The sequence below is a fragment of the Catenuloplanes atrovinosus genome (genome assembly GCF_031458235.1).
In the GTDB taxonomy this organism is placed as follows: Bacteria; Actinomycetota; Actinomycetes; order Mycobacteriales; family Micromonosporaceae; genus Catenuloplanes; species Catenuloplanes atrovinosus.
In genome coordinates, this window is record NZ_JAVDYB010000001.1 from 8,771,979 (window position 1) to 8,828,710 (window position 56,732).

The following is a 56,732-nucleotide window of genomic DNA, read 5'->3' on the forward strand; positions in this document are numbered from 1 at the left end:
GAGGTGCAGCGAATCCTGCAGAAGTACAAGGACCTGCAGGACATCATCGCCATCCTCGGCATGGACGAGCTGTCCGAGGAGGACAAGGTCACGGTGGGCCGCGCCCGCCGGATCGAGCGCTTCCTCTCGCAGAACACCTACGCCGCCGAGCAGTTCACCGGCGTCCCGGGTTCGACGGTCCCGCTGAAGGAGACCATCGAGTCGTTCAAGAAGATCTCCGAGGGCGAGTACGACCACTTCCCCGAGCAGGCGTTCTTCATGTGCGGCGGCCTCGAGGACCTGGAGCGCAACGCGCACGAGCTGATGAAGTAGCACCTCGTCTCGTCGAGGGAGGGCCCCGCCGTGCGGCGGGGCCCTCTTTTGTGCGGTCATGTGACTACTTTTCGTAATTTATGGGTAACCTTCGGTAATGACAGCAGCCGGAGCCCCGCCGCAGCCGAGATGGGTACGGTTCTGCGTCTTCCTCGGCGTGGTCCTGCTGGTGATCAGCGGCCTGGTGGTGATCGGCGTCAGCGTGCTGGAGGAGCGCTACTCCGGCCGGGTGGTGACCGCCGACCTGTTCGGCGACTCCGACGACTTCGCGCCGCTGGCCGTCGCCACGCCGCGGCCGCAGTACGGCGAGACCCGCACGCTCTCCGGCGACCTGGGCGGCGACGTGGACCTGAACGGCCCGCTCGACCTGCTGCTGGTCGGCATCGACCCGAGACCGAACGAGGCACCCCGGCCGCCGCTGGCCGACGCGATCATGGTGCTGCACGTGGACGCGGCGCACGAGCACGCGTACCTCTTCTCGCTGCCGCGTGACCTGATCGTGGAGATCCCGGCGTTCGCCAAGGCCGGCTACGGCGGCGGCACCGGCAAGATCAACGGCGCGATGGCGTACGGCAGCCGGGTCCGTGAGACCGGCGGGCTGGACACCGCGCAAGGCTTCCAGCTGCTGGCCCGTACCGTGATCGCGCGGACCGGCATCCCGCGCTTCGAGGCCGGTGCGATCATCGACTTCAGCGGCTTCGAGGCGGTGGTGGACGCGCTCGGCGGCGTCGACATGTACGTGGACGAGCGCACGCTCTCCATCCACCACGCGCCGAACGGCACGCTGCGCCCCGGGTACGGCCCGCAGAAGACCTACGAGGTCGGGCGGCAGCACATGAGCGGCTGGGAGGCGCTGGACTTCGTCCGGCAGCGCAAGAGCCTGTCCGAGGGCGACTACGCGCGGCAGCGGCACCAGAAGCAGTTCCTCAAGGCGGTGCTCACCCAGGCGACCGACTCCGGGCTGCTCACCGACCCGCTGCGGCTGGACCGGGTGCTGCGCGCGGCGGGGGAGTCGCTGACCTTCAGCGGGCGCGGTCACGACCTGCTGGACTACGCGCTGACGCTGCGCCACCTCCGGCCGGACGACCTCACCATGGTGCAACTGCCCGGCGCGGCGGTCGGGCGCGGCGCCGGGTACCGCGGCGAGCACCTGCTGCCGGTCGCGGACGACTTCTTCGCCGCGGTCGCGGCCGACCGCGTGGCGGAGTTCCTGGTCGAACACCCGGACCTGGCCTCGTGAACAGCGTGTAACGAGTGCCACCCGGCTTGGGCCGTTGCCGGGCTCCCGACTAGACTCGGGCAATCCCCGGCGGTCCGTCCCCTGGGTCAGTCGCATCCTGGGTGAGACCTGAAACCACCGGTCGGCCGGTTGACGAGGAGTCTGGCGTGGCTAAGCAGCTGCATGTCGAGGTCGTTGCCGTCGAGCAGAAGGTGTGGGTCGGTGAGGCCGAAATGGTCGTCGCCCGCACCACCGAGGGCGAGCTCGGGGTCCTGCCCGGTCACGCCCCGCTGCTCGGCCAGCTGAAGGAGCCGTCCCAGGTGCGGGTGAAGCTCGCCGGTGGCGAGCAGCTCAGCTGGGACGTGACCGGCGGATTCCTCTCGGTCACCGGGGCCGGCGTCACGGTCCTGGCCGAGGAGGCCTCCGCGGCCACGGCTCCCGCCTCCGCGGCTCACTGACCGGACGGCGCCGATGCTGATCGTGGAGTGGATCGGGATCGGCGTCCTCGCCCTGCTGCTCGCGTTCGGCGTGCTGGTGCTCCGCCGTGCCCTGTTCGTCCGGGCCGGCGGCACGATCCGGCTGAGCGTGCGCACCTCCAGCGCGGTGCCCGAGCGCGGCTGGTCCAACGGGCTCGGCCGGTTCGTCGGCGACGACCTGCGGTGGTACCGGATCTTCAGCTTCGCGCTGCGGCCGAAGCGCACGCTCACGCGTACCGGCCTGGTGATCGTGTCCCGCCGTTCGCCGGCCGGGCAGGAGGCCTACTCGCTGCCCGAGGACTGGGTGATCCTGCGCTGCTCCTGGCCCGGCCGGGAGACCGTGGAGATCGCCATGGCGGCCACCACGGTCACCGGCTTCCTGTCCTGGCTGGAGTCCGCGCCGCCCGGCGAGGTCTCCACCCGCTTAGGCCGTGAGTCGACGCGGTGACCGGCCCGCGGCGGGGCCCAGGCGCTGCCTGGCCGCACGCCGCGAACGCCCCCGTACAACACCGGCATGAGGGCGCCCGCGCCCCGCTCCGGCCCTGCGCCGACTCACGACCTGCGATGTGACCCGCCCGGCCGCCAGAGCACGTCACCGTCCGGGTTCGCGGCCCGGGACAGGATGAACAGCAGGTCCGACAGCCGGTTGAGATACTTCGCGGGCAGCGGGCCGGTGCGCTCGCCGTCGGCCTCGATCAGCGCCCAGGCCCGCCGCTCGGCGCGGCGCGCGGTGGTGCGCGCCACGTGCAGCAGCGCGGCGCCGGGCGTGCCGCCGGGCAGCACGAACGAGCTCAGCGGCTCCCGGTGCGCGTTGAACTCGTCGCACCAGCGCTCCAGGCGCGTCACGTACTCCTCGGTGATCCGCAGTGGAGGGTGTTCCGGCGCGGTCTCGGAGAGCGGGTTGGCCAGGTCCGCGCCCACGTCGAACAGGTCGTTCTGGATCTCGGCGAGCACCGCGCGGATCTCCGCCGGCAGCTCGCCCATGGCGACCGCCACGCCGATCGCCGCGTTCGTCTCGTCCACGTCCGCGTAGGCGGCGATCCGCGGCGAGGTCTTCGGGACCAGCTCGTTGTCGAGCAGCCGGGTGCTGCCCGCGTCGCCGGTCCGGGTGTAGATGCGTGTGAGGTGAACGGCCATGCCGCCCAGCCTACGATGGTGTCCGTGGATCAGATCTCGGTGAACGGCGGTGCCCGGCTCGCGGGCGAGGTACGGGTGGCCGGCGCGAAGAACTCCGCGCTCAAGCTGATGGCCGCGGCGCTGCTGGCCCCGGGCCGGACCGTGATCACCAACGTGCCGCGGATCACCGACATCGCGATCATGGCGCAGGTGCTCGACCGGCTCGGCTGCACCGTGGACTTCGTCGACGAGCCCGGCCCGGACGGTACGCCGTCGCCGGTGCGCGAGGTGGTCATCGACGTGCCGGAGACGCTCGGCACCGAGGCCGACTACGACCTGGTCCGCCGCCTGCGGGCGTCCATCGCGGTGCTCGGCCCGCTGCTGGCCCGCTGCGGCTACGTGCGGGTGGCCCACCCGGGCGGCGACGCGATCGGCTCCCGCGGCCTGGACATGCACGTGGCCGGCCTGGCCCGGATGGGTGCGGACATCACCGGCGAGCACGGCTTCGTGATCGCGTCCGCGGCCGGCGGCCTGCGCGGCGCCACCATATGGCTCGACTTCCCCAGCGTCGGCGCCACGGAGAACCTGCTGATGGCCGCGGTGCTGGCCAAGGGCGTCACCGAGATCGACAACGCGGCGCGCGAGCCGGAGATCGTGGACATCTGCGCGATGCTGACCGCGATGGGTGCGCGGATCGAGGGCGCCGGCACGTCCACGCTGCGGATCGAGGGCGTCGCCGAGCTGCGGCCGGTGGTGCACGCCACGATCGGCGACCGGATCGTCGCCGGGACCTGGGCCTACGGCGCCGCGATGACGCGCGGGGACGTGACCGTGACCGGCATCGACCCGGCGTACCTCGAGATCGCGCTGGACAAGCTGCGGACCGCCGGCTGCGAGGTGACGACGAGCCAGGACCATTTCCGGGTACGCATGGACGAGCGCCCCCGCTCGGTGGACGTCGTCACGCTGCCGTACCCGGGGTTCGCCACCGACCTGCTGCCGATGGCGATCGGCCTGGCCGCGGTCAGCGAGGGCGCGTCACTGGTCACGGAGAACATCTTCGACGGCCGGTTCATGTTCGTGAACGAGATGGCCCGGCTCGGCGCGGAGATCAAGACCGACGGCCACCACGCGGTGGTACGCGGCCGGGAGCGGCTCTCCGGCGCGCCGGTGCGCGCCACCGACATCCGGGCCGGGGCCGGGCTGGTGATCGCGGGCCTGTGCGCCGAGGGCGTGACCGAGGTCGGCCACGTGCACCACATCGACCGGGGCTATCCGAACTTCGTGGCGGACCTGCGCGCGCTCGGCGTGGAGGTGCACCGTTCCGCGGCACCGCCGGACGTCATCGGCTGATGCCGTCGATCCCGGGCGTCACTGGTTGATCAGGCGGCGCGCCCGGGACAGTTCCTCCGGGAAGACCAGAATGAGCCGGCGGCCGTCGTGCGCGGCCGCCACCGTGGCCCGGATGCCGGCGCCGTGCAGCAGCCGCCGGAAGTCCGCGGCCGTACCCTCGTCGTCCGCGGTCACGGCCGGCGTGAGCAGCCCGAAGTCCTGCTCGCCGAGCATGCCCAGGCCCTCGTTCAGCTCGCGGTCCAGCGCGTGCAGCATCGTCTCGCCGCGGGCGTCGGTGTCCCGGCGCAGGGCCCAGCGCAGCACGCCGGCGAGCAGGGCGCAGAGCGCGAGCGCGATGAGGGGCCCGGCCAGGTACCAGCCGGTGCTATCGGGCATGCGCCCATCTTGCCCCGGAAGATCCCGCGGCCACGCGGGCTTTTCCAAAGTCCCTCTCACGTAAGGTCTCCTTAGTGATCGTTCAAGGGAGGGTGTCGTGACGGGACGACTCGCGGTCGTGGGGGCCGGACTGATGGGATCGGGCATCGCCCAGGAGGCGGCGCGGGCCGGCTGGCACGTCACACTGCGTGACTTGGACGCGCCGGCCGTGGAGCGCGGGCTCGCCGCCGTCCGGGGCTCGCTGGACCGGTTCGTCGCCAAGGAGCGGATCACCGCGGCCGACGCGGAGCGGGCGCTGTCCCGGATCACCACCACCACGGACCTGCCCGAGGCGGTGGCGGACGCGGACATCGTGGTGGAGGCCGTGTTCGAGCGGCTGGATGTCAAGCAGGACGTCTTCCGTACCCTCGATGAGGTCTGCAAGCCCTCGGCGGTGCTGGCCACGAACACCAGCGCCATCCCGATCACGCAGATCGCGGCCGTGACCGGCCGCCCGGGCTCGGTGGTCGGCACCCACTTCTTCTCGCCGGTGCCGATGATGCCGCTGTGCGAGCTGGTCCGCGGCCACCGCACCTCGGACGAGACGCTGGCCACGGCGCGCGCGTTCGCCGAGGAGATCGGCAAGACGTGCATCGTGGTGGAGCGCGACATCGCCGGGTTCGTCACCACCCGGCTGATCACCGCGCTGGTCGTCGAGGCCGTCGGGCTGGTCGAGTCCGGCGTGGTCAGCGCGGAGGACCTGGACACGGCGTGCCGGCTCGGCTTCGGGCACGCGATGGGCCCGCTGGCCACCGCGGACCTCACCGGCATCGACGTGCTGCTGCACGCCGCCCGCAACATCCACACCGACTCGGGCGACCCGAAGTTCTTCCCGCCGGAACTGATGCAGCGCATGGTCACCGCGGGCGAGCTGGGCCGGAAGTCCGGGAAGGGGTTCTACGACTACTGAGCAATCTTCAACCTGCCCGCGGGGTCGCGCGGCGTGGCGACGCTCGACGGCCCGGGTGCGCCACGTTGACAACGGCTCACTGATGCGGCTCCAGGTGGGCGCGCTCGCCCTGCGGGCCGAAGAGCGTGAGCAGCTCCGCGGGCTGGGCGCCGGCGCTGCCGATCCAGTGCGGCACGCGCGTGTCGAACTCCGCGGCCTCGCCGGCGCCCAGCACGAACTCCCGCTCGCCCAGCACGAACCGGATGCTGCCGTTGAGCACGTAGAACCATTCGTACCCGTCGTGGGTCTGCCGCTGGGTGGTCGCCTCGCGCCCGGCCGGCGGGTAGATCACCTTGTACGCCTGCACGCCGCCGGGCCGCCGGGTCAGCGGCACGATGGTCAGCCCGAACCGGCGCACCGGCCGCAGATGGATGCGCGGATCCCCGGTGGGCGGCGCCGCCACAAGATCATCCAGCGGTACGCCGTGCGCCCGGGCCAGCGGCAGCAACTGCTCCAGCGTCGGCCGCAGCCGGCCGGTCTCCAGCCGGGAGAGCGTGCTGGCGGTCAGCCCGGTCTCGGCCGCCAGCGCGTCCAGCGTGATGCCGCGCGCCCGGCGCAGGGTCCGCAGGCGCGGCCCGACCGCGGCGAGTACCTCTTCACTGCTGCTCATGACCGTCATCATGCGGATTCGCAATTTTCTTTGCAAGCCCGGCGCCGTGCCGGCGATCCTGGTCGCATGGTCATGACGGCATTCTGGGAGAAGCACTACCGTGGCCGGCGCGCCGGCGGGCGGGTCAACCCGCTGCTCGCCGAGATCGCCGCGCCGCTGCCGGCCGGCACCGCGCTCGATCTCGGCTGCGGAACGGGCGGCGACACCATCTGGCTCGCCCGGCGCGGCTGGCGGGTCACCGCGGTCGACATCGCGCACACCGCGATCGACCGGCTGCTGATCCACGCGGCCGAGGCCGGGCTCGCGGACCGGGTGGTCGCGGAACAGCACGACCTGGCGGTCTCGTTCCCCGGCGGCACGTTCGACCTCGTCTCGGCGCAGTACCTCCACACACCGTTCACGCTGGACCGGGCGGCGGTGCTGCGCACCGCGGCATCGGCGTTGCGGCCCGGAGGGCTGCTGCTGGTCGTGGACCACGGCTCGACGATGCCGTGGTCGTGGAACCAGGACCCGGACGCGGTGTTCCCGACGCCGGAGGAGATCGCGGCGGGAATCGGACTGGACCCGGAGGGGTGGCGGGTGGTGCGCGCGGACATGCCGCGACGCCGGGCCGTCGGCCCGAACGGCCAGACGGCGACCGTCACGGACAACGTACTGGTGATCCAGCGGAGCGCGGGATGAGCGCGGGCCGTTCCTCCGGGGGGCTGGCGGCCGTGGGCCGCGGGGCGACGACATCGCCGACGGCGACCGCTGTGGATGGGCGTCCGGCCGGTGCGGCAGCCGCTTCGGCCGGGGCGGGTGACGCGGCCGCCGCCGGTGAGGCGCCGGGCGGCAGGCCGAGGCGCAGGGCGAAGACGAAGGATGTCGGGCCCGCATGGACCGATCCCGGGGAGAGGGGGACGTTGCTGGGGTTCCTGGACTACCTGCGGAACTCCGTGATCGAGAAGGTCGCGGACGTGCCGGAGCCGGAGGTGCGCGCACCGGGCGTGGCCTCCGGGACCAACCTGCTCGGGCTGATCAAGCACCTGACGGCGGTGGAGCGCTTCTACTTCCTCGGCGAGCCGATCCCGAACCTGCGCCGGACCCTGCGACCCACCCGGACCGAGACCGTCGACGGGCTGATCGCCGACTACCGGCGCGCGATCGCGGAGGCGAACGAGGTCATCGACGGGTGGACGGACCTGGCGGCTCCGGCGCCGCGACCGCCGGGCCGCGGCCTGCCACCGACGCGGCGATGGGTACTGACGCACATGATCGAGGAGACCGCCCGGCACGCCGGCCACGCCGACATCATCCGCGAACGGATCGACGGCTCGGTCGGGCGGTGATCGCCTCACTCGGTGAGGCTCGGGCACGTTGTCCGGCGCGCATGACGTGCCTGAGCCTCACAAAGCCAGGTGGACGATCAACTGGCGCCCGCGATTTCGGGCGCGGAGCGCGCGCAGCCCCTGCCCCGGGAATCAGCCGGCTCTGCTCGATCCCGGTGCCGACGAAGGAGTCGTGCGATGAGCCGGGGTCACGCGGTAGTTGGGCCGCGCGGTAGTTGGGCCGCGTGGTGGTTGGGACCGCGGTGGTTGGGCCGCGTGGTGGTGGGGACCGCGGTGGTTGGGCCGCGCGGTTGGGGTGGCGGTGGTTGGGCCGCGTGGTGGTTGGGACTGCGGTGGGTTGGATTGCGTGGCGGTGTGATTCGCGCGGTGGCTGGGCCGGAAGCGGGTCTGGAGGGGCCGCGGCGCCGGGAGGATGGGCTCAGCGTTCGCGGGGGGTGGTCCAGCGGAAGGTGGTGAGGCAGAGGATGAGGCCGGCGATGCACCAGGCGGCGAGGACCAGGGCGACGCGGTCGAGTTCCCAGGTGCCGGCGGGTTCCTGGGTGGCGAAGGAGTCGGGGAGGAAGGCGTAGCGGAGGCCCTGGCACATCCACTTCAGGGGGAAGACGGCGGCGATGGACTGCATCCAGGACGGCAGCGAGGTGAAGACCAGGAAGACGCCGGAGGTGAACTGCAGAATCAGCGCGATCGGGGTGACCACGGCGGAGCCGCTGCGGGACGTGCGGGCCAGTGCGGAGATGGCGATGCCGAGCAGCGTGCAGGCGGTGATGCCGAGCAGCGACACCCAGGCGAACGCCAGCCAGCGGCCCGGGGTGGAGGGCAGGTGCAGGCCGAAGAAGGGGACGGAGATGAGGAGCAGCACGGCGGTCGTACCGAACCCGATGACGAGGATCATCAGGACCTTGCCGGCGAAGTAGACCCACGCCGGCATCGGCGTGCCGCGGTAGCGCTTGAGGACGCCGCGGTCGCGCTCGATCGGAATCCAGATGCCCAGGTTCTGGAAGCTGACCGTCATCAGGCCGGTGGCGATCATGCCGGTCACGAAGTACTGGGTGAGCGTGACGCCGCCGTCGATCTCGGTGCCGCCGAAGATCGCGGCGAAGATGGCCAGCATGATGACCGGGAAGCCGATGGTGAACACCACGGACTCGCGGCTGCGGAGGAACTGCAGGGTCTCCAGGCGGCCCTGACGGAGTGCGAGCTTCACTGACCGGCCTCGTTCGAAATCATGCGGAGGTAGATGTCCTCCAGCGTCGGGCGGTTGATGGCGAGCCCGGGCACCTCGCCGCCGAACTCGGCCGCGAGCCGGGTGACCAGCGCGGTCGGCGTGGCGGTCTCCTCCCGGCGCGGCCGGCCGTCCGCGTCCCGCCAGGTGACCGTGGGCAGCGCGTGCTGCCGTCCGCCCAGCTCGGACGGGGTGGACACCTCGACCAGCCGGCCGCCGGCGAGCACGCCGACCCGCGCGCGGCCAGCGCCTCGGCCTCGTCGAGGTAGTGCGTGGTGAGCAGGATCGTGGTGCCGCCCGCGTTCAGGTCGCGGATGAGCTCCCAGAACTCGCGCCGGGCCTCCGGGTCGAATCCGGTGGTGGGCTCGTCCAGGAACAGCAGCTCGGGGCGGCCGACGATGCCGAGCGCCACGTCCAGCCGCCGCTTCTGGCCGCCGGAGAGCGCGTGCGTACGGGCGCGCGCCTTCTCGGTCAGGCCGACGCGCGCGATCACCGCGTCCGGGTCGTCCGGGGCCGGGTAGAAGCCGGCGAAGTGGTGCACCAGCTCGCGTACCGTCAAGTTGTCGAACTCGCCGGTGCCCTGCAGCACGATGCCGACCCGCCCGCGCCAGGCCGCGCCGGGGGCGGCCGGGTCCTCGCCGAGCACCTCGACCTCGCCGGCGTCCCGCCCGCGGAAGCCCTCCAGGATCTCCACCGTGGTGGTCTTGCCGGCGCCGTTCGGCCCGAGCAGCGCGAAGATCTCGCCGGCGTGGACCTCCAGGTCGAGACCGGCCACGGCGGTGTTCGCGCCGTAGGACTTGCGCAGCCCGCGGACGGAGATCGCGTTCATGCGGTCCACTATGCGCCGGTCCGCCGCGGCGGGCGCATCGGCCCCGTCCTGTGTGACGCGTCACCGGCCGTTTTACTGAACGGTAACTTAGACTACGGCCAAGCGAGGCGCGGTCACTGAGTGCCGCGGAGGCCGGGCAGGACAACCTGCGCACTGTCCGGCGTCCGGAGTGGTCAGTGGGACAGCGCCATCGAGATGCCGGAGGCGGAGGCCATGCCGCCCAGCACCAGCAGGCCGACCGCGCCGATGTCCAGGCGGCTGCCGAACATGCGGTCCAGCAGCGCGGACGCCACCGGCAGCCCGGTGAACGGCGCCACGAAGAACGCGGACCAGCCGGCCACCCGCAACACCAGTTGCGCGGTGGTGTAGCCGCCGCCCAGGGTGACCAGCCCGGCCGCGAACAGCGCGGTGAACGCGGCCGCGGCGGCGCCGAGCACCGGCAGCAGTGGCAGCACGCGGCGTGGCGGCGACGGCCGGGGCGCGCCGCGCCGGGCCGCGTGGACCCGCCGTACCGCGCGGTCCAGCAGTGCCCGCGCCCGCGCCTCCGGGTCCACCTGATCCGGATAGCCGAGGTCCGGGCTCTGCGGCAGCAGCGGCTCGGGCGGATCGCCGACCCGGGACGCCCAGCCCGGCCGCCGCCGGTGCATCGCGCGCAGCGCGGCCCAGATCCGGGCCGCCTCGCGGTCGACCTCGGCGACCGAGACCGCGAGCGCGTCGGCGCGGCGCTCCGCGGCACCGGCCATCGCCTCCGCGCGCACCAGCTCCGCGGTCGCGGTGGCGGCGCCGTCGTGGTAGGCGCGCTCGGTGGCGAGCAGGTCGGCGTCCCGCCGCGCGGTCGCCTCGGCCAGCGCGGCGAGCTGCCGCCGATACTCGTCCGCGTTCACGAGCCGGCTCCCACCGCGTACGGGACGATCACGCGGGGCAGGCGGTCCGTGGCGCGGTCGAAGCAGAGCGCGCGCCCGGGGCGGGGGAACCAGGCCGGTCCGCCCGGGGACGGGGTCAGCGGCGCCAGGTCCGCGCCGTGCACGTCCAGCGCCACCCAGGCGCCGATCGCGTCGAACCGGGCCGCGAGCCCGCCGAGCGCGTCCCGCAGCCGGGCCACCGAGCGCCACCAGCCCAGCACGTGCACCTGCCGCTCCGGGCCCCGCTCCAGGATCGTGCGCAGCGGGTCGCCGCCGCCGGGCGCGGGCATCGCGGAGAGCGGCGGGATCGGGCCGCGGCGGGGGTGCGTACCGGCCGACGGAACGACCGCGTCGAGCGCGAGACCGAACAGGACGTGCGGCCCGGAGAGATCCTCGGCCACGGCCGCGAGCAGGTCCGGCACGGCGGCTCCGACGTGGAACGCCGCGGCCGGCAGCGCGGCCCGCAGCGGCGCGATCAGCGGCGCCAGCGACGCATCGGGGCAGGCCACGCTGAACCGCGCGCCCGGCCACGACGCGGCCAGCGACCGCGCGGCCGAGGTCAGCACCGCGGCCGCCTCCTCGCCACGCGTGCCCAGCACCGCGAGGTTGCGGCCGGGCGCGCGGTCCATCCGCATCAGCGCCGGCCGGGCTCGCACGTCGATCAGCTCGCCCAGCACCGCGCCGTGCTCCGGCGGCGCGTCCGGGAACGTGGGTACCGCGTCGCCGTCGAAGAGGCGCGGCGGCGGTGACCCCGCCGCCCGCGCGTGCCAGAGCCGTTCCTGCAACGCCTGCCACGCGCGGCGGTCGCCGGCGTCCGGCAGCCGCGCGATCCGGTTCGCCGACGGCGTGCCCGAATCCGCGTTGATCACCGCGTGGTGGCGCGGGATCACGTCCGCGGCGAGGTTCGTCTCGGCCAGCACGCGCCGCGCCTTGGGCAGCGCGATCCGCAGCGTGAACTGCGCGACCAGGCCGGGCCGCCCCCACAGCGCCTCGATGCCGGAGACGTCCTGGCTGGCAAGGACCAGGTGGATGCCCTGCGATCGGCCGCGCCGGGCCAGGTCCTCCAGCAGCGCCGCGGCCTCCGTGGTCACCGCGTCCCGCGCGCCGAGCAGCACCTGGAACTCGTCGATCACCGCCACGATCCGGGGCCAGTGGCCGTCCGGGTCCTCCGCGCGCAGCTCCGCGAGCTTGCCCGCCTCGTACCGCTTCGCGGCCCGCGCCCGGGCCCGCGACTCCTCGGCCAGGTGCCGCAGCAGCGCCAGGCCGAACTCCCGGTCGTCGTTGACGTTCACCCCGGCCAGGCGCACGTGCGGCAGCCAGCTCGGATCGCGCGGGCTCGGCGCGAACCGGGCGAACGACACCCCCTCCTTGAAATCCAGCAGGTAGAGCGCCAGCTCGGCGGGGGAGTAGCGGGTGGTCAGCGCGCCCAGCCAGGCGTAGATCAGGTTCGTCTTGCCGGACCCGGACGGGCCGCCGATCAGCGCGTGCGGCGGATCGTCGCCCAGCGTGACCTCGATCGGCGCGCCGTCCGGGCCCACGCCCAGCGGCGCGGTCAGCGCGGCGGCCGAGCTCTCCTGCCAGAACCGCGCCGGGACCAGGTCGGTCAGGCGCGCGGGCGGCGGCTCCGCGGTCACCGACGCGGCCAGTTCCCGGCACACGGCCGCGGTCTGCTCCGCGGGCGGCGGCGGGTCCAGCCGCACCGGCAGCACGCCGGCCGTGTCGCAGAAGGCCTCCCGTCCGGTCAGGTGCAGGCGCTCCACGTCCGGGTGCTCGGCCAGCGGCAGGTCACGCGCGATCAGGTGCACGCCGCAGGCGACGCCGGTACGGACCAGGCGGTCCAACTGCGCGCGCTGCGGCGGGGCCGGCTCCACCGCGTCGCCGAGCAGCACCGCCACCCGCCACGGCTCCGGGCGCCGGCCGGGCCGCTCGGCCAGCGTGGCGTACCGGCCGGCCAGCACGGTCTCGTTGATCCGCCGGACGTGCTCGACCAGTTCGTCCAGCATCGCGGTCAGCCCGCCCGGCCCGACGAACGTGAGCACGCCGGCCGCGGCCAGCGGCGCGAACGCGGCCAGGCTGCCGCCCAGCCGGTCCGGATCGTAGACCCAGAGCCGCAGGTCACCGGCGGGCGCGCCGCCGAGCGCGCGCAGCAGCAGGCCGGCGACCAGGCCGTCCGCCGTGGACGGACCACGGTGCCGGCCCACGCCGTCGTCCCGGTCGCGGGTGATCTCCAGGTGCGCGCGGTCGAGCAGCGGGATCAGCGCCGGCACCACCGGCGCGTCCTCGTCCACCGCGATGGTGCCGATCCGCAGCAGGCCGGCGCGGGCGGTGGCGGCCGGCCGCCACGCGGGCCAGGGCGCGCCGGACGGGCCCGGGGCGCAGGTGGACGCGAGCCGGCCGAGCAGGCCGGTGCGCGCCACGACCTCGCGGTGGAACACGTCGTAGATCTCGTCCCGGGCGGTCTCGTGCGCGTCGGTGAGCGCCGCCAGGCAGGTGTCGTGCGCGCCGCGGATCACCTCGTACCGGCGGCGGGTCTCGATCCTGCTCTCCTCGGCCGCCGCGTGGGCCGCGCGCACCAGTCCGCGCGCGGCGGCCACGTCCTGGCGGGCCGCGACCAGCATGGACACTCGGGCGCGCACCCGCCGATATTACCGATTCAGGGGGATATGCCCGGCCTCAACGGTGCCGTGTCACACGTTGAATCCGGCCGCCCGCGCGGCCTGCCGCTCCGCCCGCCGGGCGGTCCGGCGGCGGAACACCCAGACCGCCAGCCCGATCAGCGCCACCGCGAAGACCAGCACGAACACCGGCAGCAGAATGGCCACCACGGACATGACCACGCTGGCGGCGTCCTCCGCCGTGCTCGCCACCGGCGCGCCGAAGCCCGCGGTCGCCGTGTTGATCACCGGGCGCGCGGTCGCCTTCAGCGTGTGCACGCCGAGCGCGATGACCACGCCGGCCACGATCGGCACCCACTGGTTCGACTCGAAGAAGTTCGCCGGATCGGTCACGGTCACGGTCTCGGACCCCGCACCCGCGCCGAACACCAGCCCGCCCGCGGTCGGCCGTACCACGGTCTGCACCAGGTCGTTGACGTGATCGACCACCGGCACCTTGTCCGCGACCACCTCGATCGCCAGCAGCACGGACAGGATGGCGATCACCCACCCGTTCGAGAGCCACTGCCAGCCGCTCGGCAGCGCGATCACCTCGGTGTACCGCGCCAGCAGCCCCATCGCCAGCATCGGGACGTACGCGTTGAGCCCGGCAGATGCGGCCAGACCGATACCAGTCAGAACTTCCAGCACATAGACAGCATCGCACCCGCACGCCACTCCCGCCGGTTCCGCTACCCTGCTCGGGTGCGTTTGGTGATTGCGCGATGCTCGGTGGACTACGTCGGACGACTCTCGGCCCACCTGCCGCCGGCGACCCGGCTGCTCATGGTCAAAGCGGACGGATCAGTCTCGATCCACGCCGACGACCGCGCCTACAAGCCGCTCAACTGGATGAGCCCCCCGTGCAAACTCCAGGAGGCGGACGGCGTCTGGCGCGTGGTCAACAAGGCCGGCGAGGAGCTCCGCATCACACTGGAGGAGATCTTCCAGGACACGTCGTACGACCTGGGAGTGGACCCGGGCCTGGTGAAAGACGGTGTGGAGGCCCACCTCCAGGAGCTGCTGGCCGCCAACCCCACCACCTTCGGCGACGGCTTCACCCTGGTCCGCCGCGAGTTCATGACCGCCATCGGCCCGGTCGACCTGCTCTGCAAGGACGCCTCCGGCCGCTCGGTCGCGGTCGAGGTGAAGCGGCGCGGCGAGATCGACGGTGTGGAGCAGCTGACGCGCTACCTCGAACTCATGAACCGCGATCCGCTGCTGGCCCCGGTGAGCGGCATATTCGCGGCGCAGGAGATCAAGCCGCAGGCGCGGGTGCTGGCCGAGGACCGCGGAATCCGTTGCGTGGTGGTCGACTACGACAAACTCCGCGGCATCGAGCGCGACGAACTCACACTGTTCTGACGCGTGCGTGGCTGGGCCGGGTTCTGGCGCGTGCCTGGTTGGCTGGGTTCTGGCGCGTGCCTGGTTGGCTGGGTTCTGGCGCGTGCCTGGTCGGGCTGGGTTCTGGCGCGTGCCTGACTCGGCCGGGTTCTGGCGCGTGCCTGACTCGGCCGGGTTCTGGCGCGTGCGTGATCGGGCCGGATTCTGGCGTGTGCCTGGTTGGGCCGGGGGTCGGGCGTCGGCTTCGGCCGAGGGTTTCGAGTCGAGGCTTTCCGGTCGGGGCTTGCGAGTCGCGGTGTGCGGGTCGGGCGCTCCGCGCCCGAAATTTCGTCATATTGCGGGTCGCGCCGGTGGTCCACTGTGACTTTGTGAGCCTCAGGCACGTAATTCCGCGCGAATAAGGTGCCTGAGGCTCACAAAGTCGGCGACCAGCAGATCCCAAGCCAAGATCACCGGCCTGCCGGATCGCATACCTGAGCCGGAGCACGCCCCATGGTCGGCGATATGCCGAAATTTCGGGCAGGGAGGCTGCTGTTGGCCAGCGATGGCCAGTTCGGGCAGGCGTAGCCAAGGCTGGCTCGCGACCCGCCGGCTCGTGCGGGTCTACCACAGTCGGCCCGCGACCGCCGGAGCCGACTCGCGGTCGTCGGCTCGAGCAGCGGTGACCGCATTTGGCGCGCGACCATCGACCCGGGCAACACGAGTCACAGTCGGCGCCCGCGAAGCCGCTGCCGACACCCGTGGACCGGCCGATCACCGGAGCGAACGTCATTTCGCCGCCCCGACAAGCGGCGCCGATGCGGCCGTCAGGCCGCCCGAATAACGGCAGGCTGCCCGCCACGGCGCTTATGTTCTCGTGCGCCAGCACATACCGCAGCCAGGCACACCAGACGCAACCGATCCACCCACGAAAAAACAGCCGGGCCGACGACCCCCGCCACGACCGGCAAAGCCACGCCCATTCCCCGGAGCCCGAGGCCCCCCGGAGGGCGCCCTGAACCCAGCCACCCGGCGAAAGCACCCAATAAGCCGAAATTTCGGGCGCGGAGCGCCCGGCAGATCCCGGCCGACCGCCAGCGTGGTGCTGTGTGGCGCGGCACGCTACGACCGCCGCCGAGACGGCGAGGGCGCCGCTTGCGGCAGAGCGGCCATGGCCGGACGTCGGTCGGTGCAGAAGGAAGGCGTGCCGGTCCGTCAGGGCTTGCCGCGGCCGTAGAGGGCCTTGACCGCGCGGATCAGCAGACGCTCGTGTGCCGGTTTGCGGAAGAAGGAGAGGACCGGCAGCGGGGACGGCATTCGCCGGTAGGTGATGGCCTTGGCGACCGCGAATTCGCGCAGTCCGTCCTCGCCGTGGATGCGGCCGAAACCGGAATCGCCGACGCCGCCGAACGGGAGCGTGGACATTCCGGCGAACGTGAAGACCGAGTTGATCGAGGTCATGCCGGAGCGCATGCCGCGGGCCAGGGCGATGGCGCGGCGGCGGGCGAAGACGGCGCCGCCGAGGCCGTACGGGAGCGCGTTGGCGCGGGTCAGGGCCTCGTCGGCGTCGGCGACGCGGGTGACCGTGAGCGTGGGACCGAAGGTCTCCTCGCGGATCGCGGCGGCGTCGTCGGGGACGTCGATCAGGACGGTGGGGTGCACGTACGGCGGCTGCACGGCGTCGGGGCCGCCGACCACGGCGTGAGCGCCGCGGGCCAGGGCGTCGTCGATGTGGTGGCGGATGACGTCGAGCTGGGCGGGCATGGTGATCGGGCCCAGGTGGGTGCCGTCGGCGCCGACCGTGAGGCGGCGGGCGCGCTCGGCGAGCCGGGCGACGAACTCGTCGTGGACCTTCGAGACGGCGTAGACGCGTTCGATGCCGATGCAGGTCTGGCCGGCGTTGGACATGCCGCCCCAGAGCGCGGCGTCGGCGGCGGCGTCCAGGTCGGCGTCCTCGTCGACGATCATGGCGTCCTTGCCGCCGGCCTCGATCAGCACGGGCGTGAGCGTCTCCGCGCAGGCGGCCATGACCTTGCGGGCGGTGGCGGTGGAGCCGGTGAAGCCGAGCTTGCCGACGCCGGCGCGGCAGAGCGCGGCGCCGGTGTCGCCCAGGCCGTGGATCACCTGGAAGACCGGGTGCTCCGGGGCCACCTCGGCGAACGTGTCGGCCAGCCAGGCGCCGACCGCGGGCGTGTACTCGCTGGGCTTGAAGACCACGGCGTTGCCGGCGGCGAGCGCGTACGCGATGGAGCCGAGCGGCGTGAGCACGGGATAGTTCCACGGGCCGATCACGCCCACCACACCGTACGGCCGGTACTCCAGGTGTGCGGAGTGCTCGGCGACCAGCACGCGGCTGCGGACGCGGCGCGGGCCGAGCACGCGCCGCGCGTTGCCGGCCGCCCAGTCGATGTGCTCCAGCGCGCTGGCCGCCTCGATCGTGGCGTCGAACATCGGCTTGCCGGTCTCGCGGTGGACCAGCGCGGTCAGCTCCTCCAGCCGCTGCGCCAGCAGCGCGCGCCAGCGCCGCAGCCGGTCGCGCCGGCCGTCGAAGCCGAGGCCGGCCCACCAGTGCCCGGCCTCGCGGGCGCGGGCGACCGCGGCGGCCACGTCGTCGGGCGTCGCCACCGGGAAGGTGCCGACCGTCTCGCCGGTGGCGGGATTGGTGGACGTCAACGTCCCGTCGTCGACGACGGTGATCCCGGGCGTCATTGCCGGAGTCTAAACCTGAGCACTACTCGGAAGTAAGGTATTCGCGGATGATCCGTTCAGCGACTGAGGCGGGATCCGGTAGTTCGCCCCGTTCGTGCAGCCCGACGTACCGGTCCTTCGCCGGGAAGTCCTCGGCGCGCAGCGCCGCCTGCATGCCGGTGTCCATCACGCCGGGGTTGACGGACGCGACGACCAGCGGCGGCTCCCGGTGCGCGGCCTCGGCCGCGAGCACCTCCATGAACCACTCGCCGCCGCGCTTGGCCGCGGAGTAGGCGGACCAGTGCTCGATCGCCCGCCCGGCCGCGCCGGACGAGATGAACAGGACCCGAGCGGTACGGCCGGCCGCCGCGGCCAGGAACGCGTTGGTGAGCAGCATCGGCGCGGTCAGGTTCACCGTGATCGAGGCGGCCAGCTCGTCCGGCGGCAGCGCGCCCACCGGCCCGATCGGCGTGACCGTGCCGGCGTTGTGGATCAGCACCACCTCGCCGTCCGGCGCGAACAGCTCGCGCAGCGCCTCCGGGGACGGCAACGTTGAGGGATCGCTCAGATTTGCGCCCCATAGCGCGACGCGCGCCGGCTCCTGCAAGGCAAGATCGTCCTGCGCGCCGGTGAAGCTCCGGCCGATCCCGACGACCCGGTTTCCGGCCGCGATGACCTGCTCGAACAGCGCGGCACCCAGGCCGCGCGAGACACCCGTGATGAATACGGTCCGCATATTGTCAGCCGTACCACAGCTGACCGCGGTGTCGGCAACACGACCCGGCGGGGACCCGCGGGTCGCGGCCGGGGAAAATCTCGGTCGAGTTGATGATGGAGGTGTCCGGTGAGCCGCATCGGCTTCGCCTGTCTGTGGGCCCCGAACCCGATCGCCACCTGGTCCCACATCCCGTGGCACCTGCGCGCGGCGATGCGCGCCCACGCGGAGGTGCCGGACGTCGGCGTGCGCATCCCGCACCGGGCGCAGACCGCGCTGAAGCTGATGCACGTGCGCTGGCGCAACAGCCGCCCGGTCACCACCTGGAAGCAGTCGCGGCTGACCGACGCGTTCGTGCGGCGGGCGATCCAGCACGGCGCGGAGGCCGCCGGCGTGGACGCGGTCGTCATGATCCAGGACCTGGCCATCGTCGACCGGCCGTACTTCACGTTCCAGGACATGAGCTTCGACGGGCTGCTGCACATCCAGGAGACGTCCGGCATCCCGTTGTTCCAGCACCTGACCGCGGGGGAGTTGCACCGGCGGCGGGAACGGCAGCTGGAGGTGTACGACCGGGCCGCCGGCGTGATCGCGATGAGCCACTGGCTGGCCCGGAACCTGATCGAGGTCACCGGCGTACCCGCGGACAAGGTGCACGTGGTGCACCCGGGCGTCTCGGCCGGCGCGTCCGTGGAGGGCCCGCTGCCGGAGCGGCCCGGCCCGCGCCGCCGCCTGCTGTTCGTCGGCCGCGAGTTCGAGCGCAAGGGCGGTGACCTGGTGGTGGCCGCGCTGGCGATCCTGCGCCGCGAGTTCGACCCGGCGATCACGCTCACCGTGGCGGGCCCGCGCGAGTGGCCGATGGAGGGCGAGATCCCGGACGGCGTGACGTTCCTGGGTGAGCGCTCGCTGGCCGAGGTCGCCGGGCTCTACGACACGCACGACCTGTTCGTGCTGCCGAGCCGGCTGGAGGCGTTCGGCATCGTGTTCGCCGAGGCGGCCGCGCGCGGGCTGCCCGCGATCGGCCGGGACGCGTTCGCCATGCCGGAGATCGTCCGGCCCGGCGTGACCGGCGCGCTGGCCACCGGCGACGACCCGTCCGACCTGGCCAAGCTGATCGCGGAGACGCTGGCGGACGACAACCTCTACGCGGAGTGCGCGGCCCGTGCCGGCGACGTCTCGTCCCGGTTCTCCTGGGACCGCGCGGGCCGTGACGTAGTCAACGCGGTTAATGCCACGCTCGCCCGGTCCTGAGTGGGAGACTCGCGCCTAACGTCCGTTAACACAGGAGGCGAGTTGCAGACGATCGGAGTGGTCGGGCTCGGCACGATGGGCGCCGGCATCGTGGAGGTCTTCTCCCGGAACGGGCTGGACGTCGTCGCGGTGGAGGTCGGCGAGGCCGCGCTGGAGCGGGGCCGCGACATCCTGACCGCCTCCACGGACCGCGCCGTGACCCGCGGGAAGCTGGCGCCGGCCGACCGGGATGCGCTGCTCGGCCGGGTGCGGTTCGAGGTCGGCCTGGACGCGCTGCACGACGCGGACCTGGTGGTCGAGGCGGTGCCGGAGCGGCTGGACCTCAAGCGCGCGGTCTTCGCCGAGCTGGACCGGGTCTGCAAGCCGTCCGCGATCCTCGCCTCCAACACGTCCTCGCTCTCGGTCACCGAGATCGCGGTCGCCACCCGCCGGCCGCAGCAGGTGCTCGGGCTGCACTTCTTCAACCCGGCGCCGGTCATGAGGCTGGTCGAGGTGGTCCGGACCGTGGTCACCGCGGACCATGTGGTCGCGGACGCGGAGGCGCTCTGCGCGCGGCTCGGCAAGCGCGGCGTGACGGTGGGCGACCGGGCCGGCTTCATCGCGAACGCGCTGCTGTTCGGCTACCTCAACCACGCGATCACGATGTACGCGAGCGGGCACGTCTCGCGCGAGGACCTGGACCTGGCGATGCGCGCGGGCGCCGGGCTGCCGATGGGACCGCTCGCGCTGCTGGACCTGATCGGGTTGGACACCGCGTACGAGATCCTGGACACCATGTACCGCCGGGGCGGCCGGGACCGCCGGCACGCGCCCGCACCGCTGCTCGCGCAGCTGGTCACCGCGGGCTTCCTGGGCCGCAAGTCCGGCCGCGGCTTCTACACCTACGAGAAGCCGGGCTCCTCGGCGGTCGTACCGGAGCGGCCCGTCGCGGAACCGGATCCGGTCGCGGCGCGAGAGATCAACGCGGTCGGCGTGGTCGGGTCCGGCGCGGCGGCGGCCGGTCTCGCCGAGGCCTTCGCGCGGGCCGGGTTCGACGTCGTCACGGCCGGCCCCGACGTGCGGGAGAAGGCCGCCGCCCTGGCCGGTACGGACCTGGTGGTGGACGCCACGGCCGGCGACCTCGCGGCCACGAAGGCGCTGTTCGCGGGCCTGGACGAGGTGTGCGAGCCGGGCACGGTGCTGGCCACGACCACGTCCGCGCTGCCGATCATCGAGATCGCGATGGCTACGCGCCGACCGGAGGACGTGGCCGGCCTGCACTTCCTTCCCCCGGCGCCGGCGGTGTCGCTGGTCGAGGTGGTGCACACCGTCCGGACGGCGCCGGAGGTGCTGGCCACCGCGCGGCGCGTGGTGGAGCGGCTGGGCGGGACCGGCGTGTCCTGCCCGGACCGGGCCGGGTTCGTGGTGAACGCGCTGCTGTTCCCGTACCTCAACGACGCGGTGCGCATGCTGGGGGACCGCTACTCGACCGTGGACGACATCGACGCCGCCATGACGCTGGGCTGCGGATATCCGGCCGGTCCGTTCGCGATGCTGGACGCGGTGGGGCCGGACGTGGCGCTGGAGATCCAGCGCGCGCTCTACCGGGAGTCCCGCGAACCCGGCCTCGCGCCCGCGCCGCTGCTGGAGCAGCTCGTCACGGCCGGGCGGTCGTTCCGTACCGTCAACTGATGGTTGACGCTCGCCATGCGTCAACCTATGGTTGACGCATGGCTGATGAACTCCGGAAACCCTTCATCCGACTCGATGACCTCATCGAGCACGTCAAGAGTCAGCACCCGGACGGCGACCACCTGACCCGGGTCTCCGACGCGATCCTGGTCGGCGAGCACCTCGGTGACCTCGCCGACCACCTGATCGGGCACTTCGTCGACCAGGCCCGGCGGGCCGGCGCGAGCTGGGCCGAGATCGGCCGCAGCCTGGGCGTGAGCAAGCAGGCCGTGCAGAAGCGCTTCGTCGGTGACCCGGCCGGGCTGGTCGACGAGAGCCGGTTCAGCCGGTTCACCCCACGCGCCCAGGTCGTGATGCGCGAGACGGTCGCGGCGGCGCGCGCGGCCGGCAACGACCAGGTGCGCACCGAGCACCTGGTGTTCGGCCTGCTCCAGGAGCCGCAGGCGCTCGCCGCACTGGCCATCCAGGACCAGGGCGTGACGCTGGAGGACGTCAAGGTCGCGGCCGCGGCCGTGCTGCCGCCCCGGGTGGACGAGATCCCGGAGCACATCCCGTTCTCGGCCGGCTCCAAGAAGCTGCTGGACCTGCTGGCCCGCAACGCGCTCCGGCTCGGCCACAACTACATCGGCACCGAGCACATGCTGCTCGCGCTGCTGGACGACCACGAGGACGCGGGCGGTGAGGTGCTGCGTGGCCTCGGCATCGACAAGGGGCGCGCCGAGGCGTGGATTCTCGACGCGCTCTCCAACCTGAAGAAGTGACGGCCTGATTCCGTGACGGGTGATCGAGACGGGTGGAAGCGGCTCGATCACTCGTCGGCCAGCGCGGCGACCGGCGCCACCCGCGCCGCGCGCCGGGCCGGGAGCACGGCCGCGAGCAGGCCCACCACGGCGGCGCCGAGCACCACCAGGGCGATCCGGAGGTACGGCACGGAGATCGTCACCCAGGTGCGCGGGATCGACGCGTAGACGCCCGCCACGCCGAACGCGATGCCGAGCGCCACCCCGGTCACGGCCGCGATCAGCGCCAGCGTCATCCCCTCGGCCAGCAGGCTGGCCCGCAACTGACCCCGGCTCAGGCCGAGCGCCCGGAGCAACCCGAACTCGCGCGTGCGCTCCAGCACGGACAGCGACAGCGTGTTGGTGATCCCGGCGACCGAAATCAGGACGGAGAACAGCACCAGCACGCCGACCACCGCGAGCAGCAGGTCCACCGTGCGCCCGATCTCCTCGGCCCGGCTCTGCACGTCCGTGACCACGGCCAGCGGCACGGTGTCGGTCACGGACGCGACCGCGCGCCGGGCCTCCGCCGCAGCCACGCCGTCCCTGGTGAACACCCACAGCCCCGCGCGCTCCTCGACGCGGTCCACCTCGGACAGCGCGGACAGCCGGCCGGGCAGGTCCGCCGGGAGCCGCTGGCCCTCCGCCGCGGTCACCACGAAGTCGGTCGGGAACCGCCGCTCCAGCGCCGCCGTGGAGCTGGTGGCCAGCGACTGCGCGCCGACCAGGAACGTGGTCACCACGGTGATCCCGACGGTCAGCGCCAGCGCGGTCGCGGCGGCCCGGCGCGGCTGCCGCGCGGCGGACCCGGCCGCCAGCCGGCCACCGGAGCCGAAGATCAGCACGGCCGGGCGTACCGCCACCCGCCAGGCCGGCACCACCAGCACCGGGCCGAGCGCGACCAGCGCGAGCATGGCCGGGAGCGCGCCGGCCGCGGCCGGCAGCACCGCGGTGTAGTGCGCGCCGGCGGCCACCATCGCGGCCGCGATCAGCGCGAGCAGCGTGCCGGTCAGCGCGCGGCGGCGCGAGGTGGCGGCCTCGACCGGCGCGTCCGGGCGGCGCAGCGCCGCGATCGGGGCGAGCCGGGTCGCGTTCCGCGCCGGTGCGATCGCGGCCAGCACGGTCACGCCGACGCCGGTCAGCACGCCGATCAGCGCGGTCGGAAGCGTCAGCGGCGCCGGTGCGGTCAGCCGCCCGTCGCCGATCGCCTCCAGCCCCGCCGTGCCCAGCCGGCCGGCCAGCATGCCGAGGGCCAGCCCGGCCGCGGACGCCACCCCGCCGACGATCGCGGCCTCCGCCAGCACCAGCCGGAAGAGCTGACCGCGCCGGGCGCCGGCCAGGCGCAGCAGCGCGAGTTCCCGTTCCCGCTGCGCGACCAGGATCGCGAACGTGTTGTGGATGACCATCGCGGCCACCACCAGCGCCACCGTCGCGAAGCCGAGCAGGCCGGCCCGCGCCAGGCGCACGCTGCCGACGTTCGCGGCGGCCAGCCGGTCCGCGTACTCCATTCCGGTGATCACCTCGGCGCCGGGGAGCGCGCCGGCCATCCCGTCCGCGACCGCGCGCTGCCCGGTCCCGTCCGCGGCCGCGGCCCGGATGGCGCCGAAGTCCGTGACGCCGGTGGCGGCCCGGAAGTCGCCGATGGGCAGGAACACGGTGAAGTAGGGGACGTCCTCGGCGAGCCCGCTGATCCGTACCGGATGGGGATCGTCGTCGACCACGGCCAGCGAGTCGCCGGGCGCCCAGCCGCGCTCCGCCGCGGTGGCGGCGTCCACCAGCGCCTCGCCGGGGCCGGGGAACGCGCCGGACGTCAGCCGCAGCGCGGCGAGCGCGGGCCGGTCCGGCAGCGCGCGGATCACGGTGTTCGTGGCGCCGAGCACCGCGACCACCCGGCCGTCCGGGCCCAGCACCGGCGCCTCGGCGGCGGCCTCGCCGGCCGCGTCCGCCACGCCGGGCAGCGCGGCCACCCGGGTTACGTCCGCGTCGGTGAACCGGCCGCCGGCCGCGCGGGCCGCGACCGGCTCCGCGTCCCGGGCGGCGCCCTGATAGAGGCTCGCGGTCATCGTGTCGGTCAGGATCAGGGTGCCGGTCACGAAGGCCACCCCCAGCGCGACGGCGAGGGCGGTCAGCAGCAGCCGGGTCCGGCGGGCCCGCAGCCCGGAGAGGAGTACGTTTCGCACCCGGTCGACGCTATGGACGCGGCGCCGCGCGGTCGTCTGCCCGAGGTCGAGGCCGCATCCTCCTCAGGTACACAATCAGCGGGCCAGCCCGTGCTGGTACGCGTACACCACGATCTGCACCCGGTCACGCAGCCCCAGCTTGGTCAGGATGCGGCTGATGTGCGACTTCACCGTGGTCTCCGCGACGAACAGCTCCCCGGCGATCTCCGCGTTCGACCGGCCGCGCGCCACCAGCAGCAGCACCTCGTGCTCCCGCTCGGTCAGCGCGCCGGCCGGGCCGGCCGTGGCCCGCTCGCCGTCCGGCAGGTACGGCGCGAACCGCTCCAGCAGCCGCCGCGTGGTCGACGGCGCCACCACCGCGTCGCCGGAGTGCACCACCCGGATCGCGGCCAGCAGATCCTCCGGCGGCGCGTCCTTGAGCAGGAAGCCGGAGGCGCCGGCCCGGATCGCGGCGAACGCGTACTCGTCCAGGTCGAACGTGGTCAGCACCAGCACGCGCGGCGGGTCCGGCAGCGCGCGAATCCGGCGGCACGCGGTCACACCGTCCACCGTGGGCATCCGCACGTCCATCAGCACCACGTCGACCCGGTGCGCGCGTACCGCCTCGATCGCCTCGTCGCCGTCGCCCGCCTCGGCCACCACGGTCAGGTCCGGCTGCGTCTGCAGCAGCATGCGGAAGCCGGTGCGGACCAGCCGCTGATCGTCCGCCAGCAGGACCCGGATCATGCGCTCTCCTCGTGCTCGATGCCCCGCAGCGGCAGCTCCGCGTGAACCCGGAAACCGCGCTCCGGCCGCGGACCGGTCTCCAGCCGGCCGCCGGCCGCGGCGACGCGCTCCCGCATCCCGATGATCCCGTGCCCGCTCCCGCCCGCCGCAGGTGGACCGCCGCCGGTGTCCGTCACGTCGATGACCAGCGAGGATCGGCGCCAGGCCAGCCGTACCTCCGCGGTGACGCCCGGGCCGCCGTGCTTGAGCGCGTTGGTCAGCGCCTCCTGCACCACGCGGTACGCGGTCAGGCCCAGGCTCCCCGGGACCGGCCGCTCCCGGCCGGCGACGCTCAGCGCGGCCGGCACGGCGGAGTCCGCGACCAGCGCCGGAATGCCGGCCACGCCCGGCTGCGGCGCCGGGCCACTGCCGCCGTCGCCGCGGAGCACGCCGAGCAGCCCGCGCAACTCGGTGAGCGCCTCCCGCCCGGTCGCCGAGATCGTGTCCAGCGCCTCGCGTGCCAGCTCCGGCTCGGTGGACAGCGCGTACCGGGCGCCGTCCGCCTGCACCACGATCACCGACACGTGGTGCGCGACCACGTCGTGCAGCTCGCGCGCGATGCGCGCCCGTTCCTCCGCGACCGCGGCCCGGTCCAGCGCGCGCCGCTCCCGCTCCAGCCGGTCCGCGCGCTCCGCGAGCTGCTGGTACCACCGCCGGCGGCTGCGCGTGGCGTCGCCCCAGATCCAGCCGATCGCGAGCGGCGCCGCGTACACCGACCAGAGCACCAGCACCGCGCCGGGCGTCGGGCCGACCACCGTGCCCGGCGTCGTGACCAGCCGCGCCAGCACCAGCGTGGGCGCGGCGACCACCCAGAACAGGCCGGACCGGCGCGCCCAGCCCGGCCCCTGCGCGGCCACCGAGTAGAGCACCATCGGCATCGCCAGGTAGACCGGCAGGAACACCACGGTCTCGGACACCGCGACCAGCGTCAGCCCGGCGGCCAGGACCACCAGGTACGCCGTACCGGGCCGGCGGTGCCGCAGCGGCATGGCGAGCACCAGCGCCACCGTCACCGGCCAGATCAGCACGCCCGCGACACCGTCGGCGGCCAGCGCGAACGGGATCGAGGACAGCCCCAGCGGCACGGCCACGAGCGCGGTCATGACCACGGGATGTCGCCGAAGCCACGCGTAGACCCGGTGCACGATCCGAGCGTACGTGCCGGCCGTACCCTTGATCCCGTGAGCCCGCGCCGCAACAACCGCCGCGATGAGGGCGGTCCGGTCGACCGGGACCGCGCTCGCCAGGGTGTGCAGACCGTGCAGGCCTGGAGCGACGGCGAGTGGCTGGTGCGGGGCGTGGCCGCGGGCAACGCGGTCAAGGTCTACCGCTGCCCCGGCTGCCAGCAGACGATCCCGCCCGGCGTGGCGCACATCGTGGCGTGGCCGGCCGACGGGCGCGGCGACCTCACCGACCGCCGGCACTGGCACAGCGGCTGCTGGAAGGCGCGCGACCGGCGACACCCGTCCGGCCGCTAGAGAGGATGCTCGTCATGGCCCCGATCCGCGCGAACTCGATCCTGCCGGCCCGCCGGGAGGACATCGAGCTGCACACCGCCGACGGCCTCACCCTGGTCGGCGAGTTGGCCCGGCCGCTGGACACCGACCCTCGCGCGACGCTGATCTGCCTGCATCCGCTGCCCACCCACGGCGGCATGATGGACAGTCACGTGTTCCGCAAGGCCGCGTGGCGGCTGCCCGCGCTGGCCGGCATCGCGGTGCTGCGCTTCAACACGCGCGGCACCACCAGCACGCGCGGCACCAGCGAGGGCGCGTTCGACAACGCCCGCGGCGAACGCTTCGACGTGGCCGCCGCCATCGAGTACGCGGAGTTCGAGGAACTGCCGAACGTGTGGCTGCTCGGCTGGTCGTTCGGCACCGACCTGACGCTCAAGTTCGGCTGCGACCCGTCGGTGACCGGCGCGATCCTGCTGTCCCCGCCGCTGCGCTTCTCTCAGCCCGAGGACCTGACCATCTGGGCCGAGACCGGCAAGCCGCTGACCGCCCTGATCCCCGAGTTCGACGACTACCTCCGCCCCGCCGAGGCCACCACCCGCTTCGCCCCCATCCCCCAGGCCGAGGTGATCGGCATCCCCGGCGCGAAACACCTCTGGGTCGGCGACGCCGAAACGGTCCTGGACGCGGTGGTCACCCGCGTCGCCCCCGGCGTGCCGGTGCCGCTGCCGACCGAGTGGGACGGCCCCATGGAATTCGGCGACTCCAGCGCCTACGCGGACCGCACGGTCGCTGCCTTCTCCGACGTCCCCGTCACGGGGCCCTCGCAGCGGAAGGCCTGAGCTCCGCCGCTTCGTGCGGTTCGGCGGCGCGGGCTCGCCTCCGGACCTCTTTTGTCCCGCTTCCGGCGTGGTCGCGATCCGCATGCTCCCGCGGGCCAACCTCGCGCCGGCTCCGCCGGCGCTCCGCCGTCGCGTCGGAGCCGGTGCCGTGGGTGGCCGCTGCACACCGCGCGACCTTCGCCGCCGGCCGCCACCCGGCCGCGCCGCGGCAGGGTGGCGGTCCCGCGGGTCTCCGTTCGGACTGTCCCGGAGGGGTCCCCTGACGGCTCCGTCCGACCGCCCTGGAGCGAAGCCGGGGAGGGCGGCGGCGTCAGAGCTGTCGGGTGGGTACGGCAGGAGCGGCCGTGGGGGTGTTCTCGCCGGTTGGGGAGGCGGTGTCGGGGGCGGGCCAGCCGGGGAGCCAGGTGGTGCGGTGGGACCAGACGTCGCGCCAGTAGGGGGCACGGCCGGTGAGGCGGGAGGCGGCGGCGCGGAGGGCGATGCCGGTGAGGAGGAGGGCACGGCCGGCGCGGGCGCGGGTGGGGGACCAGCGCAGGCGGAGGTAGGTGGTCTTGCCGCGGAGGACCATGATCCGCTTGTTGACGCTGGTCGAGGAGGCGCCGTTGACGTGCAGGACCTTCGCCTCGGGGACCAGGGTGGGGGTGGCGCCGGCGGCGGTGGCGCGCTGGGACAGGTCGATGTCCTCGCTGTACATGAAGTAGTCGGCGGTGAAGCCGCCGAGCGCGGTGAACAGCGCGCGGTCGATCAGCAGCAGGCAGCCGGAGCCGGCGGGGACCGGGCCGGGCACATCGCGCGGGCGGTCGGGGAGTTCCTCGGGGTTGAGCAGCGCGGAGCGGCGAAACAGCGTGGAGAGGCCGGTGGCGAAGCAGAAGTAGCCCCAGAGCGTGGGGAGCGCGTAGATGGAGCGGCCGTCGTCGGCGCCGTGAACGTCGAGCGTGCGGCCGACGTAGACGCGCGGGGCGGGGTTGGCGCTGGCGTAGGACAGGAACGCGCCGATCACGTCGCCGACCGGCTCGGCGTCCGGGTTGAGCAGCATCAGGTAGTCGCCGGTGGCGTGCGTGGCGCCGGCGTTGACGGCGCGGCCGAAGCCGACGTTGCGGGGCAGCCGGACCACGCGGACCTGGGGCAGCGCGGCCTCGATCGCGTCGGCGGAGCCGTCGGAGGAGGCGTTGTCCACCACGATCACCTCGTACGAGGCGGTGCTGGGCGTGCCGAGCAGCGTCGTCAGGCCGCGGATGGTCAGCTCGCTGGTGTTGTACGAGACCACGATCACGCTCACGTCGGTCATGCCCGTGCCTCCGCCCGGCTCGACTCGTCCCGTTCCCAACCGGCGCTCGGCGCGCGCCGGGCCTGCCACGCGGCCAGCACGGTGAGGCCGACGTAGATCACGCCGGCCGGGGCCAGCCGTGGGTCGCGCAGCACCACGTCGCGCAGCCAGGACCAGCGGTCGGCGCGGCGGGTGCCGCCGGACGCGGCGCGCAGCGCGGCGTTGCCGGCCCGGACGCGGCGCAGCCGGCGCAGCAGGTCGGCGGTGCGGCGCGGCGTGGCGACCACGGAGGCGGCCTCGTCGACCACCACGCGCTCGTCCGCGCCGTAGAGCGAGTCGAGGAAGAGGTCGTCCGCGGTCACGGCCGGGAACTCGCCGAACCGCGCGCGCCCGGTGGCGGAGAGCGCGATGACGCCGCGCCCGAACAGGCCGGTACGGATCGCGGGCAGCCGGTCGTGGATCGCGAAGTACGCGCGCACGGCCAGCGGGCGGCCGGTCAGGTCCAGCTCGCGGCGCGGGACCGCGACCAGCGCGCCGGTCCGGCGCAGCGCCTCGGCGAGCCGGTGCACCGCACCCGGCGTCAGCACCACGTCACCGTCCACATAGATCCGGGGGAAGCCGGTGGCGGCGCGGTCGCCCGCGTTCAGCGCCGCGGTCTTCGAGCCCTCGCTCAGCTCGACCACCTCGACGTCGCCGCGGCGGCGCGCGAGCTGGGCGGTGTCGTCGGTGCAGCCGTTCGGCACCACGACCACCTGTACGCCGGGTCCGGAAAGGCGATCCAGGCACCGGTCGAGCACGGCCGCCTCGTTGTGAGCGGGTACCACCACGCTTATCACTCGCGCATTCCTTTCGAGCCAACGCAAACGCGTCAGCCGAGTGTTTCCGCGTACCCCTGGAATGGCAAGAAGCTCAACGTTGTGAAACGTGCCCGTCCGGTGCGGCATTTCCGATTTTTCGCTTCGTGGAGCGCCGTATGTCGCTTAGCCGACAGGCGGTTTGCCTTAGCTGACCTTGTAAAGCCGCAGGCCAGGCGGCCATTGTGGCGAGACGCCGGCAACTTTGAGATTCATTTTGCGGGCTCGATTTCTACCGTTCGTGGGGAGTGGTTTACGTGGCCAGGGATCGGCGGCCGCACGTCGCGATCATCGTGGTGAATCTGCCCGCCGAACGGGATCGCCGGGTGATCCGCGAAAGTCTGGCGCTGGAATCCGCGGGTTACCGGGTCACGGTGATCTGCCCGCGCGGCACGCGGGGACTGCGCGAGCTACCCGGCACCCGGGACACCGCGATCCGCGCGTTCCCCCAGCCGTTCGCCGGTTCCGGCGTGCTCAGCTTCGCCGGTGAATTCGCCTGGTCGTTCCTCTGCGTCACGCTGCACCTGCTCCGGCTGCTGGTCACCGACCGGGTCGACGCGGCGCAGGCGTGCAACCCGCCGGACGTGTTCTGGCCGCTGGCGCTGCTGATGCGCCTGATGGGCAAGCCGTTCGTCTTCGACCACCACGACCTCAGCCCGGAGCTCTACCGCGCCAAGACCGACGCGCCGAACGCGGCGGTGCTGCGGGTCCTCACGGTCTTCGAGCAGCTCTCCATGAGGTGCGCGTCCTGGGTGCTGTCGACCAACGAGTCGTACCGGGAGATCGCGGTCGGGCGCGGTGGACAGGACCCGGCGCGGGTCACCGTGGTGCGCAACGGTCCGGCCAGCAGCGAGATCACCCACGCGGCGACGCCGTCCGAGGGCGGGCGAAAGCGCATCGTCTACCTGGGCGTGATCAACCCGCAGGACAACGTACGGGCCGCGGTGCTGGCCGCGTCGCGGCTGGCCGAGATGCGCGGGCGGGACGACTGGGAGATGGTCATCGCCGGCGACGGCGACAGCCTGCCCGAGCTGCGCGCGCTCGCCACCGACCTGGGCCTGGACGACGTGGTCTACTTCGCCGGCTGGCTAGGCGGCGACGAGGTGGACGCGCTGCTGGCCTCCGGCACCATCGGCATCCAGCCGGACCAGCCGGACCCGATGTCGAACCTGTCCACCATGGCGAAGACCGTGGAGTACGTGGCGCGCGGGCTGCCCGTGGTCGCGGTCGACCTGCTGGAGACGCGCCGCACCGCGGAGGGCGCCGCGGTGTACACGCCGTCCGCGCTGCCGGAGGAGTTCGCCAAGGCGCTGGACGCGCTGCTGGACGACCCGGACGGGCGGGCGCGGATGCGCGAGATCGGACTGCAGCGCTTCCACAGCCGGCTGGCCTGGGAGCACCAGGCGGCGGCGTACCTGTCGGTGTGGCGCGAGCTGGTGCCGGTCGCTGCCGTGCCCGCGGTGCCCCGGCAGCGGGAGGCGGCGGACGACTGGTTCCCGTTCGGCGACGAGCAGACCACCCGGCTCGGTGATCGTGAGGCGCGATGACCCGCACCGTCGGCGGGGCCGGGGCGGCATGACCGGCAAACGACGCGCGCTGATCGTCGTGATCGTGGCCGCGGCCCTGGTGGCCGTGGCCGCGGTGGCGTACGCGGGCCGGTTCCTCGGCGACGCCGGCGCGACCGGTGACGAGTACCGGCTGGAGTCGCCGATCCCGCCGTCCGGCGCTGCCACCGGAACCGGCGGGCCGGGCGCCTCGCCCGCGATGACCGACTCCTCCGCCACCTCGACGTCCGTGCCGCCGGAGGCGTCCGCGCCGGCCACGCCCGCCGCGCCGCCGGTGCCGCGACCCGGCGAGGACACCACCGGCGTACCGGCCGGCGTGACGCTCACCGCGTACACCGGGCCGCTGCGGATCACCAAGGCCGGCACCGTGATCGACGGCAAGCGGATCGACGGCTGCCTGGACGTGCGCGCACGCGATGTGGTGATCAAGCGGTCCGTGCTGACCTGCGGCGACATCATGATCAAGATTGAGCAGAAGACCGCGAACCTGACCATCGAGGACAGCGACCTGGACGGCGCCGGCACCGGCTTCGTGGCCGGCTACTGGAACTTCACGCTGACCCGGGTCGACGCCTACGACATCCAGGAGGGTCCGCGCGTCGGCAGCAACGTGATCATCCAGGACAGCTGGTTCCACGGGATGCGCCCGGCCGGCTCGGACGACGCGCACCAGGACCTGATGCAGACCAACGGCGGGTCCAACTCCACGATCCGCGGCAACGTCTTCGACGCCACCAGCGCGGTAGCGGGCGTGTCGTTCAACGCGGCGTTCCAGGTCGGCGCGGAGTTCGAGCCGCTGGAGAACGTGCTGGTCGAGAAGAACTGGTTCAACGGCGGCGGCTACACGGTCAACATCCGCGACGATCCGGAGATCAGCAACGTGCTGTTCCGCGACAACGTCTTCGGCCCCCGGCACGGGTACGGCGCGGTGTCCCGCGCGGACGCGCCCGGGATCATCTGGGAGGACAGCAACGTCGCGGAGTCCGACGGCAAACCGGTGTGGTGACGGCCACCCGCGGGGTTCTTCGGCACCACCGCGCAGCCGGCAGGGAGGCCGCCCGCGGCCGACCGGTGCCCGCGGGAGCACCGGACAGCGGCCACGCCGGAAGCGGGAACATGTCTTCAGAACCCGAGGCCCGACGGCAGCGCGGAGGCCAGTTCCAGCGTCGCCCAGGACAGGCCCATGCCGCCGCTGATCGCGGCGCCGCCGCGGCGCACCGGCCGCAGGTCACGCGCGCTCTCCAGCGCGCCGCGCATGGCGCTGCGGGCCAGCTTGCCCGGGTGCCGCGCGGTCCAGCCGGCGAACGCGCGCTGGATCCGGCGGCGCTGCGCCTCGTCGAGGTCCGCGGACTGGATGGCCTTCCACAACTGGCCCGCGTAGTGCCAGGTCAGCGCGCGCGGCGCCCGCTCCGAGCTGTAGTCGCGGATGTCCCGCCGCGCCGCGCGGGAGGTGAGCCGGCCGGTGTGCTGCCGGTTCCGGTAGAGCGGCGCCGGATAGACCACGACCGGTCCCTGCAACGCCAGTTCGGCCAGCAGCACGCGGTCCGCGTTCCAGAACGGCAGCAGTCCGCGGGTACGGGCGAGCGCCGCGCGCCGGTAGACGCCGAACACGCTGAAGCAGGAGTGCCGGAACGAGGCCAGGTCGCCGAAGCGCACGGCCGGATCCGGGTCGTCCAGGCGGATCAATTCGTCCGGGACGCCCACCGGCGCGCCGTGCTCGTCGATCAGCCGGACCTTGGTGAACGCGCCGATCGCGTCCGGTCGCTGGTCGAGCAGCTCGACGCAGCGCTGGAAGTAGGCCGGGTCGTACTCGTCGTCCGCGGCCACCCACGCGTACAGCTCCGCGCGGCTGAGCTGGAAGACGCGGTTGAAGTTGCCGGGCGCGCCGATGTTCGTCTCGTTCCGCACGTAGCGGAAGCGTGGGTCCTCGGCCGCGACCTCCCGGGCGATGCGCGCGGTGCCGTCGGTCGACGCGTTGTCACAGATGGTGACCTCGAAGTCGGCGAACGTCTGGCGACGCAGGCAGTCCAGCACCGACGACAGGTACCGCTCACCGTTGTAGACGGGCAGACCGATACCGAGCCGGGGCATCGCGCGGCCTCCTCGAAGTGGGTTGGTGCGATGGTTCTACCAGGGGATTCAGCGCCGGTGGAACCCCCGAACCGGCCCGATTTCCCGCGCTGCGGACCTGCGGCCCGGCGCGTCCCCATCTTAAGATCAACTGCTGGCCGTTGTACGTTTTCGCTGCTGGGAGCCGCGTCGATGAGTGAAGCCGGGCCGCACAGCAGCGGCACCGTCCGCCGGGCCGTCGTCTGGTCGTACGTGCTTACCGGCGGTAACTTCGCGGTGACCGGCATCGTGACGTTCGTGATGGCCGCGTTCGTGCCGCCCGCCGAGTTCGGCGTGATGGCGCTGGCGCTGGTCTGGGTCACGTTCGCGCAGATGCTCATGCAGCACGGCCCGGCCCAGGCCGTGGTTCAGCGCGAGGACGTCACCGACCGGCACTTCGACGCCGCGTTCTGGAGCACACTCGGTCTCGCCACCGTGTTCGCCGGTCTGCTGTCCGCGATCGCGCCGCTCTGGGCACGGTGGAACGACACCCCGCAGCTGGCGTACGTCTGCTGGGCGCTCGCACCCGTGATCGTGCTGAACGCGCTCGGCATCATCCCCGACGCGATCCTGCGCCGCCGGATGGACCTGAAGCGCATCTCGCTGCGCGTGCTCACCGTCGCGCTGATCTCCGGCGTGCTCGGCATCGGCGCCGCCGTCGCCGGCCTGGGCGTGTGGGCGTACGCGATCCAGCAGCTCACCATGTCCGCCCTCACCGCCGCCGTGGTCTGGACCGTCACCGACTGGCGCCCCCGGCTCGGCGGCATCGCCCCCGCCCTGCGCGACCTGCGCCGCTTCTCGCTGCACTCGCTCTCCGAGGTCACCGCGTTCTTCGTCTCCAGCCGCATCGACGCGCTGGTCATGGGCGCGTTCTTCGGCCCCGCTGCGATCGGCCTCTACCGTTTCGCGGTACGGATCGTCGAGATGGTCAACAGCGTGGCCGCCGGCGGCATCGGCCAGGTCTCGCTGTCCGACCTGTCCCGGCTCACCGCGGACCGCGCGGCCTTCGGGCGGCGGCTGGGCCAGTTCGTGCACGCCGCCGCGATGCTGATGTACCCGGCGCTGGGCATCCTCGCGGCCACGGCCGGCCCGCTGCTGCGGCTGATCGGCGAGGAATGGGTCCCGGCCGCGGAGGCGCTGCGGGTGCTGTGCGCCGCCGGCGCGATCACGATGATCGGCAGCATCCTGACACCCGCCGTACAGGCCGCCGGCCGTCCCGGCGTCGGTGCGGTGATCGGCTGGGTCGAGGCCGTGGTCGCCGCCGCGTCCATCGTGACCGTGGGGGTGCTGATGGCCGAGGCGCCGCTCAGCGCGCAGGTCCCGGCGATCGCGTGGACGGTCTTCGCGGTGCAGGGCTCGATGACCGCCCTGTATGTGTGGGTGGCGCTGTACCGCGTGCTGCGGTTGCGGGCGCGAACGGTGCTGTTGCCGTCGTTGCCCGCTTTCCTGGCCGGCCTGGCCGCGCTGGGGGCCGGGCTACTGGTGGAGTCCCTGCTGCCGGCGGGATTCGCCGTCTTCTGGGGCCTGGTCGTTACCGGCTGCGTCGCGGTGGTGGTGGCGGTCGGAGTGCTGGCGGGGCTGGATGGGCGGGCCCGGGGGTTGGTGCGCTCGCTGCTCCGCCGTGGATGACGCGTACGCGAGTCGAGGCGGCCTGGTCGCTTGCCGAGGTGGGCGATCTAGACAGCCGGTGGTGGCGCGCCAGCGCCGGTCCTGCTTCCGCGCGCCGGCACCGCGCTGGTCCTGTTTCGGTGCGCCGGCAGGGACCGCGCCGGTCCTGTTTTGGTGCGGCGGCAGGGACCGTGCTGGTCTTGTTTTGGTGCGGCGGCAGGGACCGTGCTGGTCTTGTTTTGGTGCGCCAGAACGAGCCGCGCCGGTCTTGTTTTGGTGCGCCAGAACGAGCCGCGCCGGTCTGGTTTTCGTGCGCCAGCACGGACCGCGCCGGCCTGGCTGCCCCGTCGCCGTCGACCTGCCCTTGGGGTGCAGATCATCGGCAGGGCCGCCACACACCACGACACCACCACCGACGAGACCAAAGCTGGCGGCCCTGCCGATGATCTGCTCGGCTTCGCCCGGGAGACGGTGACGGGGCAGCCAGGCACACGACACGCAACCCATACCACCCACGAAAAGACAACGGGGCCGACGAAACCCGCCGTGACCAGGCAACGCACGCCCATGCCCCGGAGCCAGAGATCCGCCGGAGGCAGACCTTGACCTGCGCCGGGCGGGGCGTTCCGCGAGATGCCGGGCGGAGCACCGGCGAAGGGCAAGGCGAGGCACCCGGCTAGTGCCCAGCGAAGGCGCCCGGCGACGTCAGACAAGGCGCCCAACCCCACCACGACGCAGCCCCGGGCCACGCCGGAACCCCGCCGGCCTAGTTGAAACGCCTGAACACCGGCGCCACCGGCCGCCCCCGGAGGAACCCCTCCACACCCCCCGCTTCCAGCGCCTTCGCGTAAACCCCCAGCGCCGCGTCCACCACCTCAATCGTCCGATCCACATCCGCGTCCGTATGGGCGTACGACACGCTGAACGACGGTGCGATCACCCCGCCCGCGATCAGCTCCTGCAGGAACAGGGTGCGGAAGGGCTGTGACCGTTCACCCGCCGCATCCTTCGTGTAATAGATCAGGTTGCAGTCGCGCCCCAGCACCCCGAAATAGTCCCCGACCCCGTGCCGCTCCGCCGCCGCCGTCACCCCGGCCGCCAGCCGCGCCCCCTGCCGGTAGAGCGTCTCCACGACCGGCTCCTGCGCGTACGTCTCCATCACCGCCATCGCCGCCGCCAGCGCATGCGTCTCCGCCCCGTGCGTCGTCGACAGCAGGAAGACCCGCTCCCGGTCGTGGCGCAGGCCGCCCAGCTCCATCACGTCCGGACGCCCCACCAGCGCGGAGATCGCGAATCCGTTCCCCATCGCCTTGCCGTAGACGGCGAGGTCGCCGGTGACCTCGTGCACCTCCTGCGCCCCCCGGTTGTGCCAGCGGAACCCGGTGAGCGTCTCGTCGATCACCAGCAGTGCGCCGTGCTCGTCGCAGAGGCGGCGGACCGCGGCCAGGAAGCCGGGCGCGGGCGACGTGGTGGTCTCCGCCTCCATCACCAGCGCCGCGATCCGGCCCGGGTTGTCGGTGAAGACCGCGGCGACGCTGTCCAGGTCGTTGTAGTGGAAGCCCGCGGTCAGCCCGCGGACGGCGGCCGGTACGCCGCCCGGCATCGCGGTGGCGCCGATGAACCAGTCGTCGGTGGAGAAGAACGGGTGGTCGGTGCAGATCGCGACCATGTCCCGGCCGGTGTGCGCGCGGGCCAGCTTGACCGCGGCGGTGGTGGCATCGGAGCCGTGCTTGGCGAATTTGACCATGGCGCCGTCGTGCCGGCCGACCGTGGCCAGCAGGCGCTCCGCGGCCTCGACCTCGATCGCGGCCGGGCGGGTGAAGTTGCTGCCGAGCGGGAGCGCGGCGGCGACGGCGGAGACGACGGGCGCGTACCCGTGGCCGAGCGTGACCGCGCGCAGCCCCATGCCGTATTCGATGAAATCGTTGCCGTCCACGTCCCGGACGTGGCAGCCGGCGCCGCGGACGATGAAGCCCGGCGCGTCCTCGGGGTACTGGTCGTCGCCCTTGGCGTAGGTGTGCGCGCCGCCGGGGATCATGGCGTGCGCGCGTTCCCGCAGCTGCCGGGACACGTCGAACCTCATCGCGACTCCTTCTTCAGCGAGCCGTCCGGGTTCTCCCACGGCGGCTTCGGCAGCGTGCCTCCGGTGACGCGGCGGCGGAGCCGGCCGAGGCGGATGCGGGCGCGCCGCGACTCGGCGACCGCGCCGAACGTGGCCGCGCCGCCGATGCGGGTGGCCAGCGGCGCGTCCGCGGTGGCGAGGAACGTGCGCATCACGTCCGCGATCAGCAGCTGGTGGTCGGCGCCGGGCCTGGCCCGCCGGGCGGCCTTGCGCGCCTTCATCGCCAGGTGCGGCTCGTGGTGCGCCATCACGTCGGTGCGGTCGCCGCCGAACGTCATGGCCGGATGCATCCGGCGGTAGAACAGCCGCGACGGTACGGCGTGGAAGCGCCCCTGCAGCACCAGTTCCGCCACGATCCGCGCGTCGCTGGACAGGTACTGCCCGAGCAGGCGGGTGCGGCGCAGCGCGTCCGTCCGGATGACGCCGAACAGCTCGTTGAGCAGCGACCACCGTTGCGCGAAGTGGGCGAGCCGCCGGACCGGGCTGGGGTCGGACAGGTCGAGCCGGTCGTCCCAGTCACCGATCGGGTTGCCGTCCGCGTCGATGATCACGGTCTGCGGGTACGCGCACACCACGCCCGGGTCGGCGTCCAGCGCGGCCACGCACTCGCGGAGCAGCGACGGCGCCATCAGGTCGTCGTGCGCGGTGAGCCGGAAGAACTCGCCGCGGGCCAGCGACACCACGCGCGCGAAGTTGCCGGCCTCGCCCAGGTTCTCGTCGTTGCGGTGGATGCGGAACCGGGGGTCGCGCGCCGCGTACTCGCGGCAGATCTCCCAGGTCCGGTCCGTCGACCGGTTGTCGCAGACCACCACCTCGAAGTCGGTGAAGTCCTGGGCCAGCACGGACTCGAACGCCAGCGGCAGGTAGCGCTCCACGTTGTACGTGGTGAACCCGAGCGTGACCCTCATGCGACCAGCAGCTCCGCGTCCACGCCGAGCGCGGCGAGCTGTGCCGCGATCTCGGTCCGGTAGGCCGGGTTCGTGATGATCACGGCCTTGGGGCGGAGCTCGGACAGCCGCTCCGGCGCCTCCACCCGGTGCGCGGTGACCGGCAGGTAGCGGCCCCACTTGCGCGGGTTGACGTCGACCACGGCGGCGAGCTGCCGCGTGCGGTCCGCGAGCGTCAGGAACTGCACGCCGCGCGAGCCGGCGCCCCACATCACCGGGTTCGCGCCGTCCGCGACGAGTTGCGCGATCCGCTGCTCCCAGCGCTCGCGCTCGTCGTGATGCCGCGCCGCGAACCCGGCGACCGCGGCGAGCGTGCGGTCCCGGTCGGTAAGCAGAGCCGCGGTCGCACCGGAAGCGGCTTTGTTGGCGGATATCTCGATGTACCGGAACATGCCGTGGAAGAACGTGCCGGAGTCCTCGACGGTCCACCCGGCCCGCTCCACGATCTTCGCCAGCGCGTACGCGTCGAAGTAGGAGACGTGCGGGTAGATCACCTCCCACCCGGCGGTGGACAGGTCGTACCCGGCGTCCGGCACCTCGATGTAGCCGTGCACCACCCGGCCGTTCGCGCGCAGCCGCAGGTCGACCAGGAACTCGTACGGGTCGTCGAGGTGCTCGAACCAGTGCCGCGTGGTGAACAGGTCGTACTCGGGCAGCGCGGCGCCGCGCGGTGCGTACCCGCTGTGGAGGACCGCGCCGGACGGGTCCGGACCGGCCGGGCCGGCGTACATCGCGTCGAAGCCGTGCCCGGTGGCACCACCCACGTGGCACAGCTCGCGCAGGAACTCGCCCTGGCCGCATCCGACGTCCAGCACGCGCTTGCCGCGCAGGTCGTAGCGGTCGGCGAGCCGCTTGCACAGCTCCGCGGAGAACGCCTGGAACGCGGGCGAGTGGTGCAGGTTCGTGTCCATAGTGGTGTCGTAGACCATGACCGCCGGATCGAACGCGACGTTCCGCACGTAGCCGCAGGCCGGGCACGCCGCGAGCGTCATCTGCCCGACCGGGCTGTGCGCCGCCTCGTCCCGGTCCGCCCAGTGCACACCGCACAGCACCGGGATCTCGCCCAGGTCGCCGAAGACCTCCAGCTCGGCCTCGCCGCACGCGTCACAGCGCCGGTGTCCGTGTGGTCGGCGCTGAGCCGATGATTCGCTCGCACGCTCGCTCATGCCGGACCGTCCTTCGGGGTGCGGTGTCCGTGTGGTCGGCGCTGAGCCGATGATTCGCTCGCACGCTCGCTCATGCCGGACCGTCCTTCGGGGTGCGGTGTCCGTGTGGTCGGCGCTGAGCCGATGATTCGCTCGCACGCTCGCTCATGCCGGACCGTCCTTCAGGGTGCGGTGTCCGTGTGGTCGGCGCTGAGCCGATGATTCGCTCGCAAGCTCGCTCATGCCGGACCGTCCTTCAGGGTGCGGTGTCCGTGTGGTCGGCGCTGAGCCGATGATTCGCTCGCACGCTCGCTCATGCCGAGACCCACCGCAGCTCGGTGTCGAGCCGGCCGGCCGCGGTGAGCGCGGTGATGCGCTTCAGCCGCTGGTGCCGCTCGCCCATCAGGTCCTCCAGGGCCAGACCGTTCCGGCGGTACGCCTCGACGAGCTGCTCGATCCCCTTCGCGACCGTCCACCGCGGCTGGAACTCCGGCACCTCGGCCGCGATCAGGTCGCAGGTGACCCGGTAGTTGCGCAGGTCCGTGCCGGCCCCCTCGGCGAACGTGACCGTGCCGCCGACCAGGTCGCGCACCAGGTTGGCCACGTCCCGGATCAGGTAGTTCTCCGTCGTACGCCCGATGTTGTAGGCCTTGGCGTGGATCCGCGAGCGGTCGACGGAGAGCAGCGCCTCGAACGCGTGCGCGATGTCGTCCGCGTGCACCAGCGGGCGCCACGCGGTGCCGTCGCTCTGCAGCCGCACCTCGCCGGTGTGCAGCGCGTGCCCGACCAGGTCGTTGACGACCAGGTCGCCGCGCAGGCGCGGGGAGAAGCCGTACGCGGTGGCGTTGCGCAGGAACGTGGGGGAGAAGTCGTCGTCGGCCAGCTCCAGCAGCCCCTGCTCGGAGAGGATCTTCGACTCGCCGTACGGCGTGACCGGGTTGAAGCCCGCGGTCTCGTCCAGCGGCGCGTCGTCCGCACCCTTGCCGTAGAGGCTGCACGAGGACGAGAACAGGAAGCGCGTCGCGCCGGCCTGCTTGGCGGCGCGCGCCAGGCGCAGCGTCGACCGGTGGTTCACCTCGTAGGTGAGCTCCGGGTTCAGGTTCCCGATCGGGTCGTTGCAGATCGCGGCCAGGTGCACGACCGCCTCGATCCGCGCGTCGCGCAGCTGGTCCGCGGTGACGTCGCGCAGGTCGGTGCGGATCGCCGGGACGTCGGCCGGCGCGGGGCCGATCACGCAGTCGGCGAAGAGGCCGACGTCCAGCCCGACGACCTCGTGGCCGGCCGCGAGCAGCCGAGGGACGAGCACGCTACCCAGGTACCCCTCGTGTCCGGTGACGAGGACGCGCATGCCGATCTCCCAGATGTGTTCGTAGGGGACTTCCGCAGCCACGCTAGCTGCGGAAACGAGAGTTCCTCATCGTCTCAACGTTGAGAAAAATCAGTCGTTCGTCAGGCGCGGCGCGGAGCTTCGGACCATCCGGGCCGGGTGCGTCAGCCGCCACATCGCGCCGGTCGCGCCGGTCAGTAGCGCCAGCATGGTGCTGTACGTGGTGAAGCCCATCGAGTCGAACGTGGCCGCCACCGTCACCGCGATCAGCTGCACCGCGATCAGGCACGCGGCCAGGTGCCGGTCCTCCGGCCGGGTGGCCCGCCGGTACGCCAGCACGCCCAGCGAGATCGCGGTCAGGTGCAGCGCGGCGAGCGCGAGCACGCCCAGGACGCCCATGGTCACCAGGTGCTGCAGCCACTCGTTGTCGACGAAGAAGTAGATGGTCGGGATGAACGTGCCCGGCCCGCGCCCGAACAGCGGGCGCTCCGCGACGTACTGGAAGATCACGGCGTAGTCGTCGGTGCGGCCGGTGATGCTGGGGTCGTCCGCCGCGCCGGTGAACATCGAGATGATCGTGCCGATCAGGCCCGGCTTGACCGCCATCAGCGCGCCGCCGAGCAGCACGCCCAGCCCGGCCAGGTTGATCCGCACCCGCCAGCTCCAGGCCGGCAGCATGGCCAGGCAGCCGACCACCAGCGCCACGATGCCGGTGCGGGACAGCGTCATCGGGATCGCCGCGCCCATCAGCACGCCGGCCACCACCGCCCACTGCCGGATCGTCCGCCGGGTGCCGTAGATCGCGTAGTGCACCGCGAACGGCAGCAGGATCGCCATCACGGTGCTGAACTCGATGTAGTGCTGCGCGGTGCTCGCCACCCGGAAGAAGCCGTTGCCGCGGGACATGAAGCCCAGTTCCTCGCCGTGGTGCAGCACCAGGCCGGGGATCTTGATGTACTTCGTGACGTCCACCGCGAGCCCGGCCTGCAGCAGGCCGATGATTGCCATCACGGTGCCGCACCAGACCGAGATCTTCAGCACGCTGTCCAGCCGGTTGCGGTTCGAGACGCCGTCCGCGCAGACCAGCAGCACGCCCAGGAACGCGGCGGTGCCGATGATCGCGCGGTCGGCCGCGTTCGCCTCCAGGGACGGCAGGCCGCGCAGGTAACCGGCCGCGTACGCGGCGAGCACCGACGCCAGGTAGCCGATCGCGGCCCACCGGACCGGCTGCGGGCCGCGCAGCGCGAGCCGCGGGTGCAGCTTGGAGACCAGCCAGCCGAAGAAGAACACCAGGCCGAGCAGCAGCGCGGGACGGCCCAGCGAGCTCAGCTGCTGGACCACCAGGTCCTGCGGGAGCAGCAGGTTGAGCATGACCAGCAGGCTGAGCAGTGCGGCGCCGTCGAGCAGGTGGCGCCGACCGCGCGTGGTGTAGGTGGAGCCGGCCGTGCCGACGTCCTCCAGCAGCGACGGCTCGAAGTCGACCGGGTGGTGCAGCGTGGTGTCGCTCAAGACTGCGTTGCCTCGGTGGGCTCGGCCGCGGGCTTGGACCACGCCGAGTTCGACAGCGGGAGCACGATCGTGGCGTCGTCCGGCATCGGCCGCGGCGTCTCGGCCGGCTGCTTGGGCGGGGTCTTCTGCGGCGCCTTCTGCGTGAGGTTGAGCTGCACCGCGGGCATCGCCGGCTTGGGCGCGGCGGGGTCCGAGCCGTTCCGGGGCGCGGCGATCGCGGGCGGGGACGCGTCCTCGGCCGGGCGGCGCTGGCCGTACACCGCGCCGGCGGCCTTCTTCGCGGACACGGCCGGGGCCGGGGTCGCCTTGACGGTCGGGATGCCGGGGCCGGCGATGACCACCGGCGCGATCCGCTGCGTGCTGGAGATGTCGGCCGGGTCGGCCGGCGGCGGCACCACCGGGCGCGGCGGGATGATCACGGGGACCGGCCCGGGGATCGCGGCGCCGCCCTCCACCTGGTGGCGGGCCCGGCGGCGCAGCACCGCGTCGACCGAGACCGCGACGCCGATGGTCAGGATCAGGCCGACGCCGAAGACGACCACGAGCGCGCGCTTGAGCTTGGTGGTGACCCTCTCCACGCTGTCCGAGTTCTCCAGCGGCAGGGTGGTGATCTTCTCGCCCTCCTGCAGCTTGTAGCCCTCCTGCTTGGTGGAGACCTCCTCCTGGACGACCTTGATGAGCGCGCCGAGCGCGACCCGGGCCTGCTGCTCGGTCGGCGAGACCACCTCGATCGAGATGATCGGCGCGTCGGTGTCCAGCGTGGTGACGGTCCACTCGCCCTGGTAGCCCTGCGCGGCCAGCGAGTCGGCCAGCGCCTTGCTCTGCAGCCGGATCAGCGTGGCCTCGGCCAGCGCGGACGGCTCCCAGGGGTTGACCTCCTGGGTCTTGCCGATCTCCGCCTGGGTGGCGACGGTCGGCGGGATCAGCGTCACGTTGCCGATCGCCTTGTAGTCCGGCTTCACCACGAGCGCCATCCAGACCATGGCGATCACCGTCAGCAGCAACAGTGGCGCGGTCAGGTACCAGCGTCGCCACAGCAGCTTGGCGACATCCGCGAAGTCCATGGGGTCCTCTCGTGGCAGGCGAGGATTCGATCCGCCGGGGATCGCAATGAATATTTAAATCCCCGAACTCCCGAAACTGCGCACGGGCTGTGGTCCTGTGCTGCCTGTGCGCTTGTCAAAGGAGTCTGACCGCGTTTCCCGGTCTTTGGCAACCCTCGACAATCCGACCGAAAAGGACTTCGTGGCAGCCCGGTGATTTTTCGGCGGAGTTCTCCGTTTGCCGAGGTCGTCCCATGGCACACTTGCGGCCGAACACTGCAGGTCACAGGCCTGAGTGACGGATTTCTTACTTCGGGTTCCGATGCCCTGGTACCGCTAATTACCGTTGCCGGGTCCTGGCCGTGATCAAGGTGGGAGTTATGGACGCTATCCCGTGCCGGCTGTGTGGAAACGCACTCACCGAGACATTCGTCGACCTGGGGATGTCGCCGCTCTGCGAAAGCTTCCTGCGCGCCGACCAGATCGACGGACGCGAGTCGTTCTATCCGCTGCACGTCCGTATCTGCCCCGAGTGCCTGCTGGTGCAACTGCCCGCGTACGTGCCGGGTGAGGACATCTTCAGCGACTACGCGTACTTCTCGTCGTACTCCACCTCCTGGGTCGAGCACGCCCGCCGGTACGCGGAGACGATGACCGAGCGGCTCGGCCTGACCGCGGACAGCCTGGTCACCGAGGTCGCCAGCAACGACGGCTACCTGCTGCAGCACTTCGTGGCCGCGGGCATCCCGGTGCTGGGCGTGGAGCCGGCCGCGAACATCGCCGCGGTCGCGCGGGAGAAGGGCATCCGTACCGAATCGGAGTTCCTGGGCGCGGAGACCGGCGCGGCGCTGGCCGAGCGCTACGGCCGCGCGGACCTGGTGGCCGGGAACAACGTCTACGCGCACATCCCGGACCTGGTCGGCTTCACCGCCGGGCTGGCCGCGCTGGTCAAGCCGGAGGGCCTGGTCACGCTGGAGTTCCCGCACCTGCTGCGGCTGATCGAGCGGAACCAGTTCGACACGATCTACCACGAGCACTACCACTACCTGACGCTGCTGACCGCGCAGCGCGCGCTGGCCACCGCCGGGCTGACCGTGGTCGACGTGGAGGAGCTGTCCAGCCACGGCGGCTCGCTCCGCGTACACGCGCGGCACTCCGATCACGCCGGTGAGCCGTCGGCGAACGTGAAGTCGGTGCTGGAGGCGGAGGCCGAGGCCGGACTGCACACCGTCGAGGGGCACAAGGGCTTCGCGGAGGCGGTCTTCCAGGTCAAGCGCGAGCTGGTCGAATTCCTGCTCACCGCGCGGGCCGAGGGCAAGACCGTGGTCGGGTACGGCGCGCCCGGCAAGGGCAACACGCTGCTCAACCACGCCGGCATCCGGTCGGACCTGCTGGCGTACACGGTCGACCGGAACCCGCACAAGCAGGGCATGTTCCTGCCGGGCACGCACATCCCGATCCACGACCCCGCGCGGATCGCCGCGGACAAACCGGACTATGTGCTGGTACTGCCGTGGAACCTGCGCACCGAGATCGGCAACCAGCTGGCGTACGTACGCGAGTGGGGCGGCCGCCTGGTCTTCCCGATCCCGCACCTCGACGTGGTCTGAGCCTGTTCGTCCCCCCGTTCGTTGAAAGGCAGCACAGCGTGAAGGTCGTCCTCTTCTGCGGTGGTTTCGGCATGCGCATGCGGGAAGGTGCCGCCTCGGCCCCCAAGCCGATGCAGCTGATCGGCGACCGCCCCCTGCTCTGGCACGTGATGCGGTACTACGCCCACTTCGGGCACAAGGACTTCATCCTCTGCCTCGGCTACGGCGCGGCGGCGGTCAAGGACTACTTCCTCCGGTACGACGAGACGATCTCCAACGACTTCACGCTGACCGGCGGCGGCCGGGACATCCGGATGTTCTCCACCGACATCAGCGACTGGAACATCACGTTCATCGACACCGGGCTGCGCGCCACCATCGGCGAGCGCCTGATGAAGGTGCGCGAGCACGTCCGGGACGAGGAGATCTTCCTCGCCAACTACGCGGACACGCTGACCGCCTCGGACCTGGACGCCAGCATCGCGTCCTTCCGGTCCAGCGGCGCCGTGGTCAGCATGCTCGCGGTGCCGCCGGTCTCCACCCACCACGTGGTCGAGATGGGGGACAACGGCCTGGTCACGCGCGTGCGCGAGGTGCGGGACCTGATGCAGTACGAGAACGGCGGCTTCTTCGTGATGACGCCGGAGATCTTCGACTACCTGCACGAGGGCGAGGACATGGTCCCGCACGCGTTCGACCGCCTGATCCCGCGCGGCAAGCTCCAGGCGCAGCGGTACGACGGCTTCTGGCGCGCCGCGGACACGTTCAAGGACCGCGCCGAACTCGAGGAGATGTTCGCCCGCGGCGACTGCCCCTGGATGCTGTGGGACGACAACCGCAACGGCGGCCGCAAACTGATCGTGCCCACCCAGCACACCCGCGCCTCCTCGCTCGTCGCCGGCTGATGCGCCCGCTCGCCCTGACCGGCGTGTCGTCGCTGGTCGCGCTCGGCGCCCACCCCGACGACATCGAGATCGCCGCCGGCGGCCTGCTCCTCCAACTCGCCACCGCGAACCCCGGCCTGGCCGTCCGCTACGTGCTGGCCACCGGCACCCCCGCCCGCCAGGCCGAGGCCCGCGCCGCCGCCACCGCGTTCCTCCCCGGCGCCGACCTCACGTTCGACCTCGGCACGCTCCCCGACGGCCGGCTCCCCGCCCACTGGGACACCGTCAAGGACCAGATCGAACGCGCCGCCCGCGAGGCCCGCCCCGACCTGGTCGTCGCCCCCTGGTCCGGCGACGCCCACCAGGACCACCGCACCCTCGGCACCCTCGCCCCCACGGCGTTCCGCGACGCCCTGGTCCTGCACTACGAGATCCCGAAGTGGGACGGCGACCTCGGCCGTCCGTCGGTCTACGTGCCGCTCGTGGAGGAGACCGCGCGCCGCAAGGTCTCGCTGCTGCACACCCACTTCCCGTCCCAGTCCGACCGGGACTGGTGGGACGACGAGGTATTCCTCGGCCTGGCCCGCCTCCGCGGCATGGAATGCCGCCACCGCTACGCGGAGGCCTTCCACACGCAGAAACTCACGCTCACGCTCTCCTGATGCTCCGGCCCAGGGGTTTCCGCGGTCTGGCGCAGCGCCGCGCGCTGCGATCATGGCCGGGAGCCGGGCCGGGTGCGGCCGCCGACCGCCGGCGGTGACCTGCCGGACGTGGGGTCAGCGGGTGGCCTGGCGGGGGATGAGGACCTCGCGGATGATGATCTGGGCGGCGGCTACGGCGGGTATCGCGATGAGCGCGCCGATCACGCCGAAGAGGGAGACGCCGAGGAGGGCGGCGACGATGGCGGCGACGTCGCTGACCTCGACGGAGCGGCGCATGACCTTGGGGTAGATCAGGTAGTTCTCGATCTGCTGGTAGAGCAGGAAGAAGATGGCGCAGGCGATGCCGATCGGCAGCGAGGTGGCCAGGCCGACCAGGCTGACCACGATGGCGCCGAGCGTCGCGCCGATCTGGGGGATGAGGTCGCAGATCGCCACCACGATGGCGAGGGCGAAGGGGTACGAGAGGCCGACGATCAGCGCGAAGACGAAGGTCGACAGGCCGCAGAGCAGAGCGATCGCGAGCGCGCCGACCAGGTAGGCGCCGACCTTGGCGAGGATCTCGTCGCCGATCAGCTGGACCCGCTCGCGGCGGGAGGCGGGGACCAGGAGGTAGCCGGCCCGCTTCAGGCGCTCGAACGAGGCCAGGAAGTAGATGGTCAGGATCAGCACGGTCAGCACGTTGAAGACCGTGCCGAAGAACAGGCGGGCGCCGCCGAAGACGCCGCCGAAGACGCGGGAGGCGTTCTCCGTACTGACCATGGCCTGGACCTTCTCCACCAGGTCGTAGTCCTGGATCAGCTCGCGCAGCGTGCGGCTGCGCTGCAGGTCCTCCACATAGGAGGGCAACTGGCCGACGAACTCGCCGACCTGGGTGACGATCGGCGGGACCAGCGCGGTGATGCCGCCGACGATCAGGCCGACGACGAACAGCACCACGAGCGCCACGGCTATCCCGCGCGGGACGCCCCAGCGGGTCAGGCGCACCACGGCGGGGTGCAGGCCGACCGCCAGGAACAGCGCGATGAAGACCAGCACCAGGATGGACGACGCATTCTGGATGCCGAGGAACAGCGCGTACGCCACGGCCAGGCCGAGACCGCCGAGGAAGCCGGTGAGGAACGGGTTGCGGCGCAGCGGTCGGCCGGGCTCCCCGAACTTCGTCGCACCGAACGCGGCCAGCGCGTCCACACGGTTCATCACGTGCACCGGAGCGGCCGGCTCGGCACCGGGCGCCGCCGGGGGACCGGCCTCGGCGGCCGGGGGCTCCTCGGTACGCGTGGTCTCGGGCTTCTCGCTCACTCGCACACCTCCAGCGCGCAGCGTATCCGCCGTGATGTGGCCATGCCATGAACCACGCGAGGGGCGGCCGTGACCGGCCGCCCCCGTTGCGATGAAACCGTCAGACCGCGGTGGAGTCCGCGGTCAGTTCCTCGGCCGCCTTGCCGTCGCGCGCGTCCGGCGCGGTGGTGGTGCGGTTGCCGGCCGGCACGGTCGGCATCACGGCGGTGGGCGCGGCCGTGTTGCTCAGCGACGCGGGCGGGCCGTCCGTCTGCTTCGGCGGGACCGCGGCGGTCTGGGCGGCGCGCACGGCGTCGGTCGAGATCACCTGGGTGGCCTCGGCGTCCCGCGAGATCACCTGGGTGGTCTCCGCGCCGGCCGGCCCCGGCTTCGCGGCCTTCGCCGCGGCAGCGGCGTCGGCCAGATCCTGCTGAGAGATGACCTGCGTGGCGTCGTCGGCGGGCTTGCTCCCGGCGGGCGCGCCGGTGGCGGGCTTGTCCTCGGAAGCCTTGCCCTCCGCGGCGCCCTTGTCCCCACCAGCGCCCTTGTCCCCAGCACCCTTGTCCCCCACGCTCGAAGCCCCGGCGCTCGGAGCCCCGGCGGCGGCCGTGGAGGCCGGCTCCGTGGTGGACTTGTCCGCGGCCGGCCGCGTCGCGACCGGCACGACCTGCGTCTCATCCGGCCCGGCCGTCTCGGTCTTCGCCGACCCGCCCGTCGAGTCGGCCGCGGCGCCCGCCGAGCCGGCCGCGACATCCGTCGAATCGGCCGCCGCGTCCGCGGCACCGTCCGCCGGTCCGGCCGCCGCCGCGAGCACCGCCGCCGCCGCCAGTTCCGCGACCCGCTTGGCCTCGCGCTGCACCTGCCGGCGTACGTCGGACGCGTGCCGCTCGGCCGCCTCCGCGGAGCGCTGAGCGTCGCTGAGCCGCTTGAGCTCCGCGGCCAGCTGCTTCTGCACGCCGCTCAGCTTCTCGGCGACCTTGTCCGCCTCCTGGCGCGCGGTGAGCGACTGCTCGCGCATCTCGGCCAGGGCGGACTCGGTCGTGGAGATCTCCTCGCGCAGCGCGGTGAGCTGCTTCTGCGTGGTGGTGACCTCCTGCTGCACCGCGGTGAGCCGCGCGTGCGCCTCGGCCGCCTCCTTGTCCGCGGCGCGGCGGGCCTCGTTGAGCTGGCGCTCGGCGTCGGCGCGCTGGTCCGCGATCTGCTTCTCGGCCTCGGCGCGGAGCTGGCTGAGCTCCTGCGCCGCCGCCGTGCGGCGCTGCGCGACCTCGTGCTCCGCGGCGGTACGCAGCTCGGCCAGCTCCCGCTCGGCCGCCGCGTTGCGCTGGTTGATCTCCTGCTCGACGCTGCTGCGCCAGTGGCTGAGCTCCTGCTGCACCTGGGTGCGGGAGGACTGCACGTACGCCTCGGTCTCGGCGCGGGTGCGCTGCACGTACTGCTTGGTCTGCTCGGTGAGCTGGCGCGCCTCCTGCTGGGCGCGGGCGAGCGCGGCCTGCCCCTCGCTGCGTGCCTTGTCCGCCTCCTCGCGCGCCGCCGCGATCTCCGCCTCGGCGGTGGACCGGCGCTGCGCGTCGACCTTGTCCTCCTCGGCGCGGCGCGAGGCGAGCGCGATCTCGAAGTCGCGCGCGGCCTCGTGCGCGCGGGTGCGGGCCTCCCCGACCATGCGCTCCGCGTCCTCGCGTGCCTCGTTCAGCACGCGGTCGGCCTCGTTGCGCCGGTCCGCGATGTCCTGTGTGGCCTCGCTGCGGATCGCCTCGGCCTGGTCCTCCGCGAGCGCGAGGATCTGCTCCACGCGCGGGCCGAGGTGCCGGAACGACACGCGCTCGGGAGTGGCGGCCCGGCGTCGCAGCGCGGCGACCTCCGCCTTCAGCTGCTCGATCTCGCGGGCCATGCCCTGGATCTGCCCGTACGCCTGCTCGCGCTCGGTGGCGAGCGTGGCGATCTCGTTCTCGGCCCGGGCCACGTACCGATCGACCTGCTTGCGGTCGTAGCCCTTGAACTGTGACTCGAAGGTTGGCTCCAGAGCCACATCGTCGCCGAGATCGAAGATTTCCCCGCCGTGTGACATGGTTCCATCCTCACACACGCATCGTCCCGTCATGCACGGATACACACCGGCCTGACGGGACGTATGCGTCTCTTAGTGATCTGTCGCTTTTCGGGTGAAGCAACCGGGTTCTGCCAAACCCGGGGGACTTACCGTACCAACGAGCCGCACCGGCGCTCAGTTGTTGGCCTTGGCCGGAACCTTCTCGTCGGAGGCGTCGCCCTTGTCCGTGGTCTCGGCCTTGGCGGCGGCGGGAGCCGCGGCCGGGGCGGCGGCGGCCGGCGTGGGGACGATGCCGGCCAGGCCGGAGAGCATCTGACCGAGCTGGGACGTGACGGCGTCCTTCTGGCGGGTCAGGTCCTCGACCTCGCGGCGAGCGGCCTGCGTGGTGAGCTCGGCCTCGGTGCGGGCCTCGCTGACCAGGCGGTGCGCCTCGGCGCGCGCCTCGTTTATGGTCTTGTCGGAGAGGGCCTTGGCCTTCTCGACGGTCTCGTTCGCGTTGCGCTCGGACTCGACGCGGCGGGCCTCGGCGCGCTGCTCGATCTCCTTGGCGCGGTCCTCGGCGGCGCGGGCGCGCTCCTCGGCCTCGGCGACCATCTTCTGCGTGGCGGCGACCTGGGCGGCGTGGCGCTGCGACTCCTCGCGCTCCGCCTTCTCCCGGCGCTCGGCGAGCTCCAGCGCGAGGGCCTGCAGGTCCTTGTCGCGCTTGTCGCGGGCGTCGGTGAGCATCTTGGTCGCCTCGGCGCGCTTCTCCTCGGCCTCGCGGGCCGCCTTCGCCCGGAGCTGGGTGATCTCCCGCTCGGCGGTGGCGCGCAGCGTGGAGACCTCGCGCTCGACAGTGGACTTCAGCTCCGCGACCTCGTGGGCGGTGACGGTGCGCAGCTGCTTGGTCTCACGGTCGGCGTCGGCGCGCAGCGTGTCCGCCTCGCGGCGGGCCTGCACGCGGACCTCGGCGGCCTCGCGCTCGGCGTGCGTGCGGACCTGGCCGGCCTCGCGCTCCGCGGTCGCCTTCATGGCGGCGGCCTCGGCGCGGGCCTTGTCGGTGATCTCGCGGGCCTCCAGGCGGGCGGCGGAGAGGATGCCCTCCGACTCGCGCTTGGCCTCGCTGCGGTGATCGTTCGCCTGCTCCTCGGCGAGGCGGAGGATCTGCTCGACGCGCGTGCCCAGACCGGACAGCGTCGGGCGGTTGTTCTCCTCGAGCTGCTTGTTGGTGTCGGTCAGCTTCTGCTCGACCGAGCTGAGGCGCTGCTCAGCCTGGCGCAGGCGGCGCTGCGCGTCGTTCATCCGCTGCTCGGCCTCGGCCCGCGCCTGCTCCGACTGGTTCAGGGCGGCGACCAGCCGGCCCAGGTGCGCGTCCACCTGGCCGCGGTCGTAACCGCGGAGAACGACCGTGAAGTCGTGCTCGGATTTCGCGCTCTCGAAGAACGCGAGGGAAGAGTCCTGCTGCTGGGGCATTGGGACATACTGGCAGACGTACCCAGGTGCTTCGCAAGAGCGTACGGGGCATGTCCCGGACCGCTTTCATGGTCAACTCAGCAGGTCACCGGGCCGGTCGCCCGTTCGGTCCAGGAGGGATCGGCCGCTCGGTGAGGTGCGCCGGGCAGGCGTTTTGATGAGGTCGGATATCGGGCCTGATGAGCCACTAACTCCTGTAGACCCGACTCGTTGAACTTTGTCCGAAAAAGCGGAAAATTGCAGCTTGCGAATCGGGCGCTGCGCAGGTTAGCACACCGTGAGGCCCCAGGTACACGCCGTTGTGCACCCGCCTCCCCGGCCCGCGTGCGGCCCCGAGACTGCTTTATCTAGGCGCCGGCTGACCGCCGCCGGCCGATCCAAGATCAAAACCATGCGGCGGTACGGACGAGGGCGCGCTCGCTCCGCCCGGGACCGGCGCCGGGCTCGTGGCCGGGGCCCGGTCAGCGGGCGGGTTCGACCAGCTCCACCAGCACGCCGCCCGCGTCCTTGGGGTGCACGAAGTTGATCCGGGAGCCCGCGGTGCCGCGCCGCGGCTCCGGGTAGAGCAGCCGCATGCCGCGGGCCCGCAGCGCCGCGCAGGCCGCGTCCACGTCCGCCACGGTGTAGGCCACCTGCTGCACGCCCGGGCCGTTGCGGTCCAGGAACCGCGCGATGGTGGACTCCGGGCTCAGCGGGGCCAGCAACTGGAGGCGGCCGCCGTCCGGGTCCGGGCCGACCGCGAGCATCGCCTCGCGTACCCCCTGCTCGGGGTTGGTCTCCTGGTGCACGCACCGCATGTCGAAGACGCGGGCGTAGAACTCGATGGCGGCGTCGAGGTCCGCGACCGCGATGCCGACGTGGTCGATGCGGAGAATCCCGATCTCTCCGTGTGTGACGAATCCGGTATCGGGCTGTGAGGTCATGAGCGATAGTCTGACCCAAACAAGCGTTAAGGTCAGCGTCGACCCACAGGGGCGGTAGCGATGGGATCGGTAATCGTCGGCGGAGCGCGGACCCCGATGGGCCGGCTGCTCGGCAACCTCAAGGACTTCCCGGCCACGGCGCTCGGTGCGGTGGCGATCAGGGCGGCGCTGGAGCGGGCCGGCGTCGCGCCGGAGCAGGTGCAGTACGTGATCATGGGGCAGGTGCTCCAGGCCGGCGCGGGCCAGATCCCGGCGCGGCAGGCCGCGGTGGAGGCCGGCATCCCGATGTCGGTGCCCGCGGTGACGATCAACAAGGTGTGCCTGTCCGGGCTGGACGCGATCGCGCTGGCCGACCAGCTCATCCGCGCGGGCGAGTTCGACGTGGTGGTGGCCGGCGGCATGGAGTCGATGACCAACGCGCCGCACCTGCTGATGGGGCAGCGGCGGGGGTACAGGTACGGCGACGTGATCGTGAAGGACCACATGGCGCTGGACGGGCTCACCGACGCCTGGGACTGCTGCTCGATGGGCGAGTCCACCGAGCGGCACGGCGCGCGGCACGGCATCCCGCGCGAGGAGCAGGACGAGTTCGCCGCGACCAGTCACCAGCGGGCCGCCGCCGCGCAGAAGAACGGGCACTTCGCGGAGGAGATCGCGCCGGTCACCATCCCGCAGCGCACCGGCGAGCCGGTGGTGATCAGCGAGGACGAGGGCATCCGGCCGGACGCCACCGCGGAGTCGCTGTCCCGGCTGCGGCCCGCGTTCGCCAAGGACGGCACGATCACGGCCGGCAGCTCGTCGCCGATCTCCGACGGCGCGGCCGCGGTCGTGGTGATGAGCAGGGCCAAGGCGGAGGAGCTGGGGCTGAGCTGGATCGCGGAGATCGGCGCGCACGGCAACGTGGCCGGCCCGGACAACTCGCTGCACTCCCAGCCGTCCAACGCGATCAACGCGGCGCTGGCCAAGGAGGGGCTGACCGCGGCGGACCTGGACCTGGTCGAGATCAACGAGGCGTTCGCGCAGGTCGGCATCCAGTCCATCCGCGACCTCGGGATCAGCGGCGACATCGTGAACGTCAACGGCGGCGCGATCGCGCTCGGCCACCCGATCGGCATGTCCGGCGCCCGCCTCGCGCTCACGCTCGCGCTGGAGCTGCGCCGGCGCGGCGGCGGCGTGGGGGTGGCCGCGCTCTGCGGCGGTGGCGGGCAGGGCGACGCGCTGATCATCCGGGTGCCGTGACCGGCCGTCACGTGGCAGGCTCGGCGGGGTGACCTCCCTGCGCCGCAGCCGCGACATCCCCCTGCTGGTCGAGCACGCCCGCGACGGCGATCCGCGCGCGGTGGCCCGGCTGATCACGCTGGTCGAGTCCGGGGACGCGTCGCTGCCGGAGATGGCCGCGGCGCTGTCGCCGTACGCCGGGCGGGCGCGCGTCGTGGGCATCACCGGTTCGCCCGGCGTCGGCAAGTCCACCACCACGAACGAGCTGGTCCGGGCGCTGCGCAAGCGTGATCACCGGGTCGGTGTGCTGGCCGTCGACCCGTCCAGCCCGTTCAGCGGCGGCGCGATCCTCGGCGACCGCGTCCGGATGCAGGACCACGCCACGGACCCCGGCGTGTACATCCGGTCCATGTCCAACCGGGGCCACCTGGGCGGGCTGTCCGCGGCCACCCCGCAGGCCGTACGCGTGCTGGAGGGCGCCGGCTGCGACGTGGTGCTGGTCGAGACCGTGGGCGTCGGCCAGGCCGAGGTGGAGGTGGCGTCGCTGGCGGACACCACGGTGGTGCTGCTGGCACCCGGCATGGGCGACGCGATCCAGGCGGTCAAGGCCGGCATCCTGGAGATCGCGGACGTGTTCGTGGTGAACAAGGCCGACCGGGACGGCGCGGACGCCACGTACCGCGACATCCAGGGCATGATCGGCCTCGCCGATCGCGGCCCCGGGGAGTGGCGTCCGCAGGTGGTGCGCGCGGTGGCGTCCCGGGCCGAGGGCATCGACGACACGCTGGCCGCGCTGGACAGGCACCACGACTGGCTGGTCGCGCACGGCGAACTGGAGCGCCGTCGCGCCGCACGCGCGTCCGCGGAGGTGGAGGCGATCGCCCTCGGCGCGCTCCGCTCCCGGCTGACCGCGCTGCGCGGCGGAACGGCGCTGGCGGCCCTGGCCGCCGAGGTCGCCGCGGGCCACCGGGACCCCTACTCGGCCGCCGCGTCACTGCTGGACTCGCTCTAGCCGGTCGCCCCGGGGGAGCGTGACCGGGCGTCCGCCGTGAATCAGGCGGGGACGGGATGGTACGCCGGTCGTCGCTTCGCGGGTGGCCGAGCGGGGGGTCGTAGGGTGAGGGCGTGCCGAAGCTGGTCGATCATGAGGAGCGGCGGGCGGAGCTGCTGGCGGCGTCCTGGCGCGTGGTGCGGGAGCGGGGCGTGGACCGGCTCACCACCAGGGCCATCGCGGATGAGGCCGGGTGCTCGCTGAGCGTGCTGGCGCACTTCCTCGGTGGCAAGGACGACATCCTGGTGGCGGCGCAGACCGCGATGTACGAGCGGATCGTGGCGCGGGCGTGGCGGCTCGGCGGGGATCTGAAGGGGCTGGCCGCGCTGCGGGCGGCGCTGGAGGCGGCGCTCCCGTTCGACGACGAGCGGGCGGCGGACGCGCACGTCAACGTGGCGTTCGCGGGGGCGGCGCTGTCGCATCCACGGCTGGCGGCGTCGCGGCGGGAGTCGCACGTGGGCATCCGGGAGCTGCTGCGGGTCTGCATGCGCGAGGCGCGCGAGCTGGACGAGCTGGGCGCGGGCGTGGTCGACGAGGCCGTGATAGACGACTTCATCATCCTGGTGGAGGGCAGCGCGCTGCTCAGCCTGGTGGACGGCTGGGCGGAGGAGGGCCGGGCCGAGCGGCTGGCCCGGATCGCCACCGCGTTCGTCGACCGGCTCCGCTGACGAGGCCGCCGGGTTCCGCCGCGGTCGGCGGGTGCCACCCCCAGTCGGCGAGCGAGACAGCCGACTGAGTTGCCACATAGGACTTGCTGACCAGTCGGGCAGGACGCGCTGATCAGTCACCCGGAACGGATTGACCACTCACGCAGTCGGGACTGACCGAAGGATCAGAATCACCCGGGCTGGGCGGCGATCAGGGACCGGAACCAGTGCCAGGAGTCCTTCCGGGTGCGGCGCAGCGTGACTCGATCCACGTGGACCAGACCGAAGCGTTCGGCATATCCCGCTGCCCACTCGAAGTTGTCCAGCGCTGACCACACGTAGTATCCCCGCACCTCGACCCCCGCCGAGATCGCGTCGAGCACCGCGCGCAGGTGGGCGTCGAGATATGCCGTCCGCCGCTCGTCGGCCACCCGCCCGTCCGGCGATGGCGGCGCATCGTGGAAGGATGCGCCGTTTTCCGTGATCACGATTGGTGGCAGGGCCGGATAGCGGTCGTGCAACGTGGTCAGGATCGTGGTCAGGCCGGCCGGGACGATGGCCCAGCCGAAGTCGGTGCGGCTCGTGGCCTCCGGCGGGACCGGGGCGAAGGGCAGGTCCGGCGGGATCTCCACCTCCAGCACGCCGCGGTAGTCGCGGCCCGGGCGCGGCGCCTCGATCCGGGTCGGCTCGTAGTAGTTGACACCGTAGAAGTCCAGCGGCGCGGAGATGATCTCCAGGTCGCCGTCCCGGACCGGGAGCAGGTCCCGCACCGCGTCCGGATAGGCGCCGCGCAGGATCGGGTCGGCGAACGTCCAGTTCGTCAGCGTCGCGAACAGCTCCGCGGCGGCGACGTCGGCCGGGTCGTCGCCGGCGGGCGTGACCGGGAAGTGCTGCGCGGCGACGCCGACCGTGGCCGCGCCGGCCGCGCGCAGCGCCCGCACCGCCAGCCCGTGCGCCAGCAACTGATGGTGCGCCGCCGGCAGGGCGCCGAAGCCCAGGCCGCGGCCGGGCGCGTGCGCGGTCAGCGCGTACCCGTAGAGGACCTGCACGCTCATCTCGTTGAGCGTGATCCAGTCGCGGACGCGGTCGCCCAGCCGGCCGGCCAGGGTCGCGGCGTAGTCGGCGAACGCGTACGCGGTGTCCCGGGACAGCCAGCCGCCCGCGTCCTCCAGCGCCTGCGGCAGGTCCCAGTGGTAGATCGTCGGGACCGGGCGGACGCCGCGGGCCAGCAGCTCGTCGACCAGCCTGTCGTAGAAGTCCAGCCCGGGCTCGTTGACCGTGCCGGTGCCGGTGGGCAGCACCCGCGGCCAGGAGAACGAGAAGCGGTAGTCGTGCGCGCCGGCGTCCGCGACGTGCGCGACGTCCTCCGCGTACCGGTGGTAGTGGTCGATCGCGACGCGGCCGTGCTCGCCGTGCCGGACCGTGCCGGGCCGCGCGGTGAACGTGTCCCAGATCGACGGGCCCTTGCCGTCGGCGTCGAAGGCGCCCTCGATCTGGTACGCGGACGTGGCCATCCCGAACCGGAAGCCCGGCGGGAGCAGCGGGAGCCCGGTCATCCGCGCGCGTCCTCCCACATCGACACGTACGCCTCGGCGCCGCTCATCAGGTGCCGCTCCAGCAGCGGGCCCTCCGGGCCGGCCTGGCGGATCGCGTCCGTGACCCAGTCCGCGTACAGCCCGTACTGCGGCACGCCGTCGGTGTTCAGGTCGAACGTGCGGGTGCCGAAGACCTGCCGGTCCACGGTGGTGCCGTTCGGCGCGGTGAACGGGTACGCCTGCGGGCCGGCCGGCGGGCTCAGCTGCGGCGGCGGCAGCGGGCCCAGGCCGTTGACGTCGCTGCCCATGCCGTACCCGCTGATCGCGTCGCCGTTCGGGAGCGCCCGGTTGGTGCGCCACTCCTCCAGGAACGGGACCTCGCCGTCACCGGCGTCCGTCGCCGCGTGCGCGTAGCCCGCGACGAAGCCGCCGAGACCCAGCATGCGGTCGACCAGCGCGGGATCGGACCAGGAGTGCACGGACACCACGCCGGGGTAGCCGGCGGCCTCGGCCAGGTCCAGGACCGCGGACGCGGTGCGTACCCCCAGGTGGTCGAGGTGGATGATCATTCCGCGCTCCATCATGCGCGCGATCAGGTATTCGCCGAGCGGGGTCAGCCCGCGGGTGTTGCAGATCGGGCCGCTCGGATAGACCGGCAGGATCGTGCCGGCCGGCAGCTCCAGCTCGCCCAGCCGGAGCAGCTCCGCCAGCTCGTCACTGACCAGCGGCTGCGTGTTGTCGGCCGGGCCGGTGCAGGACTCCGCGGTCCACCAGTGGCCGGTGGTGAGCACGTTGCCGATGTTGACCGCGACGCCGGTGGCGCCGGAGTCGAAGCGGGTGCCGCCGAACGCGTTGTCGAACTTGTGCACCGGGTAGAGGCCGCTGACGCCCATCGCCT

At 72.7% G+C, this 56,732-nt stretch carries 50 protein-coding genes and 1 pseudogene (2 of these 51 cut by a window edge); 23 read left to right on the plus strand and 28 right to left on the minus strand.

Annotation, left to right across the window (positions count from 1 at the left end; genetic code table 11):
• From atpD to J2S41_RS39255, 4 genes are all read left to right on the plus strand, one after another.
• A protein-coding gene (gene atpD, locus J2S41_RS39240; RefSeq protein ID WP_310376014.1) for a F0F1 ATP synthase subunit beta crosses the window boundary here: on the plus strand, positions 1 to 312 show its 3' portion. It extends 1,119 nt beyond the left edge of the window; 312 of the gene's 1,431 nt are visible here — the last part of the coding sequence; its start codon lies off the left edge, out of view; the stop codon is at positions 310 to 312.
• A gap of 97 nt (positions 313 to 409) precedes the next feature.
• A complete protein-coding gene (locus tag J2S41_RS39245) occupies positions 410 to 1,552 on the plus strand; it encodes an LCP family protein (RefSeq protein WP_310376015.1) in 1,143 nt (380 codons plus the stop codon).
• Between the two features lie 146 nt (positions 1,553 to 1,698).
• Entirely contained in the window at positions 1,699 to 1,989 is a 291-nt protein-coding gene (locus J2S41_RS39250; RefSeq protein ID WP_310376017.1) for a F0F1 ATP synthase subunit epsilon, read from the plus strand.
• Between the two features lie 13 nt (positions 1,990 to 2,002).
• The gene (locus J2S41_RS39255; RefSeq protein WP_310376019.1) at positions 2,003 to 2,455 is read left to right on the plus strand and encodes a DUF2550 domain-containing protein; all 453 of its coding nucleotides are present in this window, start codon (positions 2,003 to 2,005) and stop codon (positions 2,453 to 2,455) included.
• Positions 2,456 to 2,559: 104 nt separating this feature from the next.
• Here J2S41_RS39255 and J2S41_RS39260 read toward each other — a convergent pair whose 3' ends face one another.
• Positions 2,560 to 3,144, minus strand: a complete 585-nt coding sequence (locus tag J2S41_RS39260) for a cob(I)yrinic acid a,c-diamide adenosyltransferase (protein WP_310376021.1) — start codon at positions 3,142 to 3,144, stop codon at positions 2,560 to 2,562.
• A gap of 15 nt (positions 3,145 to 3,159) precedes the next feature.
• On the opposite strand from J2S41_RS39260, the gene murA reads away from it, so the two are divergent.
• Positions 3,160 to 4,476: a UDP-N-acetylglucosamine 1-carboxyvinyltransferase gene (gene murA, locus J2S41_RS39265; RefSeq protein WP_310376023.1), complete on the plus strand. Its 1,317-nt coding sequence runs from the start codon at positions 3,160 to 3,162 to the stop codon at positions 4,474 to 4,476.
• Positions 4,477 to 4,494: 18 nt separating this feature from the next.
• Here murA and J2S41_RS39270 read toward each other — a convergent pair whose 3' ends face one another.
• Positions 4,495 to 4,851: a hypothetical protein gene (locus J2S41_RS39270; protein ID WP_310376024.1), complete on the minus strand. Its 357-nt coding sequence runs from the start codon at positions 4,849 to 4,851 to the stop codon at positions 4,495 to 4,497.
• 97 nt (positions 4,852 to 4,948) lie between these two features.
• Here J2S41_RS39270 and J2S41_RS39275 point away from each other — a divergent pair, with 97 nt between their 5' ends.
• Complete coding sequence (locus J2S41_RS39275; RefSeq protein WP_310376027.1) at positions 4,949 to 5,800, plus strand: 3-hydroxyacyl-CoA dehydrogenase family protein; 852 nt, start codon at positions 4,949 to 4,951, stop codon at positions 5,798 to 5,800.
• A 76-nt stretch (positions 5,801 to 5,876) separates the two neighbouring features.
• On the opposite strand, the gene J2S41_RS39280 is transcribed toward J2S41_RS39275, so the two are convergent.
• Positions 5,877 to 6,449: a helix-turn-helix domain-containing protein gene (locus J2S41_RS39280; RefSeq protein WP_310376029.1), complete on the minus strand. Its 573-nt coding sequence runs from the start codon at positions 6,447 to 6,449 to the stop codon at positions 5,877 to 5,879.
• 66 nt (positions 6,450 to 6,515) lie between these two features.
• Here J2S41_RS39280 and J2S41_RS39285 point away from each other — a divergent pair, with 66 nt between their 5' ends.
• Positions 6,516 to 7,130, plus strand: a complete 615-nt coding sequence (locus J2S41_RS39285) for a class I SAM-dependent methyltransferase (RefSeq protein ID WP_310376031.1) — start codon at positions 6,516 to 6,518, stop codon at positions 7,128 to 7,130.
• A gap of 221 nt (positions 7,131 to 7,351) precedes the next feature.
• A complete protein-coding gene (locus J2S41_RS39290) occupies positions 7,352 to 7,777 on the plus strand; it encodes a DinB family protein (protein WP_310376033.1) in 426 nt (141 codons plus the stop codon).
• Between the two features lie 418 nt (positions 7,778 to 8,195).
• On the opposite strand, the gene J2S41_RS39295 is transcribed toward J2S41_RS39290, so the two are convergent.
• The 5 genes and pseudogenes from J2S41_RS39295 to J2S41_RS39315 all read right to left on the minus strand — a co-directional run bounded on the left by J2S41_RS39295 (position 8,196) and on the right by J2S41_RS39315 (position 14,035).
• The gene (locus tag J2S41_RS39295; RefSeq protein WP_310376035.1) at positions 8,196 to 8,981 is read right to left on the minus strand and encodes an ABC transporter permease; all 786 of its coding nucleotides are present in this window, start codon (positions 8,979 to 8,981) and stop codon (positions 8,196 to 8,198) included.
• Positions 8,978 to 9,828: pseudogene (locus J2S41_RS39300) on the minus strand (ABC transporter ATP-binding protein). Before J2S41_RS39300 ends, J2S41_RS39295 begins: the two are co-directional and overlap by 4 nt.
• Before the next feature lie 173 nt (positions 9,829 to 10,001).
• Positions 10,002 to 10,712 (minus strand): hypothetical protein, encoded by a 711-nt coding sequence (locus J2S41_RS39305; protein WP_310376037.1) that lies wholly within the window; start codon positions 10,710 to 10,712, stop codon positions 10,002 to 10,004.
• Complete coding sequence (locus tag J2S41_RS39310) at positions 10,709 to 13,348, minus strand: FtsK/SpoIIIE domain-containing protein (protein ID WP_374728312.1); 2,640 nt, start codon at positions 13,346 to 13,348, stop codon at positions 10,709 to 10,711. The genes J2S41_RS39305 and J2S41_RS39310 overlap by 4 nt, the downstream gene beginning before the upstream one ends.
• A 69-nt stretch (positions 13,349 to 13,417) precedes the next feature.
• Positions 13,418 to 14,035 (minus strand): DUF4126 domain-containing protein, encoded by a 618-nt coding sequence (locus J2S41_RS39315; RefSeq protein WP_310376041.1) that lies wholly within the window; start codon positions 14,033 to 14,035, stop codon positions 13,418 to 13,420.
• 54 nt (positions 14,036 to 14,089) lie between these two features.
• Here J2S41_RS39315 and nucS point away from each other — a divergent pair, with 54 nt between their 5' ends.
• Positions 14,090 to 14,749, plus strand: a complete 660-nt coding sequence (gene nucS, locus J2S41_RS39320; protein ID WP_310376043.1) for an endonuclease NucS — start codon at positions 14,090 to 14,092, stop codon at positions 14,747 to 14,749.
• 1,173 nt (positions 14,750 to 15,922) lie between these two features.
• Here nucS and J2S41_RS39325 read toward each other — a convergent pair.
• Both J2S41_RS39325 and J2S41_RS39330 read right to left on the minus strand, forming a co-directional pair.
• Complete coding sequence (locus tag J2S41_RS39325) at positions 15,923 to 17,416, minus strand: aldehyde dehydrogenase family protein (protein WP_310376044.1); 1,494 nt, start codon at positions 17,414 to 17,416, stop codon at positions 15,923 to 15,925.
• Between the two features lie 22 nt (positions 17,417 to 17,438).
• Entirely contained in the window at positions 17,439 to 18,131 is a 693-nt protein-coding gene (locus J2S41_RS39330) for an SDR family NAD(P)-dependent oxidoreductase (protein WP_310376046.1), read from the minus strand.
• Between the two features lie 108 nt (positions 18,132 to 18,239).
• Between J2S41_RS39330 and J2S41_RS39335 the strand changes: the two genes are divergently transcribed.
• The 3 genes from J2S41_RS39335 to J2S41_RS39345 are packed head-to-tail and all read left to right on the plus strand — an operon-like array spanning position 18,240 to position 21,793.
• Positions 18,240 to 19,361, plus strand: coding sequence for a glycosyltransferase family 4 protein (locus J2S41_RS39335; protein WP_310376048.1), 1,122 nt, complete (start codon positions 18,240 to 18,242; stop codon positions 19,359 to 19,361).
• A complete protein-coding gene (locus J2S41_RS39340; RefSeq protein ID WP_374728234.1) occupies positions 19,362 to 21,032 on the plus strand; it encodes a 3-hydroxyacyl-CoA dehydrogenase family protein in 1,671 nt (556 codons plus the stop codon).
• A 38-nt stretch (positions 21,033 to 21,070) separates the two neighbouring features.
• Positions 21,071 to 21,793, plus strand: a complete 723-nt coding sequence (locus J2S41_RS39345; RefSeq protein ID WP_310376052.1) for a Clp protease N-terminal domain-containing protein — start codon at positions 21,071 to 21,073, stop codon at positions 21,791 to 21,793.
• A 47-nt stretch (positions 21,794 to 21,840) separates the two neighbouring features.
• On the opposite strand, the gene J2S41_RS39350 is transcribed toward J2S41_RS39345, so the two are convergent.
• The 3 genes from J2S41_RS39350 to J2S41_RS39360 form a co-directional block, all read right to left on the minus strand.
• Entirely contained in the window at positions 21,841 to 23,991 is a 2,151-nt protein-coding gene (locus tag J2S41_RS39350; protein WP_310376054.1) for an ABC transporter permease, read from the minus strand.
• A gap of 75 nt (positions 23,992 to 24,066) precedes the next feature.
• The gene (locus J2S41_RS39355) at positions 24,067 to 24,717 is read right to left on the minus strand and encodes a response regulator (protein WP_310376056.1); all 651 of its coding nucleotides are present in this window, start codon (positions 24,715 to 24,717) and stop codon (positions 24,067 to 24,069) included.
• Entirely contained in the window at positions 24,714 to 25,901 is a 1,188-nt protein-coding gene (locus tag J2S41_RS39360; RefSeq protein WP_445343944.1) for a sensor histidine kinase, read from the minus strand. Before J2S41_RS39360 ends, J2S41_RS39355 begins: the two co-directional genes overlap by 4 nt.
• Positions 25,902 to 25,937: 36 nt before the next feature.
• Between J2S41_RS39360 and J2S41_RS39365 the strand changes: the two genes are divergently transcribed.
• Entirely contained in the window at positions 25,938 to 26,234 is a 297-nt protein-coding gene (locus J2S41_RS39365; RefSeq protein WP_310376060.1) for an Rv1322 family protein, read from the plus strand.
• A gap of 5 nt (positions 26,235 to 26,239) precedes the next feature.
• Positions 26,240 to 27,052 (plus strand): alpha/beta hydrolase, encoded by an 813-nt coding sequence (locus J2S41_RS39370; RefSeq protein ID WP_310376062.1) that lies wholly within the window; start codon positions 26,240 to 26,242, stop codon positions 27,050 to 27,052.
• 310 nt (positions 27,053 to 27,362) lie between these two features.
• Here the strand turns inward: J2S41_RS39370 and J2S41_RS39375 are convergent, their stop codons facing one another.
• Both J2S41_RS39375 and J2S41_RS39380 read right to left on the minus strand, forming a co-directional pair.
• Entirely contained in the window at positions 27,363 to 28,340 is a 978-nt protein-coding gene (locus J2S41_RS39375; protein WP_310376064.1) for a glycosyltransferase family 2 protein, read from the minus strand.
• Positions 28,337 to 29,146, minus strand: coding sequence for a glycosyltransferase family 2 protein (locus tag J2S41_RS39380; RefSeq protein ID WP_310376066.1), 810 nt, complete (start codon positions 29,144 to 29,146; stop codon positions 28,337 to 28,339). The genes J2S41_RS39375 and J2S41_RS39380 overlap by 4 nt, the downstream gene beginning before the upstream one ends.
• A 284-nt stretch (positions 29,147 to 29,430) precedes the next feature.
• Between J2S41_RS39380 and J2S41_RS39385 the strand changes: the two genes are divergently transcribed.
• Together J2S41_RS39385 and J2S41_RS39390 are read left to right on the plus strand one after the other, a co-directional pair.
• Positions 29,431 to 30,720 carry a glycosyltransferase family 4 protein gene (locus J2S41_RS39385; protein ID WP_310376068.1) on the plus strand — a complete coding sequence of 430 codons (1,290 nt, stop codon included), beginning with the start codon at positions 29,431 to 29,433 and terminating at the stop codon, positions 30,718 to 30,720.
• A 28-nt stretch (positions 30,721 to 30,748) separates the two neighbouring features.
• Positions 30,749 to 31,744, plus strand: a complete 996-nt coding sequence (locus tag J2S41_RS39390) for a hypothetical protein (RefSeq protein ID WP_310376069.1) — start codon at positions 30,749 to 30,751, stop codon at positions 31,742 to 31,744.
• A 116-nt stretch (positions 31,745 to 31,860) separates the two neighbouring features.
• On the opposite strand, the gene J2S41_RS39395 is transcribed toward J2S41_RS39390, so the two are convergent.
• On the minus strand, positions 31,861 to 32,829 hold the full coding sequence (locus J2S41_RS39395) for a glycosyltransferase family 2 protein (protein WP_310376070.1): 969 nt from the start codon (positions 32,827 to 32,829) through the stop codon (positions 31,861 to 31,863).
• 171 nt (positions 32,830 to 33,000) lie between these two features.
• On the opposite strand from J2S41_RS39395, the gene J2S41_RS39400 reads away from it, so the two are divergent.
• Positions 33,001 to 34,476, plus strand: coding sequence for a lipopolysaccharide biosynthesis protein (locus J2S41_RS39400; protein ID WP_310376071.1), 1,476 nt, complete (start codon positions 33,001 to 33,003; stop codon positions 34,474 to 34,476).
• Between the two features lie 745 nt (positions 34,477 to 35,221).
• Here the strand turns inward: J2S41_RS39400 and J2S41_RS39405 are convergent.
• The 6 genes from J2S41_RS39405 to J2S41_RS39430 all read right to left on the minus strand — a co-directional run bounded on the left by J2S41_RS39405 (position 35,222) and on the right by J2S41_RS39430 (position 42,569).
• Complete coding sequence (locus J2S41_RS39405) at positions 35,222 to 36,538, minus strand: glutamate-1-semialdehyde 2,1-aminomutase (RefSeq protein WP_310376072.1); 1,317 nt, start codon at positions 36,536 to 36,538, stop codon at positions 35,222 to 35,224.
• Positions 36,535 to 37,485, minus strand: a complete 951-nt coding sequence (locus J2S41_RS39410) for a glycosyltransferase family 2 protein (protein ID WP_310376074.1) — start codon at positions 37,483 to 37,485, stop codon at positions 36,535 to 36,537. The genes J2S41_RS39405 and J2S41_RS39410 overlap by 4 nt, the downstream gene beginning before the upstream one ends.
• Entirely contained in the window at positions 37,482 to 38,690 is a 1,209-nt protein-coding gene (locus J2S41_RS39415) for a class I SAM-dependent methyltransferase (protein ID WP_310376077.1), read from the minus strand. The genes J2S41_RS39410 and J2S41_RS39415 overlap by 4 nt, the downstream gene beginning before the upstream one ends.
• Before the next feature lie 292 nt (positions 38,691 to 38,982).
• Positions 38,983 to 40,059, minus strand: a complete 1,077-nt coding sequence (locus tag J2S41_RS39420) for an NAD-dependent epimerase/dehydratase family protein (protein WP_310376079.1) — start codon at positions 40,057 to 40,059, stop codon at positions 38,983 to 38,985.
• 48 nt (positions 40,060 to 40,107) lie between these two features.
• Entirely contained in the window at positions 40,108 to 41,505 is a 1,398-nt protein-coding gene (locus J2S41_RS39425) for an O-antigen ligase family protein (RefSeq protein WP_310376081.1), read from the minus strand.
• Positions 41,502 to 42,569 (minus strand): YveK family protein, encoded by a 1,068-nt coding sequence (locus tag J2S41_RS39430; RefSeq protein WP_310376083.1) that lies wholly within the window; start codon positions 42,567 to 42,569, stop codon positions 41,502 to 41,504. Before J2S41_RS39430 ends, J2S41_RS39425 begins: the two co-directional genes overlap by 4 nt.
• A 359-nt stretch (positions 42,570 to 42,928) precedes the next feature.
• On the opposite strand from J2S41_RS39430, the gene J2S41_RS39435 reads away from it, so the two are divergent.
• Genes J2S41_RS39435 through J2S41_RS39445 form a run of 3 tightly spaced genes read left to right on the plus strand, consistent with a single transcriptional unit; the run spans position 42,929 to position 45,683 of the window.
• On the plus strand, positions 42,929 to 44,158 hold the full coding sequence (locus J2S41_RS39435) for a methyltransferase domain-containing protein (RefSeq protein WP_310376084.1): 1,230 nt from the start codon (positions 42,929 to 42,931) through the stop codon (positions 44,156 to 44,158).
• Positions 44,159 to 44,196: 38 nt separating this feature from the next.
• Complete coding sequence (locus tag J2S41_RS39440) at positions 44,197 to 45,042, plus strand: sugar phosphate nucleotidyltransferase (protein WP_310376086.1); 846 nt, start codon at positions 44,197 to 44,199, stop codon at positions 45,040 to 45,042.
• Positions 45,042 to 45,683 carry a PIG-L deacetylase family protein gene (locus J2S41_RS39445; RefSeq protein WP_310376088.1) on the plus strand — a complete coding sequence of 214 codons (642 nt, stop codon included), beginning with the start codon at positions 45,042 to 45,044 and terminating at the stop codon, positions 45,681 to 45,683. The genes J2S41_RS39440 and J2S41_RS39445 overlap by 1 nt, the downstream gene beginning before the upstream one ends.
• Before the next feature lie 114 nt (positions 45,684 to 45,797).
• Here the strand turns inward: J2S41_RS39445 and J2S41_RS39450 are convergent, their stop codons facing one another.
• The 4 genes from J2S41_RS39450 to mce form a co-directional block, all read right to left on the minus strand.
• Complete coding sequence (locus J2S41_RS39450; RefSeq protein WP_310376871.1) at positions 45,798 to 46,880, minus strand: AI-2E family transporter; 1,083 nt, start codon at positions 46,878 to 46,880, stop codon at positions 45,798 to 45,800.
• Positions 46,881 to 47,082: 202 nt separating this feature from the next.
• Positions 47,083 to 49,026 carry a coiled-coil domain-containing protein gene (locus J2S41_RS39455; RefSeq protein WP_310376089.1) on the minus strand — a complete coding sequence of 648 codons (1,944 nt, stop codon included), beginning with the start codon at positions 49,024 to 49,026 and terminating at the stop codon, positions 47,083 to 47,085.
• Between the two features lie 156 nt (positions 49,027 to 49,182).
• The gene (locus J2S41_RS39460) at positions 49,183 to 50,460 is read right to left on the minus strand and encodes a DivIVA domain-containing protein (protein ID WP_310376091.1); all 1,278 of its coding nucleotides are present in this window, start codon (positions 50,458 to 50,460) and stop codon (positions 49,183 to 49,185) included.
• A 461-nt stretch (positions 50,461 to 50,921) separates the two neighbouring features.
• Positions 50,922 to 51,383: a methylmalonyl-CoA epimerase gene (gene mce, locus J2S41_RS39465; RefSeq protein WP_310376093.1), complete on the minus strand. Its 462-nt coding sequence runs from the start codon at positions 51,381 to 51,383 to the stop codon at positions 50,922 to 50,924.
• Positions 51,384 to 51,443: 60 nt separating this feature from the next.
• Between mce and J2S41_RS39470 the strand changes: the two genes are divergently transcribed.
• The 3 genes from J2S41_RS39470 to J2S41_RS39480 all read left to right on the plus strand — a co-directional run bounded on the left by J2S41_RS39470 (position 51,444) and on the right by J2S41_RS39480 (position 54,320).
• Positions 51,444 to 52,622 (plus strand): acetyl-CoA C-acetyltransferase, encoded by a 1,179-nt coding sequence (locus J2S41_RS39470; protein ID WP_310376095.1) that lies wholly within the window; start codon positions 51,444 to 51,446, stop codon positions 52,620 to 52,622.
• Positions 52,623 to 52,650: 28 nt separating this feature from the next.
• The gene (gene meaB, locus J2S41_RS39475; RefSeq protein ID WP_310376097.1) at positions 52,651 to 53,613 is read left to right on the plus strand and encodes a methylmalonyl Co-A mutase-associated GTPase MeaB; all 963 of its coding nucleotides are present in this window, start codon (positions 52,651 to 52,653) and stop codon (positions 53,611 to 53,613) included.
• 113 nt (positions 53,614 to 53,726) lie between these two features.
• Entirely contained in the window at positions 53,727 to 54,320 is a 594-nt protein-coding gene (locus J2S41_RS39480; protein ID WP_310376099.1) for a TetR/AcrR family transcriptional regulator, read from the plus strand.
• Between the two features lie 170 nt (positions 54,321 to 54,490).
• Here J2S41_RS39480 and J2S41_RS39485 read toward each other — a convergent pair whose 3' ends face one another.
• Positions 54,491 to 55,855: a GH1 family beta-glucosidase gene (locus J2S41_RS39485; protein WP_310376101.1), complete on the minus strand. Its 1,365-nt coding sequence runs from the start codon at positions 55,853 to 55,855 to the stop codon at positions 54,491 to 54,493.
• Positions 55,852 to 56,732, minus strand: the end of a protein-coding gene (locus tag J2S41_RS39490; protein ID WP_310376103.1) for a hypothetical protein. The gene runs 1,126 nt beyond the window's last position; 881 of the gene's 2,007 nt are visible here — the last part of the coding sequence; its start codon lies beyond the right edge, outside the window; its stop codon occupies positions 55,852 to 55,854. The genes J2S41_RS39485 and J2S41_RS39490 overlap by 4 nt, the downstream gene beginning before the upstream one ends.

What these genes read in the sequence shown, in the direction of transcription:
- J2S41_RS39430 (WP_310376083.1), bottom strand. Translation starts at nt 42,569, where the DNA reads ATGGACTTCGCGGATGTCGCCAAGCTGCTGTGGCGACGCTGGTACCTG.
- J2S41_RS39375 (WP_310376064.1), bottom strand. Translation starts at nt 28,340, where the DNA reads ATGACCGACGTGAGCGTGATCGTGGTCTCGTACAACACCAGCGAGCTG.
- J2S41_RS39395 (WP_310376070.1), bottom strand. Translation starts at nt 32,829, where the DNA reads ATGCCCCGGCTCGGTATCGGTCTGCCCGTCTACAACGGTGAGCGGTAC.
- J2S41_RS39270 (WP_310376024.1), bottom strand. Translation starts at nt 4,851, where the DNA reads ATGCCCGATAGCACCGGCTGGTACCTGGCCGGGCCCCTCATCGCGCTC.
- J2S41_RS39400 (WP_310376071.1), top strand. Translation starts at nt 33,001, where the DNA reads ATGAGTGAAGCCGGGCCGCACAGCAGCGGCACCGTCCGCCGGGCCGTC.
- J2S41_RS39285 (WP_310376031.1), top strand. Translation starts at nt 6,516, where the DNA reads ATGGTCATGACGGCATTCTGGGAGAAGCACTACCGTGGCCGGCGCGCC.
- J2S41_RS39445 (WP_310376088.1), top strand. Translation starts at nt 45,042, where the DNA reads ATGCGCCCGCTCGCCCTGACCGGCGTGTCGTCGCTGGTCGCGCTCGGC.
- J2S41_RS39260 (WP_310376021.1), bottom strand. Translation starts at nt 3,144, where the DNA reads ATGGCCGTTCACCTCACACGCATCTACACCCGGACCGGCGACGCGGGC.
- J2S41_RS39450 (WP_310376871.1), bottom strand. Translation starts at nt 46,880, where the DNA reads ATGAACCGTGTGGACGCGCTGGCCGCGTTCGGTGCGACGAAGTTCGGG.
- J2S41_RS39460 (WP_310376091.1), bottom strand. Translation starts at nt 50,460, where the DNA reads ATGCCCCAGCAGCAGGACTCTTCCCTCGCGTTCTTCGAGAGCGCGAAA.
- J2S41_RS39310 (WP_374728312.1), bottom strand. Translation starts at nt 13,348, where the DNA reads ATGCTGGTCGCGGCCCGCCAGGACGTGGCCGCCGCGCGCGGACTGGTG.
- J2S41_RS39410 (WP_310376074.1), bottom strand. Translation starts at nt 37,485, where the DNA reads ATGAGGGTCACGCTCGGGTTCACCACGTACAACGTGGAGCGCTACCTG.
- J2S41_RS39255 (WP_310376019.1), top strand. Translation starts at nt 2,003, where the DNA reads ATGCTGATCGTGGAGTGGATCGGGATCGGCGTCCTCGCCCTGCTGCTC.
- J2S41_RS39245 (WP_310376015.1), top strand. Translation starts at nt 410, where the DNA reads ATGACAGCAGCCGGAGCCCCGCCGCAGCCGAGATGGGTACGGTTCTGC.
- J2S41_RS39330 (WP_310376046.1), bottom strand. Translation starts at nt 18,131, where the DNA reads ATGCGGACCGTATTCATCACGGGTGTCTCGCGCGGCCTGGGTGCCGCG.
- J2S41_RS39390 (WP_310376069.1), top strand. Translation starts at nt 30,749, where the DNA reads ATGACCGGCAAACGACGCGCGCTGATCGTCGTGATCGTGGCCGCGGCC.
- mce (WP_310376093.1), bottom strand. Translation starts at nt 51,383, where the DNA reads ATGACCTCACAGCCCGATACCGGATTCGTCACACACGGAGAGATCGGG.
- J2S41_RS39455 (WP_310376089.1), bottom strand. Translation starts at nt 49,026, where the DNA reads ATGTCACACGGCGGGGAAATCTTCGATCTCGGCGACGATGTGGCTCTG.
- J2S41_RS39370 (WP_310376062.1), top strand. Translation starts at nt 26,240, where the DNA reads ATGCTCGTCATGGCCCCGATCCGCGCGAACTCGATCCTGCCGGCCCGC.
- J2S41_RS39355 (WP_310376056.1), bottom strand. Translation starts at nt 24,717, where the DNA reads ATGATCCGGGTCCTGCTGGCGGACGATCAGCGGCTGGTCCGCACCGGC.
- murA (WP_310376023.1), top strand. Translation starts at nt 3,160, where the DNA reads ATGGTGTCCGTGGATCAGATCTCGGTGAACGGCGGTGCCCGGCTCGCG.
- J2S41_RS39485 (WP_310376101.1), bottom strand. Translation starts at nt 55,855, where the DNA reads ATGACCGGGCTCCCGCTGCTCCCGCCGGGCTTCCGGTTCGGGATGGCC.
- J2S41_RS39325 (WP_310376044.1), bottom strand. Translation starts at nt 17,416, where the DNA reads ATGACGCCCGGGATCACCGTCGTCGACGACGGGACGTTGACGTCCACC.
- J2S41_RS39345 (WP_310376052.1), top strand. Translation starts at nt 21,071, where the DNA reads ATGGCTGATGAACTCCGGAAACCCTTCATCCGACTCGATGACCTCATC.
- J2S41_RS39280 (WP_310376029.1), bottom strand. Translation starts at nt 6,449, where the DNA reads ATGAGCAGCAGTGAAGAGGTACTCGCCGCGGTCGGGCCGCGCCTGCGG.
- J2S41_RS39470 (WP_310376095.1), top strand. Translation starts at nt 51,444, where the DNA reads ATGGGATCGGTAATCGTCGGCGGAGCGCGGACCCCGATGGGCCGGCTG.
- J2S41_RS39405 (WP_310376072.1), bottom strand. Translation starts at nt 36,538, where the DNA reads ATGAGGTTCGACGTGTCCCGGCAGCTGCGGGAACGCGCGCACGCCATG.
- J2S41_RS39435 (WP_310376084.1), top strand. Translation starts at nt 42,929, where the DNA reads ATGGACGCTATCCCGTGCCGGCTGTGTGGAAACGCACTCACCGAGACA.
- J2S41_RS39415 (WP_310376077.1), bottom strand. Translation starts at nt 38,690, where the DNA reads ATGAGCGAGCGTGCGAGCGAATCATCGGCTCAGCGCCGACCACACGGA.